The organism is Ruegeria sp. BG3 (genome assembly GCF_056538485.1).
In genome coordinates, this window is record NZ_JBQFTE010000013.1 from 1 (window position 1) to 54,637 (window position 54,637).

59 protein-coding genes, 1 tRNA gene and 1 pseudogene (1 of these 61 cut by a window edge) are annotated in these 54,637 nt (G+C 59.0%); 37 read left to right on the plus strand and 24 right to left on the minus strand.

Annotated features, from left to right (window positions below):
* The first annotated feature begins 292 nt into the window (after nt 1-292).
* The 3 genes from ACR0AI_RS19335 (at nt 293) to ACR0AI_RS19345 (ending at nt 3,947) form a co-directional block, all read left to right on the plus strand.
* Nucleotides 293-1,447: a phosphoserine transaminase gene (locus ACR0AI_RS19335; protein ID WP_480676469.1), complete on the plus strand. Its 1,155-nt coding sequence runs from the start codon at nt 293-295 to the stop codon at nt 1,445-1,447.
* Between the two features lie 57 nt (nt 1,448-1,504).
* The gene (gene serA, locus ACR0AI_RS19340) at nt 1,505-3,100 is read left to right on the plus strand and encodes a phosphoglycerate dehydrogenase (RefSeq protein WP_170482243.1); all 1,596 of its coding nucleotides are present in this window, start codon (nt 1,505-1,507) and stop codon (nt 3,098-3,100) included.
* Between the two features lie 121 nt (nt 3,101-3,221).
* Nucleotides 3,222-3,947 (plus strand): metallophosphoesterase family protein, encoded by a 726-nt coding sequence (locus ACR0AI_RS19345; protein ID WP_480676471.1) that lies wholly within the window; start codon nt 3,222-3,224, stop codon nt 3,945-3,947.
* Here ACR0AI_RS19345 and ACR0AI_RS19350 read toward each other — a convergent pair.
* Nucleotides 3,934-5,451 (minus strand): malonate--CoA ligase, encoded by a 1,518-nt coding sequence (locus ACR0AI_RS19350; RefSeq protein WP_480676473.1) that lies wholly within the window; start codon nt 5,449-5,451, stop codon nt 3,934-3,936. The genes ACR0AI_RS19345 and ACR0AI_RS19350 overlap by 14 nt on opposite strands.
* Nucleotides 5,452-5,595: 144 nt before the next feature.
* Between ACR0AI_RS19350 and serB the strand changes: the two genes are divergently transcribed.
* Nucleotides 5,596-6,471 (plus strand): phosphoserine phosphatase SerB, encoded by an 876-nt coding sequence (serB, locus tag ACR0AI_RS19355; protein WP_480676475.1) that lies wholly within the window; start codon nt 5,596-5,598, stop codon nt 6,469-6,471.
* Between the two features lie 6 nt (nt 6,472-6,477).
* Here the strand turns inward: serB and ACR0AI_RS19360 are convergent, their stop codons facing one another.
* Both ACR0AI_RS19360 and ACR0AI_RS19365 read right to left on the minus strand, forming a co-directional pair.
* Nucleotides 6,478-8,781, minus strand: a complete 2,304-nt coding sequence (locus ACR0AI_RS19360) for a caspase family protein (RefSeq protein WP_480676477.1) — start codon at nt 8,779-8,781, stop codon at nt 6,478-6,480.
* Nucleotides 8,782-8,798: 17 nt separating this feature from the next.
* Nucleotides 8,799-9,125, minus strand: coding sequence for a hypothetical protein (locus ACR0AI_RS19365; RefSeq protein WP_480701440.1), 327 nt, complete (start codon nt 9,123-9,125; stop codon nt 8,799-8,801).
* A gap of 183 nt (nt 9,126-9,308) precedes the next feature.
* On the opposite strand from ACR0AI_RS19365, the gene ACR0AI_RS19370 reads away from it, so the two are divergent.
* The 3 genes from ACR0AI_RS19370 to ACR0AI_RS19380 are packed head-to-tail and all read left to right on the plus strand — an operon-like array spanning nt 9,309 to nt 10,397.
* The gene (locus ACR0AI_RS19370) at nt 9,309-9,638 is read left to right on the plus strand and encodes a metalloregulator ArsR/SmtB family transcription factor (protein ID WP_170469519.1); all 330 of its coding nucleotides are present in this window, start codon (nt 9,309-9,311) and stop codon (nt 9,636-9,638) included.
* A complete protein-coding gene (locus ACR0AI_RS19375; RefSeq protein ID WP_170662959.1) occupies nt 9,626-10,054 on the plus strand; it encodes an SRPBCC family protein in 429 nt (142 codons plus the stop codon). Before ACR0AI_RS19370 ends, ACR0AI_RS19375 begins: the two co-directional genes overlap by 13 nt.
* Before the next feature lie 22 nt (nt 10,055-10,076).
* Nucleotides 10,077-10,397, plus strand: a complete 321-nt coding sequence (locus tag ACR0AI_RS19380; protein ID WP_170459773.1) for a YciI family protein — start codon at nt 10,077-10,079, stop codon at nt 10,395-10,397.
* 5 nt (nt 10,398-10,402) lie between these two features.
* On the opposite strand, the gene ACR0AI_RS19385 is transcribed toward ACR0AI_RS19380, so the two are convergent.
* Nucleotides 10,403-11,401, minus strand: coding sequence for an asparaginase (locus ACR0AI_RS19385; protein ID WP_480676481.1), 999 nt, complete (start codon nt 11,399-11,401; stop codon nt 10,403-10,405).
* Nucleotides 11,402-11,582: 181 nt separating this feature from the next.
* Between ACR0AI_RS19385 and ACR0AI_RS19390 the strand changes: the two genes are divergently transcribed.
* From ACR0AI_RS19390 to ACR0AI_RS19405, 4 genes are all read left to right on the plus strand, one after another.
* The gene (locus ACR0AI_RS19390) at nt 11,583-12,116 is read left to right on the plus strand and encodes an invasion associated locus B family protein (RefSeq protein ID WP_480676483.1); all 534 of its coding nucleotides are present in this window, start codon (nt 11,583-11,585) and stop codon (nt 12,114-12,116) included.
* A 55-nt stretch (nt 12,117-12,171) separates the two neighbouring features.
* Nucleotides 12,172-12,549 (plus strand): lysozyme inhibitor LprI family protein, encoded by a 378-nt coding sequence (locus ACR0AI_RS19395; RefSeq protein ID WP_480676485.1) that lies wholly within the window; start codon nt 12,172-12,174, stop codon nt 12,547-12,549.
* A 93-nt stretch (nt 12,550-12,642) separates the two neighbouring features.
* Nucleotides 12,643-13,833: a dual-specificity RNA methyltransferase RlmN gene (gene rlmN / locus ACR0AI_RS19400; RefSeq protein ID WP_480676487.1), complete on the plus strand. Its 1,191-nt coding sequence runs from the start codon at nt 12,643-12,645 to the stop codon at nt 13,831-13,833.
* A 199-nt stretch (nt 13,834-14,032) separates the two neighbouring features.
* Nucleotides 14,033-14,656, plus strand: coding sequence for a cytochrome P460 family protein (locus tag ACR0AI_RS19405; RefSeq protein WP_480676489.1), 624 nt, complete (start codon nt 14,033-14,035; stop codon nt 14,654-14,656).
* Between the two features lie 161 nt (nt 14,657-14,817).
* On the opposite strand, the gene ACR0AI_RS19410 is transcribed toward ACR0AI_RS19405, so the two are convergent.
* A complete protein-coding gene (locus ACR0AI_RS19410) occupies nt 14,818-15,156 on the minus strand; it encodes a hypothetical protein (protein WP_480676491.1) in 339 nt (112 codons plus the stop codon).
* Complete coding sequence (locus tag ACR0AI_RS19415; protein ID WP_480676493.1) at nt 15,153-16,073, minus strand: DnaJ C-terminal domain-containing protein; 921 nt, start codon at nt 16,071-16,073, stop codon at nt 15,153-15,155. The genes ACR0AI_RS19410 and ACR0AI_RS19415 overlap by 4 nt, the downstream gene beginning before the upstream one ends.
* A gap of 159 nt (nt 16,074-16,232) precedes the next feature.
* On the opposite strand from ACR0AI_RS19415, the gene ACR0AI_RS19420 reads away from it, so the two are divergent.
* The gene (locus tag ACR0AI_RS19420; protein ID WP_170644204.1) at nt 16,233-16,616 is read left to right on the plus strand and encodes a hypothetical protein; all 384 of its coding nucleotides are present in this window, start codon (nt 16,233-16,235) and stop codon (nt 16,614-16,616) included.
* On the opposite strand, the gene ACR0AI_RS19425 is transcribed toward ACR0AI_RS19420, so the two are convergent.
* A complete protein-coding gene (locus ACR0AI_RS19425) occupies nt 16,617-17,714 on the minus strand; it encodes a cystathionine gamma-lyase (protein ID WP_480676495.1) in 1,098 nt (365 codons plus the stop codon). It abuts the gene before it with no gap.
* A 3-nt stretch (nt 17,715-17,717) separates the two neighbouring features.
* Nucleotides 17,718-18,560, minus strand: coding sequence for an LOG family protein (locus ACR0AI_RS19430; RefSeq protein ID WP_480676497.1), 843 nt, complete (start codon nt 18,558-18,560; stop codon nt 17,718-17,720).
* A 79-nt stretch (nt 18,561-18,639) separates the two neighbouring features.
* Here ACR0AI_RS19430 and ACR0AI_RS19435 point away from each other — a divergent pair, with 79 nt between their 5' ends.
* From ACR0AI_RS19435 to dapD, 3 genes are all read left to right on the plus strand, one after another.
* The gene (locus tag ACR0AI_RS19435) at nt 18,640-19,551 is read left to right on the plus strand and encodes a threonine/serine dehydratase (RefSeq protein ID WP_480676499.1); all 912 of its coding nucleotides are present in this window, start codon (nt 18,640-18,642) and stop codon (nt 19,549-19,551) included.
* 44 nt (nt 19,552-19,595) lie between these two features.
* Nucleotides 19,596-20,195: a GntR family transcriptional regulator gene (locus ACR0AI_RS19440; protein WP_480676501.1), complete on the plus strand. Its 600-nt coding sequence runs from the start codon at nt 19,596-19,598 to the stop codon at nt 20,193-20,195.
* Between the two features lie 109 nt (nt 20,196-20,304).
* Nucleotides 20,305-21,132 carry a 2,3,4,5-tetrahydropyridine-2,6-dicarboxylate N-succinyltransferase gene (gene dapD, locus ACR0AI_RS19445; RefSeq protein ID WP_170482298.1) on the plus strand — a complete coding sequence of 276 codons (828 nt, stop codon included), beginning with the start codon at nt 20,305-20,307 and terminating at the stop codon, nt 21,130-21,132.
* 51 nt (nt 21,133-21,183) lie between these two features.
* Here dapD and ACR0AI_RS19450 read toward each other — a convergent pair whose 3' ends face one another.
* Nucleotides 21,184-21,519: a cupin domain-containing protein gene (locus ACR0AI_RS19450; protein ID WP_480676503.1), complete on the minus strand. Its 336-nt coding sequence runs from the start codon at nt 21,517-21,519 to the stop codon at nt 21,184-21,186.
* Between the two features lie 98 nt (nt 21,520-21,617).
* Between ACR0AI_RS19450 and ACR0AI_RS19455 the strand changes: the two genes are divergently transcribed.
* From ACR0AI_RS19455 to ACR0AI_RS19505, 11 genes are all read left to right on the plus strand, one after another.
* Nucleotides 21,618-21,962, plus strand: coding sequence for a hypothetical protein (locus ACR0AI_RS19455; RefSeq protein ID WP_480676505.1), 345 nt, complete (start codon nt 21,618-21,620; stop codon nt 21,960-21,962).
* 70 nt (nt 21,963-22,032) lie between these two features.
* Nucleotides 22,033-23,418, plus strand: coding sequence for a trypsin-like peptidase domain-containing protein (locus ACR0AI_RS19460; protein WP_480676507.1), 1,386 nt, complete (start codon nt 22,033-22,035; stop codon nt 23,416-23,418).
* 3 nt (nt 23,419-23,421) lie between these two features.
* Complete coding sequence (locus ACR0AI_RS19465; RefSeq protein ID WP_480676509.1) at nt 23,422-24,735, plus strand: replication-associated recombination protein A; 1,314 nt, start codon at nt 23,422-23,424, stop codon at nt 24,733-24,735.
* 94 nt (nt 24,736-24,829) lie between these two features.
* Nucleotides 24,830-25,636 (plus strand): crotonase/enoyl-CoA hydratase family protein, encoded by an 807-nt coding sequence (locus ACR0AI_RS19470; RefSeq protein ID WP_480676511.1) that lies wholly within the window; start codon nt 24,830-24,832, stop codon nt 25,634-25,636.
* 117 nt (nt 25,637-25,753) lie between these two features.
* Nucleotides 25,754-26,797 carry an RluA family pseudouridine synthase gene (locus ACR0AI_RS19475; RefSeq protein WP_480676513.1) on the plus strand — a complete coding sequence of 348 codons (1,044 nt, stop codon included), beginning with the start codon at nt 25,754-25,756 and terminating at the stop codon, nt 26,795-26,797.
* Entirely contained in the window at nt 26,794-27,465 is a 672-nt protein-coding gene (locus tag ACR0AI_RS19480; protein ID WP_480676515.1) for an HAD-IA family hydrolase, read from the plus strand. Before ACR0AI_RS19475 ends, ACR0AI_RS19480 begins: the two co-directional genes overlap by 4 nt.
* A gap of 4 nt (nt 27,466-27,469) precedes the next feature.
* A complete protein-coding gene (locus tag ACR0AI_RS19485; protein WP_480676517.1) occupies nt 27,470-28,177 on the plus strand; it encodes an ATP12 family chaperone protein in 708 nt (235 codons plus the stop codon).
* A 207-nt stretch (nt 28,178-28,384) separates the two neighbouring features.
* The gene (locus ACR0AI_RS19490) at nt 28,385-29,401 is read left to right on the plus strand and encodes an amino acid ABC transporter substrate-binding protein (RefSeq protein WP_170375963.1); all 1,017 of its coding nucleotides are present in this window, start codon (nt 28,385-28,387) and stop codon (nt 29,399-29,401) included.
* Between the two features lie 125 nt (nt 29,402-29,526).
* Nucleotides 29,527-30,759 (plus strand): amino acid ABC transporter permease, encoded by a 1,233-nt coding sequence (locus ACR0AI_RS19495; RefSeq protein WP_170375961.1) that lies wholly within the window; start codon nt 29,527-29,529, stop codon nt 30,757-30,759.
* Nucleotides 30,760-30,762: 3 nt separating this feature from the next.
* Nucleotides 30,763-32,061, plus strand: a complete 1,299-nt coding sequence (locus ACR0AI_RS19500) for an amino acid ABC transporter permease (protein WP_480676519.1) — start codon at nt 30,763-30,765, stop codon at nt 32,059-32,061.
* A gap of 12 nt (nt 32,062-32,073) precedes the next feature.
* Nucleotides 32,074-32,865: an amino acid ABC transporter ATP-binding protein gene (locus ACR0AI_RS19505; RefSeq protein ID WP_170528808.1), complete on the plus strand. Its 792-nt coding sequence runs from the start codon at nt 32,074-32,076 to the stop codon at nt 32,863-32,865.
* 45 nt (nt 32,866-32,910) lie between these two features.
* Here ACR0AI_RS19505 and ACR0AI_RS19510 read toward each other — a convergent pair whose 3' ends face one another.
* The 10 genes from ACR0AI_RS19510 to ttcA form a co-directional block, all read right to left on the minus strand.
* Nucleotides 32,911-33,408 (minus strand): SixA phosphatase family protein, encoded by a 498-nt coding sequence (locus ACR0AI_RS19510; RefSeq protein ID WP_480676521.1) that lies wholly within the window; start codon nt 33,406-33,408, stop codon nt 32,911-32,913.
* Complete coding sequence (locus tag ACR0AI_RS19515; RefSeq protein WP_480676523.1) at nt 33,405-34,079, minus strand: ferredoxin; 675 nt, start codon at nt 34,077-34,079, stop codon at nt 33,405-33,407. The genes ACR0AI_RS19510 and ACR0AI_RS19515 overlap by 4 nt, the downstream gene beginning before the upstream one ends.
* An 18-nt stretch (nt 34,080-34,097) precedes the next feature.
* Nucleotides 34,098-34,961 carry an acetylglutamate kinase gene (gene argB / locus ACR0AI_RS19520; protein ID WP_170375950.1) on the minus strand — a complete coding sequence of 288 codons (864 nt, stop codon included), beginning with the start codon at nt 34,959-34,961 and terminating at the stop codon, nt 34,098-34,100.
* A 115-nt stretch (nt 34,962-35,076) separates the two neighbouring features.
* Nucleotides 35,077-36,480: a PepSY-associated TM helix domain-containing protein gene (locus ACR0AI_RS19525; protein WP_480676525.1), complete on the minus strand. Its 1,404-nt coding sequence runs from the start codon at nt 36,478-36,480 to the stop codon at nt 35,077-35,079.
* Nucleotides 36,481-36,549: 69 nt separating this feature from the next.
* Nucleotides 36,550-36,918, minus strand: coding sequence for a DUF2946 domain-containing protein (locus tag ACR0AI_RS19530; protein ID WP_480676527.1), 369 nt, complete (start codon nt 36,916-36,918; stop codon nt 36,550-36,552).
* The gene (yihA, locus tag ACR0AI_RS19535; RefSeq protein ID WP_480676529.1) at nt 36,915-37,568 is read right to left on the minus strand and encodes a ribosome biogenesis GTP-binding protein YihA/YsxC; all 654 of its coding nucleotides are present in this window, start codon (nt 37,566-37,568) and stop codon (nt 36,915-36,917) included. Before yihA ends, ACR0AI_RS19530 begins: the two co-directional genes overlap by 4 nt.
* A complete protein-coding gene (locus ACR0AI_RS19540; protein WP_480676531.1) occupies nt 37,565-38,302 on the minus strand; it encodes an MOSC domain-containing protein in 738 nt (245 codons plus the stop codon). The genes yihA and ACR0AI_RS19540 overlap by 4 nt, the downstream gene beginning before the upstream one ends.
* Nucleotides 38,299-40,128 carry a membrane protein insertase YidC gene (gene yidC / locus ACR0AI_RS19545; protein ID WP_480676532.1) on the minus strand — a complete coding sequence of 610 codons (1,830 nt, stop codon included), beginning with the start codon at nt 40,126-40,128 and terminating at the stop codon, nt 38,299-38,301. The genes ACR0AI_RS19540 and yidC overlap by 4 nt, the downstream gene beginning before the upstream one ends.
* A gap of 125 nt (nt 40,129-40,253) precedes the next feature.
* Nucleotides 40,254-41,789 (minus strand): putative bifunctional diguanylate cyclase/phosphodiesterase, encoded by a 1,536-nt coding sequence (locus ACR0AI_RS19550; protein ID WP_480701442.1) that lies wholly within the window; start codon nt 41,787-41,789, stop codon nt 40,254-40,256.
* Nucleotides 41,790-41,855: 66 nt separating this feature from the next.
* A complete protein-coding gene (gene ttcA, locus ACR0AI_RS19555; protein WP_480676536.1) occupies nt 41,856-42,749 on the minus strand; it encodes a tRNA 2-thiocytidine(32) synthetase TtcA in 894 nt (297 codons plus the stop codon).
* A gap of 114 nt (nt 42,750-42,863) precedes the next feature.
* Here ttcA and ACR0AI_RS19560 point away from each other — a divergent pair, with 114 nt between their 5' ends.
* Nucleotides 42,864-43,799 carry an alpha/beta fold hydrolase gene (locus ACR0AI_RS19560; protein ID WP_480676538.1) on the plus strand — a complete coding sequence of 312 codons (936 nt, stop codon included), beginning with the start codon at nt 42,864-42,866 and terminating at the stop codon, nt 43,797-43,799.
* Here ACR0AI_RS19560 and yidD read toward each other — a convergent pair.
* From yidD to rpmH, 3 genes are read right to left on the minus strand one after another with little or no spacing between them, the layout of a single operon-like run.
* Nucleotides 43,796-44,032, minus strand: a complete 237-nt coding sequence (gene yidD, locus ACR0AI_RS19565; protein WP_170459835.1) for a membrane protein insertion efficiency factor YidD — start codon at nt 44,030-44,032, stop codon at nt 43,796-43,798. The genes ACR0AI_RS19560 and yidD overlap by 4 nt on opposite strands.
* On the minus strand, nt 44,029-44,454 hold the full coding sequence (rnpA, locus tag ACR0AI_RS19570; protein ID WP_480676540.1) for a ribonuclease P protein component: 426 nt from the start codon (nt 44,452-44,454) through the stop codon (nt 44,029-44,031). Before rnpA ends, yidD begins: the two co-directional genes overlap by 4 nt.
* A 26-nt stretch (nt 44,455-44,480) precedes the next feature.
* Nucleotides 44,481-44,615 (minus strand): 50S ribosomal protein L34, encoded by a 135-nt coding sequence (gene rpmH / locus ACR0AI_RS19575; RefSeq protein WP_005980833.1) that lies wholly within the window; start codon nt 44,613-44,615, stop codon nt 44,481-44,483.
* 296 nt (nt 44,616-44,911) lie between these two features.
* Here rpmH and ACR0AI_RS19580 point away from each other — a divergent pair, with 296 nt between their 5' ends.
* The 10 genes and pseudogenes from ACR0AI_RS19580 to ACR0AI_RS19625 all read left to right on the plus strand — a co-directional run bounded on the left by ACR0AI_RS19580 (nt 44,912) and on the right by ACR0AI_RS19625 (nt 52,730).
* The gene (locus ACR0AI_RS19580; RefSeq protein ID WP_480676684.1) at nt 44,912-45,643 is read left to right on the plus strand and encodes a TVP38/TMEM64 family protein; all 732 of its coding nucleotides are present in this window, start codon (nt 44,912-44,914) and stop codon (nt 45,641-45,643) included.
* Nucleotides 45,644-45,648: 5 nt separating this feature from the next.
* Nucleotides 45,649-47,067 (plus strand): dihydrolipoyl dehydrogenase family protein, encoded by a 1,419-nt coding sequence (locus tag ACR0AI_RS19585; protein WP_480676542.1) that lies wholly within the window; start codon nt 45,649-45,651, stop codon nt 47,065-47,067.
* Nucleotides 47,068-47,085: 18 nt separating this feature from the next.
* The gene (locus ACR0AI_RS19590; RefSeq protein WP_480676544.1) at nt 47,086-48,468 is read left to right on the plus strand and encodes a sensor histidine kinase; all 1,383 of its coding nucleotides are present in this window, start codon (nt 47,086-47,088) and stop codon (nt 48,466-48,468) included.
* 64 nt (nt 48,469-48,532) lie between these two features.
* Nucleotides 48,533-48,609 (plus strand) — tRNA-Arg (locus ACR0AI_RS19595).
* Between the two features lie 217 nt (nt 48,610-48,826).
* Nucleotides 48,827-49,033 (plus strand): annotated as a pseudogene (locus ACR0AI_RS19600) (Arm DNA-binding domain-containing protein); the annotation flags it as partial.
* A 15-nt stretch (nt 49,034-49,048) separates the two neighbouring features.
* A complete protein-coding gene (locus ACR0AI_RS19605) occupies nt 49,049-49,954 on the plus strand; it encodes a tyrosine-type recombinase/integrase (protein ID WP_480676686.1) in 906 nt (301 codons plus the stop codon).
* Nucleotides 49,951-50,712: a hypothetical protein gene (locus ACR0AI_RS19610; RefSeq protein ID WP_480701444.1), complete on the plus strand. Its 762-nt coding sequence runs from the start codon at nt 49,951-49,953 to the stop codon at nt 50,710-50,712. The genes ACR0AI_RS19605 and ACR0AI_RS19610 overlap by 4 nt, the downstream gene beginning before the upstream one ends.
* Nucleotides 50,713-50,808: 96 nt before the next feature.
* A complete protein-coding gene (locus tag ACR0AI_RS19615) occupies nt 50,809-51,018 on the plus strand; it encodes a MerR family transcriptional regulator (protein ID WP_480676548.1) in 210 nt (69 codons plus the stop codon).
* Between the two features lie 628 nt (nt 51,019-51,646).
* Entirely contained in the window at nt 51,647-52,063 is a 417-nt protein-coding gene (locus tag ACR0AI_RS19620) for a MarR family transcriptional regulator (protein ID WP_480586649.1), read from the plus strand.
* A 31-nt stretch (nt 52,064-52,094) separates the two neighbouring features.
* Complete coding sequence (locus ACR0AI_RS19625; RefSeq protein WP_480676550.1) at nt 52,095-52,730, plus strand: hypothetical protein; 636 nt, start codon at nt 52,095-52,097, stop codon at nt 52,728-52,730.
* 480 nt (nt 52,731-53,210) lie between these two features.
* Here the strand turns inward: ACR0AI_RS19625 and ACR0AI_RS19630 are convergent, their stop codons facing one another.
* Both ACR0AI_RS19630 and ACR0AI_RS19635 read right to left on the minus strand, forming a co-directional pair.
* On the minus strand, nt 53,211-54,464 hold the full coding sequence (locus ACR0AI_RS19630; protein WP_480676552.1) for a sensor histidine kinase: 1,254 nt from the start codon (nt 54,462-54,464) through the stop codon (nt 53,211-53,213).
* Between the two features lie 74 nt (nt 54,465-54,538).
* A protein-coding gene (locus ACR0AI_RS19635) for a response regulator transcription factor (RefSeq protein WP_480676554.1) crosses the window boundary here: on the minus strand, nt 54,539-54,637 show its final stretch. 561 nt of this gene lie beyond the right edge of the window; 99 of the gene's 660 nt are visible here — the last part of the coding sequence; its start codon lies off the right edge, out of view — the gene reads right to left on this strand; it ends in the stop codon at nt 54,539-54,541.

The window sequence follows — 54,637 nt, forward strand, 5'->3', positions numbered from 1 at the left end:
AATACTGGTCCCCCGTCAACCGCGTCGACAACGCATACGGAGACCGAAACCTCGTCTGCACATGCCCTCCAATGGAAGCATACGAAGAAGCCGCAGAGTAAAACTAATAGACCCCGCCGAAAGGCGGGGTTTTCGCTTATCGGAAACCTCTGTTCTTATTTACGCTCATCTTTGGTGTCGTTTTTTGCGGTGAAAGCGTCTTTTTCGCTTGCTGCGTCTGCGAAGGCCTCATAGCTCTGTCCGTGGGACACCCCTCCCCAACGAGGGGCGTGTATCTGGAAGGGTAATACAGATGAGCAATGAACAACCGGCGACGCGGCCGGCGAATCCGCGTTTTTCCTCGGGCCCCTGCGCCAAACCCCCCACATTTGATCTGTCCAAACTGGCCGATGCCGCGCTGGGTCGTTCGCACCGTGCTGCTGTCGGCAAGGACAAGCTGAAAGCGGCCATCGAAGGCACGCGTGAGATTCTGGGCATTCCGGCGGATTACAGGATCGGCATCGTTCCCGCCTCGGACACCGGCGCGGTTGAGATGGCCCTGTGGTCGCTGCTGGGCGAACGCAAGGTCGAGATGCTGGCGTGGGAGAGCTTCGGTGCGGGCTGGGTGACTGACGTGGTCAAGCAGCTGAAGATCGATGCCGAGGTGAAGACGGCAGACTACGGACAGATCGTTGATCTTGCTTCGGTCGATTTCGTCAATGACGTGGTGTTTACGTGGAACGGCACAACCTCGGGCGTTCGGGTGCCCAATGGCGACTGGATCGCCGATGATCGTCAGGGCCTGACGATTTGTGATGCGACCTCGGCGGCCTTTGCGATGGAATTGCCCTGGGACAAACTGGATGTGACCACTTTCAGCTGGCAGAAAGTGCTGGGTGGCGAGGCTGCACACGGGATGCTGATCCTGTCGCCCCGTGCCGTTGAGCGATTGGAAAGCTATACCCCCGCATGGCCGTTGCCCAAGATTTTCCGCCTGACCAAAGGCGGCAAGTTGATTGACGGCATCTTTACCGGGGCGACGATCAATACGCCCTCTATGTTGGCGGTCGAGGATTATCTGTTTGCGCTGGATTGGGCGCGCTCGGTTGGTGGGTTGCAGGGGCTGATCGCTCGTGCCGATGCCAATGCCAGTGCGGTGCATGCCTTCTGCGACCAAAACGATTGGATCGCCAATCTGGCTGAGGACGCGGCGACGCAATCGAACACCTCGGTCTGCCTGAAATTCACAGATGGGCGCATTCAGGACGGTTCAGCATTCGCGAAAGCCGTGGCCAAGCGGCTTGAGGCCGAGAACATCGCCTTGGACATCGGTGCCTATCGCGACGCGCCTGCGGGCCTGCGCATCTGGTGCGGTGGTACGGTCGAGACCTCGGATATCGAGGCGATGCTGCCGTGGTTGGCATGGGCCTTTGAGGCCGAGATCGCGGCGCAGTCCGAGGCTGCCTGACTTTTCACCGGGCCGTTCAAGGCCCGGACCTTCCATACAATTCAAGGACCAGAGAATATGGCCCCCAAAGTACTCGTATCTGACAAGCTCAGCGAAACCGCCGTGCAAATCTTCCGCGATCGCGGCATCGACGTGGATTTCATGCCCGATCTGGGCAAGGACAAAGACAAACTGGCCGAGGTGATCGGTCAGTATGACGGTCTTGCTATTCGTTCGGCCACCAAGGTCACACCGACCATTCTGGAGAAGGCCGACAAACTGAAAGTGATCGGTCGTGCCGGGATCGGGACCGACAATATCGATAAGGATGCGGCCTCGAAAAAGGGTGTGATCGTGATGAACACGCCCTTCGGTAACATGATCACCACAGCCGAGCATGCAATTGCGATGATGTTTGCTGTCGCGCGGCAAATCCCCGAGGCCAGCACCTCGACCCATGCGGGTAAATGGGAAAAGTCCAAGTTCATGGGGATTGAGCTGACCAACAAGACCCTAGGCGTGATCGGGGCGGGCAATATCGGCGGTATCGTGTGTGAGCGCGCGCTTGGCCTGAAGATGAAGGTTGTGGCCTATGACCCCTATCTCGGCGAAGAGAAAGCGGCGCAGATGGGTGTTGAAAAGGTCGAATTGGACGAGCTGCTGGCCCGCGCTGACTTTATCACTCTCCATGTTCCGCTGACCGATCAGACCCGCAATATCCTGAGCCGTGAAAACCTCGCCAAGACCAAGAAAGGCGTGCGTATTATCAACTGTGCCCGCGGTGGTCTGGTCGACGAAGACGCGCTGGCCGAGGCGCTGCAATCGGGTCATGTCGCCGGTGCGGCCTTTGACGTGTTCAGCGAAGAGCCGGCGAAAGAAAACGCCCTTTTCAACCTGCCCAACGTGGTCTGTACGCCTCACCTTGGCGCGGCAACAACTGAAGCGCAGGAGAACGTTGCGCTTCAAGTGGCCGAGCAGATCTCGAACTATCTGCTGACCGGTGCTGTGGAAAATGCGTTGAACATGCCCAGCGTTACGGCGGAAGAAGCCAAGGTCATGGGGCCGTGGATCAAGCTGGCCGGTCATCTGGGCAGCTTCATCGGCCAGATGACCGATGAGCCGGTGCAGGCGATCAACATCCTCTATGATGGTGTGGCGGCTGAAATGAACCTGGCCGCTCTGAACTGCGCTGTCGTTGCGGGGATCATGAAGAAGTTCAATCCCGAGGTGAACATGGTCTCGGCCCCGGTTGTCGCCAAGGAGCGTGGCATCAAGATCTCGACCACCAATCAGGACAAGTCCGGTGCGTTTGAGGGCTATATCAAGGTCACCGTGGTGACCACCAAGCGCGAGCGCTCGATCGGTGGGACCGTGTTCAGCGATGGCAAGCCGCGCTTTATCCAGATCAAAGGCATCAATATCGATGCCGAGATCGGGGCGCATATGCTCTACACCACCAACGAGGATGTGCCGGGCATCATCGGTGCGCTGGGTCAGACCATGGGCGAGAACGACGTGAACATCGCGAACTTTACCCTCGGCCGGTCCGAGGCGGGTGGTGAGGCGATTGCGCTTCTTTATGTGGACGAACCTGTCCCGGCCGAGGCGCGCGCTAAGCTGGCGGAAACGGGCTTGTTCACGCAGATCAAACCGCTGGAGTTCGACGTCGCCTGATTGGCACCCTTTGTCATTTCAGACAATTTGACACCCGCGCCAAGGACCGGCGCGGGTGTTCCTGATTGCGCTATCAACGCTTTCGCCTCTAAACTGCCGTGACAGCAGCCGAGACCTTTTCATGACTAAACCGATTTACGCCATTGGCGACCTGCACGGGCAGAGCGCCGAGTTCGACCGACTCCTTTCTCTGATTGACCGCGACGGCGGGCCTGAGGCTCAGGTGGTGTTTCTGGGCGACTATACCGACCGGGGACCGGATAGCCGGGGCGTTCTGGACCGCTTGATCGCGGGATGCGCGGCAGGGCGGGACTGGATTACCTTATTAGGAAATCACGACCGGATGTTTGCATGGTTTCTCGAGGATTTCCCCCGCCATGATCCGCATCTTCTGGTCGGCTACCACTGGCTGCACGAACGTCTGGGCGGGGTCGAAACACTTGCCAGCTATGGTATCGTGTTCGAGGGGCAAACCCGGCTTGAGGATCTGCACGCCATGGCGTTGCAGGCGGTACCCGAGGATCATCGTGCGTTCCTGCAGGGGCTGGATTTGATGCACCAGACACCCGAACTGGCTTTTGTTCATGCGGGCATCCGCCCCGGTATCGCGCTGGATCAGCAGGATGAAAACGATCTGGTCTGGATTCGGCAGGAGTTTTTGAAACATACTGCGCCGCATCCCAAGCTGATCGTTCACGGCCATACTCCGGTCGACCGGGTGACCTATTGCGGCAATCGTGTGAATCTGGATACCGGCGCGGGGTATGGACGCCCGGCCAGTGTCGTTGTCTTCGAAGGCCGCACCTGTTGGGAGTTGACTGAAAAGGGCCGGGTCAGCCTTGTGTAAAGCTGTCTTTATAGGTCTCGCGCAGGGCGTTCTTTTGCACCTTGCCCATGGTATTGCGGGGTAGCTCATCAAGCACGATCAGTTTGCGCGGATGTTTAAACCGGGCCAGCTGCTCCTGAACACGCGCCAGAATGGCACCCAGATCAAGGACCTGCCCGGGCTGAGGCACTAGAATGCCCAGCACCGTTTCGCCAAAGTCCGGATGCGGCACACCGATGACCGCGCTTTCCAAAACACCGGGTTGGTCGTCCAACAGAAGCTCGATTTCCTTGGGGTAGATGTTGTACCCGCCCGAGATGATCAGGTCTTTGCCACGGCCGACGATATGGACATAGCCATCCTCGTCCACCCGGCCCAAGTCGCCAGTGATAAAGAACCCGTTCTCGCGCAGCTCAGCGGAGGTTTTCTCGGGCATCTGCCAATAGCCCTTGAACACGTTCGGACCGCGCACCTCGATCATGCCGATCTCGCCTTGTGGCAAAGGCGCGCCGGTTTCGGGGTCCGTAACCTTCAGCTCGACATCAGGAAGCGGGAACCCGACGGTCCCGGCGCGGCGTTCGCCGTCATAGGGGTTTGAGGTGTTCATGTTGGTTTCGGTCATTCCATAGCGTTCGAGGATACGATGCCCGGTGCGGGCTTCGAACAATTCATGGGTTTCTGCGAGCAGCGGTGCCGAGCCTGAGATGAACAGCCGCATATGGCGCGTCAGATCTCCGGTAAACCGATCATCGCCCAGCAGGCGAGTGTAGAAGGTTGGCACACCCATCATCGAGGTGGCCTCCGGCATCAGACGCAGGATGTCGTCCTGATCGAACTTGGGCAGAAAGATCATCGACCCGCCTGAGGCCAGCACCACATTGGTTGCAACGAACAGGCCATGCGTGTGAAAGATCGGCAGCGCATGCAGCAGCACATCGTCCTTGGTGAAGCGCCATTCCTGCACCAGCGTTTCGGCATTGGACAGCAGGTTGGCCTGCGTCAGCATCGCACCTTTCGATCGTCCCGTTGTGCCCGAGGTATAGAGGAAAGCAGCCAGATCATCCTCGGACCGGCTGACAGGTTCGAACGCAGGCAGCATCCCCAACGCTCGGCGCATCAGGCTGCCGCTGCCATCGGCGTTCAGCGTCGCAAGATGGGCGTTCTGCGCTTGGGCAATCGGGGTCAGGCCAGCCTCGTTCGCGATATCGCAGACCACCAGCTTCGCGCCGCTGTTTTCGATGAAATACTGCAGCTCGGTGGTCGTATAGGCGGTGTTGAGCGGCAAGAAAATCAGCCCGGTCTGCGCGCATGCTGCGTAGAGGGCAAGCGCCTCGGGCGATTTTTCGACCTGAACGGCGACGCGGTCTCCGGGCTCAAGCTCCAGCCCCGTCAGCGCGTTGGCCAGCCGCGCGGCCGTGTCGAGAAAGGTGGCATGGGTCAGAACCTGACCGTCGGGCAGATGCAGGAACGGAGTGGTTTTCCCGGCGTGAATGCCAAACAGACGATCAAAAAGCGGGTTGGCCATTCGGTGTTCCTTTCCGTGCGTCGCGGGCTGAATCTGGCTGGGAAAACCGGGACCGTAAAGCCCCGTTTGCCAGATATTTCCAACCAACTCTGGCGAAAATGCTGCACCTGCGATATGCGCTATGCAGATTGCCGGAGACCTGCCATGTACGTTGCCACCTTGCTGACCAATCCCACCACGCCCTCGCTTGAGGTCCCGATGGTGGACGCGTTGCGAAATGCGTGGGGCGGGGGCGAAGTCACGTGGCTCAACCCCGGTGAGGCGGCCGAGTTCACACTGTCCGAGATGCCAGACAATCGTTGGGATGTCTGGGCCGATCTGCAGGAAATGAGCGTCGATCTGGTCGTTCAGGCGTCTGAAGGGCGGCGCAAGAAAATGCTTCTGGCGGATATGGACAGCACCATGATCCAGCAGGAATGCATTGATGAGTTGGCGGATGAGGCGGGCGTGGGTGAGCGCGTCAAGGACATCACCGCCCGCGCGATGAATGGTGAGCTGGACTTCGAAGGCGCGCTGATCGAACGGGTCGGCCTGTTGAAAGGGCTGGACGAGGCGGTCATTGACCATGTTCTGAACACACGGATCACCCTCATGCCCGGCGGGCGCGAATTAGTGGCGACCATGCGCACGGCTGGCGGCTATGCGGCCTTGGTCTCGGGCGGGTTCACCGCGTTTACGGCCCGCGTGGCAGAGCAGTTGGGGTTTGATGAGAACCGGGCGAACACTCTGTTGACCGAGAATGGGCAGCTAACGGGTGATGTGCAGCGCCCGATCCTAGGGCGGCAGGCCAAGGTGGAGGCGCTGGAGCGGATCACCGCAACGCTTGGCTTGTCCGAGGGCGACGTGATCGCGGTTGGCGACGGAGCTAACGATCTGAGCATGTTGGGGCGGGCCGGAACCGGCGTTGCACTGCACGCGAAGCCCTCGGTTGCGGCTGAGTGCGACGTGCGGATCAATCACGGAGACCTGACGGCCCTGCTTTACATTCAGGGCTATAGCAAGGCTGATTTCAGCGGCTAAAGTCGCTTAGAACAAGTCAAAGCGCACCGGATTCTGCGCCCAGTACACACGCGCGGCCAGCAACAGCCGGGCCTTTGGATCGCTGGCGGCGGCATAAGGAACCGGAACTCCGAACTTTGAGCTGATATTCTCCAGCGCAGTCAGTGTCGCCGGGCCGACTTGGCCATCGACGGTGACATTTTCCCCAAGTTCGTTCAGCGCCAGTTGCAAAGCCCGATCCAGATCCCCGCGCGAGAGGCTGTCGAGTTGCGATTGAGCCTGCGCGGCAGGTTCCTCATTCGGCAGCATGGCTGCTTTGGCCGCCCTGAGCGCGGCGTCAGCGGGACCTTTACCCGGTACCTGACCGTCCAGAATGATGTAAGCTCCGTTCGCACCGCCCCAGGCATCACCGCGTTCCAGCGATGTATCGTACCAGGCCAAAGCCTCGGTACGGGGCCGGCCCTGTAGCTGGTCCCGCATGATCATGCGGGCGATACTTGCCGGAGCGGTTGGGTGCCCGCCTTGGGCTGCCGCCAGAAAATAGGATTCAGCTTTGTCGAAATCGACCGGATTGCCGCCCAGACCATTCAGCGAGACATAGGCCAGATTGTCGTACCCATAGATGTCCTGCCGTAGTTCGGAAGCGCGGAGATATCGCAACCCACGCTCGGGGATATAGCGTTCCGAGTTTTCACGCAGGAAATACATGCCCAGTTCATTCATCGAATAGGTATGTCCAAGCTCGACCGACCGTTCCAACAGTTCGAAGCCGCGGTTTTTCTCTTCGGTCGTTTCACCTTTGCGCAGCAGTTGTTGGCCCAGCCGGTGCATGGCATAGGGGTCTTGCTGGGCGATGGCTTCTTCTAACAGCGCGCGCGCTTTATCCGGGTCATAAGGGGTCTTGGTGACCGCGCGGTCGATGCGCTGTGTATCCAACAAAGTTGCCAGAGCGTATTTGGCGCGAATATGCCCGCCGTCGACAGCGGTCGTGAAACTCTCAAAGGCGCCTGACACATTTCCTGCGGCTTGTTGCAAACGGCCCAGTTGATACTGGAACCGTGCGTTTTCCGGATAGTCCTCGACCGCTTGCGAACAGGCGGCCAGACCTTTGGTGATATCCAGCTCATTCGGCAGGCGAAACACGCCAACGCCATTAAGATCCAGCGCATCCCCCGCTTCGAGATCGCAGGCATTCATCCCCAATTCCAGAGAGACCTCAACCGTCTGTCGCGTCTGATCAGCGGTTACGACTTCGACTGCGAAGGTATCGGCAAAATCGGTTTTGGGCAGGTCAACGGCACGTGTGTCCGTGATCTCGGGCGTATAGGTCAGAGATGTTTCGCTTGCGCTGACAGCACCCCGGTCAGGGGTTTCCGTCACCCGCACATCTACAATGTCCCTTCCCAGCGCTTGGCTCAGGCTTTGGGACAAAGGGACGGATTTATCAAACTGATAACTGAGCGATAGGGATTGTGGGGCGCCATCCTGCAGCGCCTCAGGTTCAACCTCGACTTTTTGCTGCGCCAGGTAAAACGGGCGCACCAGTGTCGAGCTTTCCCAAGGGATCTGCTGGCCCGATGTTTTGGTGTGAACCCTCTCGCGAATGACCGGAAAGAGCTGTTGGATATTCTCAAACGGAGAGGATTGGGCAGTTTCCAGCACAGCCGCCGTATAGGGGCTGTTGTGGCCGATCTCGCCGTCACTGGCCACCGCACCGGGCGAGGTGGAATAGGCTACCAGTGAGTTCAGCGGCGTTTTGAAGACGTCGAACCCTTCGCGGGTCTCAAAAAGGTTGGCGTCCAGATCGGCCGCCAATCTGAGGTCTTGAAACGGATTGTCCCTGCACGAGTCCAGAATGGCCACGTGGGCCGCGCTGCGGGCGGATAGGGTGTCAATCACACGATCCAGCGTCATCGTTGCCAGCGGCACATCATAGACGCTTTCAAACTTGGCATCCACGGGCAGCAAATAGTTTCGCCGCCCGATCTGAATGCCGTGACCTGCATAGTAGAACAGAACATCTGCGGAATCCGGGATGTTCAGAACCGCTGTGCGGATCAGCTCTTCAAACTCGCGTTTGGTCAGGTCATAGCCGTCAAAGACTTGGAAATCGAAGTCTCGCAGCATGTCCGCAATGTCTTCGGCGTCTTTTCTGGCATTGGTCAGGTCGCCAACGCTCGTGTAGTCCTGATTGCCGATGACGATCGCAACCCTGCTGTTCGCGCTGGTTGCCGACGAGGACTGCGCGCTGAGGCCGCTTGCGCAAATCGTCAGGATAGACGCAGCTGCTAGCAAATGGCGCCGACCAGTTTTAGACCCAAGCTTAAGCATGTGGTGTCGTCTCCGGCTTAACCGCCCCAGCCGCCACCGCCGCCGCCGCCGTCTCCACCACCGCCGCCGCCGCCGCCGCCACCACCATCTCCGCCGTCGCGGTCATACGCATTTTGAGGCGCTGTTGATGAAACGGCCGTTGGGGTTACTTCCGGTGCTGCTGCAGGGGCTGCTGCCACCGTCGTTGCGGGCGCAGTCGCGGGAGTTGTCGCTACCGCCGCCGCAGGCGTTGGTTGAGGGGCGGTTGCAGTCGGGGTGACAGTCTCAGTCTGTGACCAAGGGGACGCACAGCCTGCAACAACAAGGGTACAGGCGAAAAACAATGAAGTGGACGCGAAGCGCATCTCAAGCCTCCTAAAATAAAACAACTTATTAAACTCACACATAACACCGTAACTTGTGTCTTTGGAGCAGGTCTATGAACCTTTTCACATATACACGAAAAGAGGAGGCTCGGCCAATTTTCCTAATTGGCGCTGACAAAAGGTAGGCTTTCCTTAATTTAACATTTGTGTTAAATAAGAATCATGACCGATCTTATTGCCGCCTTTTCCGCACTATCTGACCGCACTCGGTTCGCCATCGTCGAGCAGCTGATGGACGGCGGCGAACTGCCCGCCGGAGACCTGGTCGAAGGCAAAGGCATGTCAGGTGCCGCAATCTCGCGCCACCTGAAGGTGCTGCGCGAGGCAGGATTGGTGCAACAACGCGTGCTGGGTACCCAGAGGTTGTATTCCGTCCACTCCGAAGGTCTTCGTGCGATTGCCGAGTGGACGATCTCGAAACGGCAGTTCTGGGAAAGCAGTCTGGATCGTTTGGGTGACATTTTGGAAAGGGAAAATTCATGGCCGACCTGAAATTGGAGCGGGACTTTCCCGTCAGCCCGGAAGATCTTTTTGTTTGGGTGACAGATGGCTCAAAACTACTGCAGTGGTGGGGGCCGGAAGGCATGCATGTGCCGGATCACAATCTGGATTTTTCAAGAACCGGCCCCTGGTTTTCAGTGATGGAAAACAGCGATGGGCAGCAATTCAAGGTTTCGGGGCATGTCACGCATGTTGATCCACCGAACTCAGTCGGCTTCACGTGGGGTTGGCATGGCGACCAAGATCAACGCGGGCCGGAAAGCCACGTGACTTTTACAATAACGGTAACCGAAACCGGCGCCCGACTTGTTATCGATCACCGTGAGCTCGCCGACGCCGAGGCAGCTGAGAACCACAACACAGGCTGGACATCCTCGCTGCGCAAGCTCGAAGCGCAGTGCCAATAGATTTCATTCAGGGAGGACCGAAATGCCCCAATATCTATTTGTTTATCACGGGGGCCACACCCCAACTGACCCCGCAGAAATCGAAGCAACCATGGCCGCATGGGGCGCGTGGTTTCAAAACATGGGCGAGGCTTTGGATATCCCGGGAAACCCGGTAGGCCAATCCTATACCGTCAGCAACGGCGGCGTTGTCGACAATGGCGGGGCAAACCCGGCCTCTGGCTTCACGGTGATCAAAGCCGACAGCATGGATGCCGCGACCGAGATGGCCAAAGGCTGCCCGATGGTCATCAACGGATCTGGCTCGGTCGAAGTGGCGGAAATCCACGAAATCGAAATGTAGCTGCTTTAGTTCGCAAAGCCCGGCGCGGGTCGGATGACACCGCATTCCAGTCCTCGGCGGCTGTATTGCGTGGCATTCATGAATTTGCGTGTCGCCGGGTGATCAGCCTCCAACACCCCGAGGCTGACGAGAATGGCCGCGATGGCGCATTCGCTGGCGCGGGTGGTGCCATCGGTGATCTTCAGCGCAATACCCATGCGTTTTTCCGGCAGGATCGCGACGAAGACTGCCTCGGCCCCGGTCTTGATCGCAGCGCGCCCGTTCATTGCGCGCATCAATTCGGTACAGGCGCGGGTTTCGCCCGCGACAAGCTCTGGGTGCTTGATCATCGCGGCGGTTAGCTGCTGCGCCGCATCGCTCGACCGGTCCGAACGATTGGCGGCCGAGGCAAACCAAGCCATCGAGCGCGCAAGCCCCACCAGCGAGGTCGCGAAATTCGGAGCCGAGCATCCGTCGATGCCGTAGCCGGGGCTGGTCTCGCCGGTTGTTTCCTCAAAGGCAGACAAGCAGGCCTGTTGAACTGGGTGGTCAATCTCAAGGTATTCCGGTCCGGCCCCCATATGCTGAGACAGGGTCAGAAACCCGCAGTGTTTGCCCGAGCAATTGTTGTGGATTTGGCATGGCGTATCGTCGGCCAGAATAAGCCGGTCGCGCGCGGCTATGTCGGCCGGCTCTTGCGGGCCGCAGCGCAGATCATGCTCGGTGAGACCGAGATGATCCAGCCAGACTGAGACGCGATCCGTGTGAATGGCGGCCCCGTTATGGGAGGCGCAGGCCAGCGCAAGATGTTCTGAGTTCAGCCCGTATTTGGCCGCAGCGCCAGACGTAACCAAAGGCAGAGCTTGAATCATCTTGGCTGAGGATCGCGGGTAGATCACTGCGTTCGGATCGCCCCAGCTTTGCACGATCTGCCCGGTGTCATCGCAGACCACTGCATGGCCCAGATGCAGGCTTTCCAACAGATCGCCGCGCCACAGTTCTGTCATCGGGATGGGCTGCGTCATCTGGACCTCCGGATTTATGCGCAAAATTCTGCCAATCGCCCTTTCGCCTGTGGCGAAACCTGCGTTAGTGTGTGTATGTCGACAATCATCGGAATGCGCAACGTTTCCAAGACGAACTGGCAGGGTTCGCATGGCTTTCCGATGGGTATGAGGTAGAAGGTCGAGCTAGGAGGCTGGACAAATGGGATCATTGCTTACCCGCGTGCTTGCGGGTCTGTGTGTGGCGGGTATGGCCACAACTGCAATCGCACAGCAGGGGACAAGTACGAACCGCGTCGCGGCAAAAACGGATTGGAGCGTTTTTGTCGAAGATGATCCCACCGAATGCTGGAGCGTTTCGGCCCCCAAGGAAACCGTGAACACGCGGGGCGGACGTGTCGTTTCCGTGCGCCGCAGCGACATCTTGCTGTTTGTCTTCTATCGTCCGAATGCAGAGGTCAAAGGGCAAGTGACCTTTACCGGTGGCTACCCTTTCGCGGCCGGTTCCACGGTGAACCTGGTTGTAGACGGGTCTGAATTCGAACTGTTTACCGAGGGCGAGTGGGCTTGGCCGGCGACTGCTCAGGACGATGCCAAGATCGTCACCGCCATGAAGCGCGGGACCGAGGCTGTGCTGACCGCACGCTCGGAACGCGGGACGCAAACCAAGGACACGTTCTCTCTGCTGGGCTTCACCGCCGCGATCGAAGACGCCGAGACGCGCTGCACCAAGTGATACGGCCACCGCGCTGATGTGCTAGAGTGGGGCGTCCGCAATAGGAGGCCCTGACATGCGCTATACCCTGCTTTTCTACCTTTTTCCCTGTGCCGTTCTGGCCGACCCGGCGCTGGAATGCGCTGATGCCGCGTCGCAGGTCGAAATTGGTGCTTGCGTATCCGACATGGAGCAGCGCGTGGAACTGGCACTACAGGCCGCCTATGGGTTTGCCTCTGATGCCGCTCATGAGCTGGATGAAGTGACTGGCCGTGCTGCGGCCAAACCCGCGCTTGAGGCCGCTCAAACGGCCTGGACCACCTATCGCGACGCGCAATGCGAGGCCGTGGGGGCGTCGTTTGGCGGAGGGTCGGGCACGGGAATCGGGATATCCTCATGCAAAGTCGAACTGGGCAGGGCGCGGGTAGACGAGTTGCTGAGCATGGCAAATTGAGCGGTACGATTCCTTTTGATCTTTGCGCGCGATCCTATATAGAGGCGCATCCCAATCCGGAATCCACCTAAGATACGCCCAGTAGGTACCCAAATGTCGCCCAAAGCGCCGATCACTCAAGACGTCATGACCATCCCCCGCAAACTGCCTGAGGGGAAGGTGAACCTTGTCGGTCTGACGCGCGATCAGCTCCGCGCGGCTCTGATCGAACATGGCACGCCGGAAAAGCAGGCCAAGATGCGGACCGGTCAGATCTGGCAGTGGATCTACCAATGGGGCGTGCGCGATTTCGCACTGATGACCAACCTGGCCAAAGCCTATCGCGCGCAACTGGCCGAGAGCTTTGTGATCGAAATTCCCGAAGTGGTGACCCGTCAGGTGTCCGAAGACGGCACGCGCAAGTACCTGTGTCGTATCGCGGGCGGGCATGAGGTCGAGGTCGTTTACATCCCTGAAGAGGATCGCGGTACGCTGTGTATCTCGTCTCAGGTCGGTTGTACGCTGACCTGCTCTTTCTGCCATACCGGCACGCAGAAACTGGTGCGCAACCTGACAGCGGCCGAGATTGTGGGCCAGGTGATGATGGCCCGCGATGATCTTGAGGAATGGCCGACCCCCGGTGCGCCGAAGGATGAGACGCGCCTGCTGTCGAACATCGTTCTGATGGGCATGGGTGAGCCGCTATACAATTTCGAAAACGTCCGCGACGCGATGAAGATCGCCATGGACCCCGAAGGGATTTCCCTGTCGCGTCGGCGGATCACTCTGTCGACGAGCGGCGTTGTTCCGGAAATCGCCCGCACCGCCGAAGAGATTGGCTGCCTATTGGCGATCTCGTTCCACGCCACTACAGATGAGACCCGCGACGTGCTGGTGCCGATCAACAAGCGCTGGAACATCGAGGAGTTGCTGCAGGCGCTGGCCAGCTATCCCAATGTCTCGAATTCCGAGCGGATCACGTTCGAATACGTGATGCTGGATGGTGTGAATGACAGCGACGAGGACGCGCATCGTCTGATCGACCACATCAAACGTCATAAGATCCCGGCCAAGATCAACCTGATTCCGTTCAACGAATGGCCTGGTGCGCCGTACAAACGCAGCTCGAACAATCGTATCCGGGCCTTTGCGAATATCATCTACCAGGCTGGCTATGCCTCGCCCATCCGCAAGACGCGCGGCGAGGATATCATGGCGGCCTGCGGTCAGTTGAAATCGGCAACCGAGCGTGCGCGTAAATCGAGTAAGCAGATCGAAGCTGAGGCCGGGTTGAGCGGTAACTAGGCCACTTCTGCCAAGGGTTGCAGCGGTAAACTTAATGTTTCCGGTGCTGATTTTGCCTTCAAAATTTGCTATGTGTTAGGGCGTCCGTTCCTGTTTCGGACGCTCGGCTTTCCCTTGAAACGCCGGGGCTTTTCGCCGCCAGCTTATTTTCTCGTTACGCGCGGCATGTAGGCAAACTGATATTTCAGGTGAGCCCCAAATGATTGAACGACCTCGAAGTGAATTGAAAACCATTGCATTTGCAGTCCTATTTGTACCGCTATCTGCGGCGGGCGCTTTTGCGGAAGACCCCGATGCGCATCTGGCCATCGAAAACCCGGCCGAGCTGAGCAAGGACGAAGCTAGCACGCATTATCGCGCGCTGTCGAAACGTTTGGCCCGTGGCTATGCGACGTCGCAGCTGGATCTCATTTTGAATTACCAAAGCTGGCCGCTGTTCAATGATGCGCCCTATATCTCGGCAACACACGGGCAGCGGTTCGTGAACAGCTACGCTAACCGCATGGCCCTGAACTACGCGACCCTGCAACCGGGTGAGCTTTTGCCCATGGGCTCGGTTCTGGCCAAGGACAGCATGACGGTGACCGATGAGGGTAAGATCTACCCCGGCGCCATGTTCGTGATGGAGAAACTGGCCCTAGGCGCCAACCCCGAGACGGCAGACTGGCGCTACATCATGGTACTGCCCGATGGGTCTTTGTTTGGCGACACGTTAGGGGATCGGGCCGGGGCCGTGGCCTATTGCCATGACTGCCACGTGCAAGTGGCCGACAGGGACTACACCTTCTACGTGCCCGAGGACTACCAGATCAAAGGTGAGTAGATCGCTTTGCGTTTGATTTGAATCGAAATACGCTGCGTCTCCCTAAGGTCTCTCACACATCGCGGTCGCGATGTGTTGCCGACAGTCGCTCATACGAGCGACGAGAGGCGAACACGCATTTCGATGATATTGCCTCAGGTAAAACGTAAAACGCTTTAGACCTATCCGCGACGAAAGCGGGCGGTTCCGATAACCTCGATCAGGTTTTGCCGGACCGGCTCGGGTTGCGCCTCGACCGCGTTCAGAACCTCACGCAGTTCGGCGCGAAGCCCGTGCATCTGGTCGATCAGAGAGATCATCATCGACAAGGCATCGGCCTCCATATCGTATTGCTCGTGCAATTCGCAGGCCAGTTCCAGCCGGGCGACGTCGATGCTGTGATAGACGACCCCTTGGTCCGACTGTTCGGGGATCACGATCTCGGCGGCCAGATACTCGGTCAGGCGGTCCGAGGTCAGGCGAGTGATGGTTTCGATCAGTTCCTCTTCGGTCAGGGTCATGTCGGCATTCCTTTCCGAGGATCATAGCGATGGGCGTCGCGCCATGTCTCCATGAATTGCTTGAGGTCGTCGTCGATCTGGTTGGGCAGGGCGACGGTGAGTTCGATCAGTTGATCCCCCCGTTCGGACGAGCCGCGTTTTTTGACTCCCTTGCCCCGCAGGCGCAGGGTTTTGCCGCTGCTGGTGCCGGCCGGGACGGTGACGTTGACGCCACCGTCGATTGTGGGGGCAGGGACTTTGCCACCCAAGACAGCCTCATCAATGGTGATCGGCAATGTAATGTGAATGTCATCCCCCTGCCTGTCGAACAGCGGATGGTCCGCGACCGAAATTGTGACCAGCGCGTCCCCCGGAGGCCCTTCACCATAGCCAGGAGCGCCCTTGCCTCGCAGCCGGATGGTTTGGCCCGTGGTGATACCCGCCGGGATTTTAACCTCGATCCGGTTGCCATCGGGCAAGGTGAGTTTCTGGCTGGCCCCAAACACGGCATCCAGAAAGCTGATCTGCAGTGAGTAATTCAGATTGTGACCCGGCGCATGGAACTCCTGTGTGCGCTGACCGCCAAACCCACCGCGGCCGCGCATGAATTCGGCGAAGATGTCTGACATGTCATCCGGGTCCGCCTGCCGTCCGCGATAGGGGTTTCCGGCGGCCTCGGCATAGTCGCGATAATATTGCTGTTGAGGGCGCTCCTGACCCGAAGCGTCAATCTCGCCATTGTCATAGCGGGCACGGGTTTCGGGGTCTTTCAGCAGATCATAAGCAGCGGCGGCGGCTTTGAACTTGGCCTCGGCCTCGGCATCACCGGGTTTGAGGTCCGGGTGGCATTCCTTGGCGATGCGCCGATAGGCTTTCTTGATCTCGGCGGCACTGGCGTCTTTGGCGACGCCAAGGACGGAATAGGGATCGTCGCTCATCTCACCTCTCGCGGATGTGGGTCGGTCTGATCTTTATGAATGTGTTTTATCATGCGATTTCAACCGACCAAAAGGAAGAGGCAATTGAATTGGCTCGAAAAATCCTGCAGGTTTGATAATATCTGCATGTCTGTACCTGTTCATACACGGAGAGCCTGAATGTCGCGCAGAATCAAATCCGCTCTGGCCCTGCTGGCCGGGAATGCCATCGGCTTGTTGCTGGCGTCGCTCATTTTGAACGGCTTTGCCATCAAGCCGATCTCATTCATTGTTGTGGTGCTTGTGTTCACCGTCGTTCAGGTGATTGCCGAGCCGCTGATCCTAAAGCTTGGGGAAAAGAAGGCGCCAGCGCTTAAGGGTGGGATCGCGTTGATCGTGACTTTTGTGGGTCTGCTGGTCACCGACTTGATTGCCTCGGGGCTTACGGTTGGGGGTGTTTCCAACCTGCTGGCGGCGACGCTGTTGGTCTGGCTGGGGGCGTTGATCGCCAGCGTGGTGCTGCCGATCTACGTGTTCAAAGAACTGCGCGAAGCCAAGAAATAGTCACAGCGTGTTCAGGCTGGCCTCGAACGCCTGCCAAAGCTCATCAACCGGCTCACACCCGACCGAAAGGCGGATGAAGGCGGGGTCGACAGCGTCACCCCACCGCGCGCGGCGCTCGGCCGAACTGTGAACGCCGCCGAAGGACGTGGCGGGCCGCAGCAAAGGGCAGGTGTTGATGAAGGCCTCGGCCTTGTCTTCGCTTTCCAGCGTCAGCGAGAGCAGGAACCCGAACCGCGTGGTCTGAGCTTGCGCCAGCGCGTGGGACGGATCGTTTGGAAGGCCGGGATAGCGGATGTGTTTGACGGCCGGGTGTGCTGCCAGACGCTCGGCCAACACCTGGGCCGAGGCGCACATGCGGTCAAAACGCACGTCCAGGCTCTCGAGCCCGCGATGCAGAAGCCATGCTTCGTGCGGTCCGGGGATTGAACCTGAGACGCGGCGCCATTCCTCGACCCGCTCCATGATCTGCGCGTCGCGGCTGGCGACGTGGCCCATGAGCATGTCCGAGTGCCCGCCGATGGCCTTGGTGTCCGAGGACACGACCACGTCGATGCCCAAATCCAGCGGGCGCTGGCCCAGAGGTGTCAGGGTCGTATTGTCGGCAATGGTGATGCCTCCGGCAGAGCGAACCTGTTTGGCTACATCCGCAAGGTCAATCATGTCGAGGCCGGGGTTCGAAGGGCTTTCAACGAAGACCACGTCGAAGCCCTCAAACCCTCCGTCGGCAAAGCTTGTGGTCGGCCGTTCTTCGACCACAACGCGCAGCCGCGACAGGAACCTATCCGCCAGCAGGCGCGTCACGTAATAGCCATCCGATGGGATCAACAGGCGCGACCCGGCCTGAACGGTTGCAAACAAAGCGGCCGAGATGGCAGCCATACCCGACGGGAAACTGAGGCAGGGCGCGTCTTCGAGATGTGAAAGCACATGTTCCAAATGCACCCATGTCGGGTTGTCGACGCGGCCATAGGTGGCATGCCCGTCCGGTAAACCGGGCAGGTGGTACATGCTGCTTTGGGTCAGCGGCAGGGCGACGGGTTCGCCCTTTTCCAACGCGTTGCCACGCAGGTGAAGCATTTCTCCGGGTTTGTTGGCCATGGCTCAGCGTCCCGGAATGGCGTCGCGAGGCGGGGCGGGTTCCCAGTTTTCGATGATCTCAACCGCTTCTTGCGCGGTGTCGACAAAGCGGAACAGGTCGAGGTCTTCGTCCGAGATCGTGCCCGCATCGGCCAGTGCCGACCAATTGATGACCTTTTCCCAGAACTCGCGACCAAACAGCAGGAAGGGCACACGCTCCATCCGTCCCGTTTGGATCAGGGTGAGGGACTCGAACAGTTCATCCATCGTGCCAAAGCCGCCGGGGAAGATGGTGATGGCACGAGCGCGCATCAGGAAGTGCATCTTGCGGATGGCGAAATAGTGGAAGTTGAAGCTGAGGTCCGGCGTCACATAGAGGTTCGGCGCTTGTTCATGCGGCAGAACAATGTTCAGACCGATGGAGCAACCACCGGCATCCTGCGCGCCGCGGTTTCCGGCCTCCATCACGCCGGGGCCGCCACCCGTGACGATGACATTTTCGCGGCAGCCCGTCTCGTTTGACTTCTCGGTCATCAGCCGCGCGAACTCACGCGCTTCGTTATAATATTGCGACAGACCGGCCAGCGTTTCGGTGCGCGCGGTGTGTTTCTGCGACGGTTCCGGAATGCGCGCGCCGCCGAACATGACGATGGTCGAGGTGATCTCACGCTCGCTCATTATCATCTCGGGTTTCAACAGTTCCAGCTGCAAACGCACCGGGCGCAGCTCATCGCGGCACAGGAATTCCTCATCGGCGAAGGCCAGACGATAGGCCGGAGACCGCGTTTGGGGCGTGTCCGGAACTTCGCTCGCGGTCGAGCGGTCGGTCTGCGCGTCGCGGAAAGGGCTGTGGCGGTCTTCTCTCATTGGTGAACGATCCCTGCTTGCGTGTTTGACAAACAGCTATAGGGTTCGCGGGCAGAGTGCCAGTCACGGAAAGACAAGAATGGATTGGAAGACGGAAATTCAGGCGGCAGCAGAACGCATTGCCGGACACGCGCAGATAACCCCGGTGATGGAGAGCCATATTCCAGGCTATCCGATCGAGCTGAAGCTAGAGCAGATGCAGCACACCGGCAGCTTCAAGGCGCGCGGGGCGTTCAATACGTTGCTGAGCATGGAGGTGCCGCAGGCGGGCGTCGTGGCGGCCTCGGGTGGGAACCACGGGGCGGCAGCGGCCTATGCGGCGCGTGCGTTGGGGCACCCGGCCAAGATTTTTGTGCCAGAGATCGCGGGTCCGTCCAAGATTGCCCTGATCGAGCAAATTGGCGCGGATCTCAGCGTCGTGCCCGGCGAATATGCCAACGCGCTGGCGATGGCGCAGGCGCATGAGGACAAGACCGGCGCAATGCAGATTCACGCGTATGACGCGCCCGCCACAGTTGCCGGGCAGGGCACTTGCTTCGCCGAATGGGAGGCGCAGGGCTTGCAGGCCGATACCGTCCTGATCGCCGTCGGCGGCGGCGGACTGATCGCGGGCGCTCTGGCCTGGTTTCAAGGCGCGCGCAAGGTCGTGGCGGTCGAGCCTGAAACCTCCTGCGCTTTGAACGCCGCCTTGCAGGCGGGTGAGCCGGTGGATGTGTCGGTTTCCGGCGTTGCGGCCAACGCGCTGGGCGCGCGGCGGATCGGGTCGATCTGTTTTGAACTGGCGCAGGGGATGGAGTCGGTGCTGGTATCCGATCAGGCCATATCTGAGGCGCAGCGCGTATTGTGGCAAGCGCATCGCATCCTTGTCGAACCTGCCGGAGCGGCTGCCTTGGCGGCGCTGATGTCGGGGGCCTACACGCCAGAGCCGGGCGAACGTGTCGCCGTTCTTATCTGTGGCGGGAACATTGCGCCGGACCCTTTTGCAGGCTGAATTATCGCCTTGTGAAAATAGGTTGAGGATTTTATCTATAATTCATGAGCGCCACGATTGCCGATACAATCTACGAAAATCTCAGGCAGCAGATCATCACCGGTGATCTGAATGCCGGTGAGAAGCTGCGCCAAGATCACATCGCCAAGGCCTTTGAGACCAGCCATGTCCCTGTACGCGAGGCTCTGCTGCGGCTAGAGGGGCATGGCCTTGCCAAAAGCGAACCGCGGCGCGGTATGCGTGTCGCTGTTCTCGACCCGGCCGAGGTGCGCGAAGTGGTCGAAATGCGCGTGGTGCTTGAGCCTTTGGCCTTGCAGCATTCCGTGCAGAACATGACGCCCGGCGACATGAAGCGCATGGATGAGGCGCGGATTGCATGCGATGAGGCGCAGACCATGCCGGACTGGGAAACGCGCAACCGGGTCTTTCACCGGACGCTCCTGACGCCCTGCGGCATGCCGCGTCTGCTGCATACGATTGATGACCTTCATATCGCCAGCGCACGCCACTTGTTTGCCCATTGGCGACCCAAGTGGAAACAGCGCGTCGACAAGGATCATCTGGCGATTGTTCAGGCGTTGAAACACAAGGATCTTGCCGCGGCAACGACCATCCTGATCCGCCATATCCGCCGCGCCAGCTGAGGGTCGGACGATTCCGCCGCAAAAGAGCCCCTGTTCGTCGCATTGCGCCGTGGGCTTGGCTTTCGTATAGGCCACACCGACACGAACAGATTTTGTAGGGAGACGCCCAATGTCCAATGCGCAACTGGAAGCCGCCATCGAATCCGCATGGGAGGCGCGCGATACCATCACGCCCGCAACCACAGGCGAACAGCGCGAAGCCATCGAAGACACGCTGAACGCGCTGGATAGCGGTGCATTGCGCGTTGCCGAAAAGCTGGACAGCGGTGACTGGCATGTAAACCAGTGGGCCAAGAAAGCCGTTCTGCTGGGCTTCCGTATCAAGGACATGGAAATTCAGACCGGCGGCCCTCAGGCTGGTGGTTGGTGGGACAAGGTGGACAGTAAGTTCGCTGGTTGGAGCGAAGACAACTGGAAGGCCGCCGGTTTCCGTGCCGTGCCCAACTGCGTTGTCCGTAAGTCGGCCTATATCGCGCCAGGCGCAGTGCTGATGCCGTCCTTCGTGAACCTTGGCGCCTATGTCGACGAAGGCACCATGGTGGATACGTGGGCGACCGTCGGGTCCTGCGCGCAGATCGGCAAGAACGTGCACCTGTCGGGCGGCGTGGGAATCGGCGGCGTGCTGGAGCCGATGCAGGCTGGCCCCACCATCATCGAAGACAATTGCTTTATCGGCGCGCGCTCTGAGGTGGTCGAAGGCTGCATCGTGCGCGAAGGCTCGGTTCTGGGCATGGGTGTGTTCATCGGCAAATCGACCAAGATCGTCGACCGTGAGACCGGCGAGGTCACCTATGGCGAGGTTCCGCCCTATTCCGTGGTCGTTGCAGGCTCAATGCCATCGAAGAACAACATCAGTCTCTATTGCGCGGTGATCGTGAAGCGGGTGGATGAAAAGACCCGCTCGAAAACCGGCATCAACGAATTGCTGCGTGACTAAGCGTATTTCATCGAAACGATTGGCCGCAGCCCTGTGCTGCGGCCTTTTTTGTTAGGCTTTGACAGGATAGCGGTCCGGCTCTTCAAACACGTCGATCACGCGTGAGCCTGCCTTGATCTTACCGCCATGCTCGACCCCGTCCGGGATGGAATAGCTGTCGCCGGGGCGATAGATTCTAGTCTCCGTCCCTATCGTCAGCTCTACTTCGCCTTCAATGACAGTGCCCCATTGGGCCTTGTGGGCGTGCATCGGCAGTTCAAAATCCTTCAGGAAAGTGAAAAACGCGACCAGCCCTGCATCAGAGCGGATCACGGCTGTTTGCACGACGTCCTCGGGGAAGGGAACGTCAAGGCTGGGAAAGCTGGTAATGAAATCTGGAAAGGTCATCAAACATCCCTAGTTGCTTGTGAAAATACCACTATGCAGAGTTGTCAGCCCCATGCAAATGCTTGACCGTGCAAAGGTGCAGAGCTATGGCCCCCTGCATGGAAAAGCAAAAGAAACCCTCTCGTCAGCAAGTCTATACCCTGCTCGTGCAGATCGGTCGCAAGGAGGGCGATGGCTTGCCAGACGGAGCGACCGGAGCGGCCCTAATGTGCTTTGCCAGCGGCGTGGATGAGGCCGAAGCGGTACGAGAAACGGTTGCGATCCTGAAACAGGCCGACACGGCCCCTCTAGACGTGACCGGCTATGGCACATTGGCCGAGCGCGAGGCGCAGGGGCATGACATCGACCCTGATGAACGCGCCTTGATGCAGCGGGCACTGGAGGAGAACGCCGTCATTGTCGCGCAGATGACGCCGTTTTTTGACGAAGGTGCAAAAGGCTGACGACTGGCCTTCTTGCATTGACGATCCGCTCGGCGCATATCCAGAGGGCTCTACTGGATTGAGGTTCCTCATGCGTCGCTGGATTTTCATCGCTGTTTCGGTCGCCATGGCATCGGTTGCTCATGCCGAGACTCGCGCCCCTCAATCGCAAGCCGAAATCTCGCTTGGTTTTGCCCCCGTGGTGAAAGAGGCCGCGCCTGCGGTTGTGAACATATATGCCAAGATCGTGCGGCAGGGGCGGTCGCGGCCGTTATTCTCTGACCCGTTCTTTCAGGATTTCTTTGGCCGCGGATTTGGAGAGCCACAGCAGCGAGTCCAGAACTCGCTCGGGTCGGGCGTGATCCTGTCCGAGGATGGCTATGTGGTGTCGAATTACCACGTGGTCGGCTCGGCCACTGAAATTCGCGTAGTCACAACCGACCGGCGCGAATTCACCGCCGAGGTGGTGTTGGGCCATGAGGAAAGCGATATCGCAATCCTTCGGCTGGAAGAGGCTCGGGACCTGCCCTTCCTGACCATGCGCGATTCGGATCATGTTGAGGTGGGCGAGTTGGCCTTGGCGATCGGTAACCCGTTTGGGATCGGGCAGACGGTGTCTTCGGGCATTATTTCGGGATTGGCGCGCACCGGCACCGCGACCGGGAATGCGCGCGGCTATTTTCTTCAGACCGATGCGGCGATCAACCCGGGCAATTCGGGCGGGGCCCTGATTGACGTCAACGGCGATCTGATCGGGATCAACACCTCGATCCTGACGCGATCTGGCGGTTCGAACGGGATCGGCTTTGCCATCCCCGCCAATCTGGTCGCCGAATTCCTGCGGCAGGCGCAAGCCGGCAATGACACGTTTGTCAGCCCCTGGGCGGGTATGAGCGGCCAGCATATGAGCGCCGACATCGCCGAGTCTCTGGGTCTGGTGATCCCTATGGGCGTGGTGATCTCGGATTTGCACGACCTCAGCCCTTTGGCCGAGGCCGGATTGCGGGTCGGCGATGTGGTCACACATGTGGACGGGGATGAGGTGAACTCTCCGGCCGAGATGAAGTTCCGCATGTCCGTAGCGGGGGTCGGTGGCACATCCGTTCTGACTCGGCTGCGCGGTGAGGAAAGCGACGACATCGAAGTGGCGCTGATCCGTGCGCCCGATACGCCGGATGCCGAAAAGACGACCTTGGATGAAAGCACTGTACTGCCCGAACTGACCGTCTCGGGCGTCAACCCGGCTGTGATCATTGATCTGGGGCTTAAACTGTCCCAGTCCGGTGTCGTTGTTGTAGACCCCGGCCCATATGGCGCTCGTGCGGGTCTGCGTGTTGGCGACGTTCTGGAGGCGATCAATGAGACGGACATCGAGCGTCCGCAGGACGTCGTTCGTGCGCTGACCGATCCGGGGCGCAGGATCAACATGGTGATCCAACGTGGCGGCCGCACGTTGTCTCTGCGATTCCGGCTGTAACGCATGAGCGATCTGTTCGACACCGGCGCAGCCGAGCCTGCAGCGAATCCGCACCGCCCCTTGGCGGATCGCCTGCGTCCGCAAACGCTGGCCGAGGTGATCGGGCAAGAACAGGTTCTGGGTCCAGACGCTCCATTGGGGGTCATGTTGGCCTCAGGCAGCCTGTCCAGCCTGATTTTCTGGGGGCCTCCGGGCGTTGGCAAAACGACCATTGCGCGGTTGCTGGCGCAGGAAACCGATCTGCATTTCGTTCAGATCAGCGCGATCTTTACCGGTGTGCCGGACCTTAAGAAGGTGTTCGAAGCGGCAAAGATTCGGCGTCAGAACGGGCAGGGGACGTTGTTATTCGTGGATGAGATCCACCGCTTCAACAAAGCCCAGCAGGACGGGTTTCTGCCCCATATGGAAGACGGGACCATCCTGCTGGTCGGGGCCACAACCGAAAACCCGTCGTTCGAGTTGAACGCCGCGGTCCTGAGCCGGTCGCAAGTTCTGGTGTTGGAGCGGTTGAGCCTTGCCGATCTGGAACGTCTGACCCAGCGGGCCGAGAAAGAGCTGGGCAAAGCGCTGCCCCTGACGCCTGCCGCACGTGATGCACTGCACGAAATGGCGGATGGTGACGGGCGGGCCTTGTTGAACCTGATTGAACAGGTTGCGGCGTGGAAGGTTGACGCGCCACTGGATCCGGATGCGTTGGCGACGCGCCTGATGCGGCGCGCGGCGAAATACGACAAGTCGGGGGACGAGCATTACAACCTGATCTCGGCCTTGCACAAATCGGTGCGCGGTTCGGACCCGGACGCGGCGCTCTATTGGCTTGCGCGGATGCTGACCGGAGGCGAGGACCCGCGTTATCTGGCCCGTCGGATCACCCGCATGGCGGTTGAGGATATCGGTCTGGCCGACCCTCAGGCGCAGGCGATCTGTTTGCAATCGTGGGAGACTTATGAACGGCTCGGCTCCCCCGAGGGAGAGTTGGCGCTAGCGCAGGCGCTGGTCTATCTGGCGCTGGCCCCGAAATCGAACGGGGCCTATGTGGGCTACAAGGCCGCGATGCGCCTGGCGAAGCAATCGGGCAGTGAGCCGCCGCCGAAGCATATCCTGAACGCGCCCACCTCGTTGATGAAGGATCAGGGCTATGGCGACGGTTACGCCTATGACCACGATGCCGAAGATGGGTTCTCGGGTCAGAACTACTTCCCAGAGACGATGAAGCGGCCTGTGCTGTATCAACCGGTCGAACGTGGGTTCGAGCGAGAGTTGAAGAAGCGGCTGGACTATTTCGCCAAGCTACGCACGCAGCGCAACAGCGGGTAACGCAGGGTCAATTTCGTGCTGCCGTGGCGTCACAGGCGACAGGTTGCAAACATCCGGTTTCCCTTCGGTCAATGACCATGAGGGAGGACATGTCATGCCCGTTTCCATTGACAAAACCGAAGACGTTTGGACCATCATCCATGACCGGCCCGAGGCGCGGAACGCTGTTGACCCGGATCACGCGAAGGCTCTGGTGGATGCGTTTCTCGAGTTCGAACACGGCCCCGCAAAGGTTGCCGTTTTCTGGGGGAAGGGGGGCAATTTCTGTGCCGGGTGGGACCTGAAGTTGGCCGCCAGTCTGGCTGACCCTGACTTGGGTGAGGCCTATTACGAGAAACACAGCTTTCCGATTGGATCCGCCACCTCGACGCTCGGGCCAATGGGGCCATCTCGGCTGGAATTGTCAAAGCCAGTCATCGGAGCAATCGACGGTGCAGCCGTCGCCGGCGGGATGGAGTTGGCATTGTGGTGCGACATACGGGTGATGGCTGAGACGGCATACCTAGGGGTTTTTTGTCGCCGCTGGGGTATCACGCTGATGGATGGCGGCACGGTGCGTCTGCCGCGCTTGGTTGGGCAGGGCAAAGCACTTGAGATCGCTCTGACCGGGCGCAAGGTCGCGGCTGAGGAGTGCTATCGGATCGGGTTGGCAGAGAAAGTCGTGCCGCATGGAGAAGCGCGGGCCGCTGCCGAGGCCATGGCCTACGACATCGCCCGTTTCCCGCAGGAGGCTGTGCGGGCCGACCGACGCTCGATCATCGAAACGCGTGGGATGTCGGTGCGCGATGGGCTTAAGGTTGAATGGGCCAACGGTCTGGAGGCGATCCGGCGCGAGGGGACCGCAGGCGCAGGGCGGTTCCGAGACGGGGCCGGGCGACATGGGGATTTCTTGAATATCTGAAACACCTACGATTGCTTGACTCTCGACCCGTTGCAGGCCACAGACGCGCATGTTTTCTAGGATAGTGGTAACAGGATACTCCGGGCGGATCGGCCGCGCGGGACAAGGGGCGATGGCATGAGTGGCGTGCAGATGATTACGGTCGCAGAAGGTGACGGAGACCAGCGTGTGGATCGTTGGCTGCGCCGCCTGTTTCCGCATGTCAGCCAGGGGCGGATCGAAAAAATGTGTCGCAAGGGTGAGTTGCGTGTGGATGGCAGCCGCGCCAAGGCCTCGACCCGGCTGGAGGTCGGGCAGGTCGTCCGCGTGCCGCCTCTGCCGGATGCCGATCACAAACCGGCCGAGGTAAAGCGCAGCGTGTCCGAGGCGGATGCGAAAATGATCCAGTCCTGCGTGATCTATCGTGACGATCACGTCTTAGCGCTGAACAAACCGAACGGCCTGCCTGTGCAGGGCGGCAGCGGCCAGACCCGCCACGTCGACAGCCTGTCCGAGGCTCTGCGCTTCGGCTATGATGAGAACCCACGGCTGGTCCATCGGCTGGACAAGGACACCTCGGGCGTTCTTCTGCTGGCCCGCACGCGAGAGGCTGCTAAGGGGCTGACTGCTGCCTTCCGCCACCGCGATACACGCAAGATCTACTGGGCGCTGGTCGCCGGTGTGCCGACGCCTTATCTGGGCGAGATCAAGACCGGTCTGGTCAAGGCCTCGGGCCATGGCAAGCAGGGCGAGGGCGAGAAGATGATCCCCGTCCATATGGGCGCCATCGACAGCACGCCGGGCGCGAAACGGGCGCATACCCATTACGCGACGCTCTACCGTGTCGCGGGTCGTGCCGCTTGGGTCGCGATGGAGCCGATTACGGGCCGTACCCATCAGCTGCGCGCGCATATGGCCGCGATCGGCCATCCGATCATAGGCGACGGCAAATATGGTGGCTCGGGTCAGGAAAACCTCGGCGATGGCTGGGGCGCGCAATTGGGCGGGATTATCAGCAAAAAGCTGCACCTGCACGCGCGGCGCTTGTCTTTCCAACACCCGATGACCCGCAAGCCGATCACGGTCGAGGCCCCTCTGCCCGAGCACATGAAGCACAGCTGGGACACGTTTGGTTGGACCGAAGACCTTGCCGCCGACGACCCCTTCGAGGAGCTGCAATGAGCGCACCCCTGCGTTTGGTCCTGTTCGATGTCGATGGTACGCTGGTCGACAGTCAGGGCAGCATCGTCCATTCGATGACGGCCAGTTTTCAGGCCGCCTCGGTCGAGGTGCCAAGCCGTGAGGCCATTTTGTCGATTGTCGGCCTGTCGTTGCCTTTGGCCATTGCACAGCTTGTGCCACAGCAGTCGGCGACGGTTCAGGCGCAATTGGTTGAAGGGTACAAACAGGCCTATCACGCGCACCGGCTGGATCTCGGCGCGGCAAGTTCCCCCCTATACCCCGGCGCGCGCGACGCTATCGAAGCCCTGCATGCGGTGCCCGAAATTCTGTTGGGTGTCGCCACTGGCAAATCGCAACGCGGTCTGGATGCGCTGATCGACGCGCATGGGCTGGAGCGCTATTTCGTGACCCGTCAGGTGGCGGATCATCATCCCTCAAAACCTCATCCGTCGATGGTGCAAACCGCGCTGGCGGAAACCGGCGTTGAGGCCGCGCATGCGGTCATGATCGGGGACACCAGCTTTGACATGGATATGGCCGCTGCTGCTGGCGTCACCGGGATCGGGGTCTCGTGGGGGTACCACGACGCTGCTGCGCTAAGTGCGGCCTCTTGTGTGATTGAAACATTCGACCAGCTGCCGGATGCGCTGGCCACTCTTTGGAAGTGAAAACATGAGCGAATGGAAACCGAAACGCTTTTGGACAAACAGCACCACGGTCGAGGCCGAGGATGGCTATACGGTCGAACTGGATGGCCGTCGGGTCAAAACGCCGGCCAAGGCCGCATTGATTCTGCCGACCAAAGCGATGGCCGAAGCCGTCGCTGCTGAATGGGATGCGCAAGACAAAGAGGTGGACCCGACCACCATGCCCTTTACCCGCTCGGCCAATGCGGCGATCGACAAGGTGCGCATCCAGCACGGCGAAGTAGCGGATATGCTGGCGGACTATGGCGACTCCGATCTGCTGTGCTATCGCGCCACCCATCCTCAGGAACTGCAGGAGCGTCAGGCCGCAGACTGGGATCCCGCGTTGGACTGGGCCGCCGAGACCCTGCAGGCCCGACTGATTCCCGTGGCGGGTGTACTGCACCGACCCCAATCGGCTGAGGCATTGGCGCAGTTGCGTCAGCAGGTCCATGCGCTGGACGCGTTTCAGTTGGCGGCTTTCCACGATCTGGTCAGCTTGTCTGGGTCGTTGATTCTGGGATTTGCGGCGGCGCAGGGTTGGCGCAAACCGGACGAGATATGGCGCATTTCGCGACTTGATGAGGCCTGGCAGATCGAACAATGGGGCTATGATGACGAAGCCCACGCCGTGGCGGAAACAAAGAAAGCCGCGTTTTTGCACGCCAAGACCTTCTTCGATCTCTCTGTTTGATCCTTCCAACGTTGGTTTTTTTACGCATCTGCCTAATCCAGAGGCGGAGACCCATCGTTTTCCCTGATCCGACCCTTGACGTTTGTTTATGAATGCGACCAAACTCAAGCCCACTAAAGGGGAGACACCTTTGGGGTAACCTTTCCGGCATCCACTATGCCGGGCAGAGCCGCCCTTACCGGGGCGGAAAATCAGGAAGAGGTAAAAATGAAAAAATCCGTAATCTTGGGCGCGGCAACAGTGGCCGGTCTGGCCGCAGGTGCTGCCGCGGCGGGAACTGTAGACGACGTCAAGGCGCGCGGCACTCTGAACTGTGGTGTGACCACCGGTCTGGTTGGCTTCGCTGCACCTGACGCGAATGGCGAATGGAAAGGCTTCGACGTATCGCTGTGCCGTGCCGTTGCCGCCGCTGTTCTGGGTGACGCAAACGCAGTTGAATTCGTTCCGACTACCGGCAAGACGCGCTTCACCGCTCTGGCCTCGGGCGAGATCGACATGCTGGCCCGTAACACCACATGGACCTTCAGCCGCGACGTCGACCTGAAGTTCGAATTCACCGGTGTGAACTACTATGACGGTCAAGGCTTCATGGTTCCCAAGGCACTGGGCGTAAGCTCGGCCAAGGAACTGGACGGCGCGACTGTCTGCATCCAAACCGGCACCACCACCGAGCTGAACCTGGCCGATTTCTTCCGTGCCAACAACATCAGCTACGAGCCGGTTCCGATCGAAACCAACGCCGAAGCGCAGCAGCAGTACCTGGCTGGCGCATGTGACGTTTACACCACCGACGCTTCGGGCCTGGCCGCAACCCGCGCCACGTTCGAAAACCCTGGTGACCACGTCCTGCTTCCCGAAATCATCTCGAAAGAGCCGCTGGGCCCGCTGGTCCGTCACGGCGATCACGAGTGGGGCGATGTTGTCCGCTGGACCCTGAACGCGCTGGTTTCGGCTGAAGAGCTGGGCGTGACCTCGGCGAACATCGACGAGCTGGCAGCTGGCACCGACAACCCGGAAGTCAACCGTCTGCTGGGCACTGAAGGTACCCTGGGCGAGATGCTGGGTCTGGACGCACAGTGGGCCATGCGCGCCATCAAGGCGGACGGCAACTATGGTGAAGTGTTTGCCAAGAACATCGGTGAAGAAACTCCGATCGGTCTGGCACGCGGCCTGAACGCTCAGTGGACCGAAGGCGGCCTGCTGTACTCGCCGCCTTTCCGCTAAGACATCCACGGAAAAGGGCGCAGGACATCCTGCGCCCTTTTTCACTAATACTTACGCGAACGGACGCAGAGCGGGGACAACCTCGCCATAAAAACAAAGTCCGCTAGCTACGGGGATTCCAAAATATGTCGACTATGACTGACCCGCCGAAAGCTGATTTTCGGCTGTCGATGCTCATAAACGATACCCGCTACAGATCGCTGACCTTTCAGGTGATCGCGGCTATCGCTATTGCGCTATCCATTTGGTATCTGGGCAACAACCTGATCCAGAACCTTCGGGCCGCCGGCCTGAACATATCCTACACATTCCTCGGCGATTCCGCCGGGTACGACATCAACCAGCGTCTGATCGAATATGACAGCCAGTCCTCGCATGGGCGGGCTGCGGTTGTGGGGCTTTTGAACACGCTTCTCGTGGCGTTTCTGGCCTGTATCACCGCAACGATATTCGGAGTGATCGCCGGGGTTCTGCGGCTCTCAAACAACTGGCTCGTCTCAAAGCTGATGGCGGTCTATGTCGAGATCTTCCGCAATATTCCGGTTCTGATCTGGATCATCATCATCTTCACGATCATGACGGCCGTTCTGCCGGGCCCGCGGGCGTTCCGCGGTGATAACCCGACGTCGAGCATGCTGTTTGATGCCTTCGCCTTCACCAACCGTGGGGTCTATATCCCCCGTCCGGAATTCGCGCATGGCCTGTTCAGTGCAACCATTCTGAACTGGCTTCTGGTGATTGCCGGTCTGGTCGGATCATGGTTCGCCTCGCGCGAGATCGAAAAGCGGGCGACCAAGAAGCAGGAAGAGACCGGTGAACGCCCCAGAACGCTGCTGGTGAAACTGGGCGTTTGGCTGGTGCCGTTTGCGTTGCTGATGGTTCTGATGGGCCTGACCTGGGACATTCCCGCGCTGAAGGGCTTTAACTTCAGTGGAGGTATCAAGGTCGGTGGTCCACTGATCGCTTTGTGGTTTGCTTTGTCGATCTACACCGGGGCCTTCATCGCGGAAAACGTGCGTGCCGGTATTCAGGCGATCTCGAAAGGTCAGACCGAGGCTGCGGCCGCGCTGGGTCTGCGTCAGGGTCGGATTATGAATCTGGTCATCCTGCCGCAAGCGCTGCGGGTGATCATTCCGCCGCTGATTTCGCAGTATCTCAACATCACCAAAAACTCGTCTTTGGCGATTGCCGTGGGCTACGCGGATATCACCGCTACGTTGGGCGGTATCACCCTGAACCAGACCGGTCGTGCGATCGAATGTGTTCTGCTGCTGATGCTGTTCTACCTCACCGCCTCGCTGGTGATCTCGATGGTGATGAACGTCTACAACGCATCCGTCAAGTTGAAGGAGCGCTGAGCCATGGCCGATCAAACAACCAATCCGATCGCTTTCGTGGCCGACGGCACCATCCCTCCCTCTCCGCCCCCGGCGAATGAGACGGGTGTGGTCAAATGGCTGCGCGAGAACCTGTTCTCGGGCGTTACCAACACCATCCTGACGGTTCTGTCGCTGATCCTGATCTACATCCTTCTGAAGAATACGCTGCCGTGGATTCTGAACGGGGTGTGGAATGCGAACTCACTGGCCGAGTGCCGTGAGATTCTGGATGGCAAGACAGGCGCGTGTTTCGCGGTTCTGACTGAACGCTGGCCTCAGCTGATCTACGGCTTCAAATACCCGGTTGACGCGTACTGGCGCCCCAACCTGGCCTTTGTGCTGATGCTGGTGGCCTTTGCGCCGGTGCTGTTCTTCGACCTGCCGCGCAAGATGCTGATCTTCACCGCGCTGTACCCGTTCATTGCGTTCTGGCTGATCTGGGGTGGCACCATTCTGGTCCCCATTGTGGCCCTCGTAGGCTGCGTCGCGGGCGGTGCCGTGTTCCAGAAGTTTGGCAAGAACAGCTTTGCGGCCGGCTTCTTCGGGGCCATCGTTGTTGCGCTGGTCGTCTGGAATGTTGGCGGAGCGCTGATCCCGGAAGGTGCTTCTGAAGGCGCGATGCTTTCAGCTGTTCCCAGCCGTGATCTGGGTGGCTTCATGCTGAATATGATGCTGGGTGTCACCTGTGTGTCGCTGTCGGTTCCGCTGGGTATTGCCCTTGCACTGGGCCGCCAGTCCGACATGCCGCTGATCAAGTGGGTGAGCGTCATCTTCATCGAATTCATCCGTGGCGTGCCTCTGATCACGCTGCTGTTTGTGGCTTCGGTGATGCTGGCCTACTTCTTCCCGCCTGACAGCACGGTCGACTTGTTCCTGCGCGTTGTGATCATGATCACCATGTTCTCAGCCGCTTATATCGCCGAGGTGATCCGCGGTGGTCTGGCAGCGCTTCCACGTGGACAGTATGAAGCAGCAGACAGCCTTGGTCTGGATTACCCGCAGGCGATGCGTCTGATCATCCTGCCGCAGGCTCTGAAGATCTCGATCCCTGGTATCGTGAACGTGGCCGTTGGCCTGTTCAAGGACACCACACTGGTTTCGGTCATTTCGATGTTCGATCTGGTGGGCATGATCCGGGGTCCCATCCTGGCGTCGACCGAATGGAACGGCGTCTATTGGGAGCTTCTGGGCTTTGCCGCGCTTCTGTTCTTCGTCGTCTGCTACGGCATCTCTCAATATTCTCAGTGGCTCGAGCGTCGCCTTGCCACCGATCATCACTAAGGAGTTCAACACATGTCTGAACTTGCAATTGACCGCGAAATCGACCGCTCGAAGATGCAGGTGAGCGACGAGGTCGCCATCGACATCAGCGGAATGAACAAGTGGTACGGGTCCTTTCACGTGCTGCGCGACATCAATCTGACCGTCAACCAAGGCGAGCGGATTGTTATCGCGGGCCCGTCCGGCTCTGGCAAATCCACCCTGATCCGCTGCCTGAACGCGCTGGAAGAACACCAGCAGGGCAAGATCGTGGTGGATGGGATCGAACTGTCGAATGACCTGAAAAACATCGACAAGATCCGGTCCGAGGTTGGCATGGTGTTCCAGCACTTCAACCTGTTCCCGCATCTGACCATCCTGGAAAACTGCACGCTGGCCCCGATCTGGGTGCGCAAGACGCCTAAGAAAGAGGCCGAAGAGCGCGCGATGCATTTCCTTGAGAAAGTGAAGATCCCCGATCAGGCGCTGAAGTACCCCGGACAGCTGTCCGGTGGTCAGCAGCAACGTGTGGCGATTGCCCGCTCGCTCTGCATGATGCCGCGGATCATGTTGTTCGATGAACCGACATCGGCGCTGGACCCCGAGATGATCAAAGAGGTGCTCGACACCATGATCGAGCTGGCCGAAGAAGGCATGACCATGCTCTGTGTGACCCACGAAATGGGCTTTGCCCGTCAGGTCGCCAACCGCGTGATCTTTATGGATGCCGGCCAGATCGTGGAACAGAACGAACCGGAAGAGTTCTTCAACAACCCCAAGAGCGAACGCACCAAACTGTTCCTCAGCCAGATCCTCGGGCACTGATCGAGATCACATCAAAGGGAAGGCGGGGCAAAACCCCGCCTTTTTTCATTTCAGAAGCTCGCGCGGGATCGCGAAGCCCAAGACCTTGCCGCTGTGCTTCTGGATGTCGGACCACTTGTCGATCTCAAACTGGATCACCGTTGTGGCGCAGGTCGGGTAGTCATGGAACCGAGCGTGCTCAGGCGCGGTTTCGACAAGCTGAGCTGCGAATTGGGCGATCCCGGGGTTGTGACCTAGCATCATCACGGTTCGGCCCGTTGCCGTCTTCAACTCTGCCAGCATCGCATCTGGGCCCCCCAGATAGAGGTCATAGGCGTAGTAGGCGTTTTCAGCATGCAGGCCCATGTGGTCCCAGGTCTCGCGCGTGCGGACGGAGTTCGAGCTCAGAAGTTCATCCGGAACCCAGCCGTTTTTCTTGAGCCAAGATCCAATCGCCGGGGCTGACGCTCGCCCACGTTTGTTCAGTGGTCGTTCGTGATCGCCAAGGTTGGGATCATCCCAGCTGGACTTGGCATGGCGGGTCAGGATCAGAGTGTGTGTCATGACGGATGAAAGGCCCTCATATGATGTGCGGATTGGTCTGGGTCTCGGCCTGCGCGAGCGCTGACCGGGCAGGCGCGGCGCGCGAGGCATCCTCCGGTCATGCAGACCTGCCCCTCGGGCGTGGCAAGGTGAGCGTGGCAGGCCTCGACATTGTAGAAGCTCTGATCATTCAGCGCACTCACCGGGCAGGTTTGTGTGCAAGGCGCTGCGCATGAGGTGCAGGGCGAAGGGGCGTTTGCCTGGGGGATCGGGAATTCATCGGCGAAATGAAGCGCTCCGCGCAACGAGATCATCATGCCCATCTGGTCATGTACCAGCGCGCCCACCGGGCTGCTGAAGGTCCGCCCTGACTTCAACGCCCAGTCAATGAACGGCGCGTAGGGAGGGCCGCCGAAGGGAAAATGTGCCTCGGCACCGAAGTCCTGGGCCAATTGCCCAACCACACGGAGTGACCAGCGATCGACCGGGTCCTTGCCCTGCCATTCCGGCGCGGCTTTCAACTGGGGCCAGAACTCGGGGCCTGCGCCCAGTAGGATCAGCGTTCCGCCATCCAGTTGTTTCGCTTCCACCTGACGCGCGTGCAGCGCGCCCATGACGATCAGCCCAACCCGCTGCGCTGCGTGTTCGACACGGTCATAATTGTGGTGAGAGGAGGCGGGCTGTTGGGTCATATCTCCTCCGGTTTGGTACTAGTCGGGGCGTATCAGCGACCCGGCGCCGTGTTCGGTGAACAGCTCCAGCAGGACTGCGTTGGGCGCGCGTCCGTCCAGAATAACCACCGCGCGTACGCCGCTGTGCAGCGCATCCAGCGCGGTTTCGGTCTTGGGGATCATACCACCGGCAATGGTCCCTTCCAGAGTCATTTCGCGGATCTGACCAGCCTTCAGCTCAGTCACCACGTCGCCAGCAGCATTCTTGACGCCCGAGACATCCGTCAGCAGCAGCAGGCGATCTGCTTTCAACGCCGAGGCGATAGCCCCCGCAGCGGTATCACCGTTGACGTTAAAGGTCTCTCCCTCGGTGCCCGCGCCAAGCGGTGCGATGACCGGGATGACGTCATGCGAGAACAGGTCGTGCAGGACCTTGGGGTCCATCTTCGACGGAGACCCCACAAAGCCTAGCGAGGGGTCGGTCTGTTCGCAGGTCATCAGGTTGGCGTCCTTGCCCGACAGTCCCACAGCGGTGCCGCCCTGACGGTTGATCGCCTGCACGATCCGCTTGTTCACAAGGCCCGAGAGGACCATCTCGACCACTTCGACCGTCGCTTTGTCGGTGACGCGTTTGCCGCCCACAAACTCGGACTGGATGTCCAGCTGTTTGAGCATTGCGTTGATCATCGGCCCACCGCCATGCACGATCACCGGGTTCACTCCGACCTGCCGCATCAGCACCACGTCGCGGGCAAAGCTGTCCATCGCCTCATCGCTGCCCATGGCGTGGCCGCCCAGCTTGATGACGACAATCGCGCCATCGTAGCGCTGCAAATAGGGCAACGCGCTGTTCAGGGTTGCGGCGGTGGCGATCCAATCCCGGTTCATGTCTCGTGTCTTCATGGCTGTCAGTCCTTTGATCCACCCTGTTAGGGCGTTTGGACCGGGCTGCCAAGACCATACCGCAGCAAATGCAGGCTATGGGGGCCGCGCCGGGTCGGCGCGGCCCCTGTTCAGATCAGCTCATCGCGCGTTTCATCGCGGGAATATTGCTGAGGATCAGCAGGTCGAAGGCCAGTACACCCAACAGGGTCAGCCCTACCAGCGGGAAAGCCATAGCTGTGAACAGCCCGATCAGGACCGCGCCTTTCCACAGCGGTAATTCCGCTGGCATCGGTGGCGCCGCCAGTCGGCGCGCCTTTTGTGGGCGGCGCTTGACCCACATCACCACGCCTGAGACGCAGACGAAGATCACCGACAGGCAGAACACCACGTTGAGAATGAAGTTCCAAGTGCCCATCAACCCCATATGGAATGGGATTCCGACTGCCATGGATTTGCCCATCAGCGAATAGTCCTCATACCGGACATCGGCCAGGATTTTGCCGGTGTACTGGTCGACATGGACAGTTCGGTCGTTCACCGGATCGGTCGAGTCGCTGCTCATGCTGTCGCGGTTGAGTGTCCAGACGCCATCCTCGCCGCCCGGATAGGCCACGCGGAATCGTCCGCTCATCTCCAATGCGGTCCCCAATGCGACCAGTGCGTCGATGTCGATTACAGTGCCCTCTGGCACGCCCCGAATTCCGGCGTCAGAGCCAGAGGCAGGCATGGGTGTTTGCTCTAGCGCCCACGGCACGTCGTTCTGATGACCGTGGTTCATGCTGGCGTGGGTTTCATCCGACAAGGGCACGTTGTCCCACTTCTCGGCTGGAAAGCTGCTCCAGGGTTGAACGATCATACCGCCCCAGACCCCGGCCCAAGACAGGCCCGAGATAAGGAAGACGACCAGCAATAGCGAAATCCAGAAGCCGACCACCGCGTGCAGGGACTTCCACAACGCGCGCCCTCGTGCCTTGAGGTTGGGTACAAAACCCGCCATCACATTGCCGCGCGGCCACCAAAGATAGAGGCCAGTGAACACAAGAACGAGACTCAATCCTGCTGCGATTTCAAGGATGCGGTCGCCAGTGGTACCGATCAGAAGGGTCGAGTGGATATTGTCCGCCAGATCATACCATCCGCCACGGCGATCCCAGGTTTCCAGCACCTGACCGGCGTAAGGATCGACCGCGACCAAACGTTGGCCTGCATCGGTTTTGATACGGAAGACGGTCGCCAGATCCTCGGCCTTGGGACCGATCCATTCGACGACCTGTCCCGGAACGTCGGCCAAAGCGACTTCGGCCTGTTGCGAGACGGGCAGGGCTTTGCCTTCGACCGTGACGGCGATTTTCTCGCCATCGCGCCCGTCAACCTGGGATATGAACATCATCATCAAACCGGTGACGGCGAGGATGATTAGAAACGGGATCACGAAAATCCCGGCGTAGAAATGCCACCGCCACGCGGCGAAGTAGAATTTTTGCGCAGCTGTATTCTGCATCGGGGCCGTGCCCGAAGTTTGGCTATCCATTGCCATTGTTAATCTCCATATACAGACATCCCTTGCGCGCAGGTGCGCGCAGGGTCAAAACAAGGTTTCGCTGTTTCAGGAGAAGCGGGGTGGTCCCCGCGCATCATAGCGGGCGTAGAACCCCGCACTGCGATGGGTGAAATCGGAATGATCCCAGCGCGGCTGCAATTGGAAATCCGCTGGAATGATCAACTCAAACCCGGGCAAATTGGCATCCGCAGTGAGCCCCGCAAAAGGGCACATGGAGCGCGAGTCATGCTCATCATGGATTGGATCGTCCGGGTCCAGATCGACCCATTGCTCGACCGTTCCCTCGCCGGTGCAAAGCACCAGCAGGATCTTGCCGTCATTGCCTTGCGCTGGCATCCAGCCCTGCGGAATTGCACTGGTCGCGAGCAGTGCAAGCAGGGTTAGAACACCAAAGAAGCGCAGGATCAGGGTCATTCCAGATGGGCAATGATCGAGCGTAGCGTCGGCACCCCATCCCCTTTTTCCGAGGATGTCAGAACGATCTCAGGGTATGCGGCAGGGTGTTTGGACAGGGCTGTACGCACTTGGTTCAGCACTTTCTCGCGGTCGTTGGCCTTCACCTTGTCGGCCTTGGTCATGACGCATTGAAAAGTCACGGCGCTGGAGTCCAGCAGCTTCATGATTTCGTCATCCACAGGCTTCACCCCGTGGCGCGAGTCGATCAGAACAAAGGCCCGACGCAGAGTTTGCCGCCCGCTGAGATACTGCTTCAACAGCCGCTGCCATTTCTCAACTACCTTGACCGGAGCATTGGCGTAGCCATAGCCGGGCAGGTCCACCAGATACAGCTCAGGACCTTGGGTGAAAAAGTTGATCTCTTGCGTGCGGCCGGGTGTGTTTGAGGCGCGCGCCAGACCCTTGGTGCCAGTCAGCGCATTGATCAGGCTAGACTTGCCCACATTCGAGCGTCCGGCAAAACAGACCTCAAGCCGGTCGGGGGCGGGCAGGCCGTTCATCGCGACGACGCCTTTGACGAACTCGGATTCACCTGCAAACAGCTTGCGCCCACGCTCCAGCGCGAACGCGTCAGGATCTTCGGCCAGAGGGAAGGGCAGGGCAGTCATAGCAGTTGAACCTTATCGTCAATGCGGATTTCACCGCCTCGGATCACCTCGGCATAAACGCCGAAATCCTGATGGTCCCAACTGTTCAGGGCACCAAGTGTATCTGCGTCCCGCTCGCCCGTGTCGGGGTTGGCAGTGGTTGCCAGACAGCGCGTGATCCGTTCGCGCACGTGGAACACGGCCTGTCCAATCTGAACTTCACGCCCGAGCCAATCGAACTCCTCCCACAGGGGCAGGCCATCGAACCAGATATTGCCGCGCCAGCGGATGGGCGAGAACTCACGGCCCAGCTTCTGTTCGACTGCGCGGTGGCTGGCCATGTTGCACAGGCTGATGGAGGGGAAATCACTGTCGGTCATGCCCCGACCGGGCACACGCACGATCCGCGCCGATGCGGCGCGATCCGCAGGCATCAGCGGTTTGACCCACTCCAGAAAGATGTCTTGCTGGGTATCGGGCGCAAAGCTCAGATCCGGACGATCAGGGTGGCGCAAGGTCACGCTATCGCCGTGGGATTCGGCCGAGATCGCCATCAGCTTGGGCGCCTTCGCGCCGCGGCTGAAATTTACGCAGGGTGCCCATTCCGAGCCGTCGGTCCTGGCAGCCTCATGCGCGACGGCCCAAACACGATCCCCGGGCATGGTCTGCCCGGGGAGTACAGTGATCTCGGTCAGGGCTTCTCGCCCATGGCTCTTGATCGGGTGCCGCCAGATGGCTGAGACCTGCCCACTCATTTGCCGTCCGTTTTCGGCGTGCGCTTGAAGCCTGACTTGATGTTGCCAAACACGTCCGGCTTATATCCTTGGCTGCGCATGATCAGATACTGCTGGGTGAAGGTGATGGTGTTGTTCGCGATCCAGTAAACCACCAGACCGCTGGCAAACCCGCCCAGCATGAACATGAAGACCCAGGGCATCCAGGCAAAGATCATCGCCTGTGTCGGATCGGTTGGTGCCGGGTTCAGCTTTTGCTGCAGCCACATCGAGATACCCAGCAGCAGGGGCAGGATCCCGATAAAGATCAGCGCAAGGAAGCTTTCGGGCGCGGGTGCGGCCCAGGGCAACAAGCCAAACAAGTTGTAGATCGAGGTCGGGTCCGGCGCGCTGAGGTCCTGGAATGGACCAAACCACGGGGCCTGACGCAGTTCGATAGTGACGAAAATCACCTTATACAGAGAGAAGAAGATCGGGATCTGCATCAGGATCGGCAAACAGCCCGCGGCGGGGTTTACCTTTTCCTTCTTGTACAGCTCCATCATGCCCTGCTGCATCTTCTGGCGGTCGTCGCCCGCAGCCTCTTTCAAGGCTTCCATCTGCGGCTGAAGCTCCTTCATCTTCGCCATCGAGACGTAGGATTTGAACGCCAGTGGGAACAGGATCGCCTTGATGATCAGCGTCAGGCCGATGATGGACCAACCCATGTTGCCGATCAGAAGGTTGATGTTGTGCAGCAGCCAGAAGATCGGTTTTGTCAGGAAGAAGAACCAACCCCAGTCGATGCTGTCGATGAATTTCTGAACACCCTCGGATTGGTATTCCCGAATGGCTTCCCATTCCTTCGCACCCGCGAACAGGCGGGTGCTGACCTCTTCCGTTGCACCCGGAGCCACTGTCAGGGTCGGAAGCACTGTTTCGGTCTGATAGATTTTGCGGCGAGAATCGTATTTTGCGGCTGCTTTGAAGGCCGATCCGGGCTCGGGGATCAGTGTTGTCATCCAGTAGTGATCGGTGAACCCGATCCAACCGTCTTCTTTGACCTGATAGACCTCGGCCTGCGCGCGTTCGTTCGGGTCGATGTCGAAGTCACGGACATCGCCATAGTCGACCTCGGTCAAGGTTCCGTCGGCCATGCCGATCACGCCTTCATGCAGGATGAAGAAGTTCTTGAGGCCCGGCAGATCGCCGTCTTCGCCAATACCATGGCGGGCCAGAATGCCGTAAGGGGCCATGCTAACCTCGGCGCCGGTGGCGTTTTCGACCGACTGGGTCACCGAGAACATGTAGTTTTCGTCCACCGAGACCGTGCGGCGGAAGGTCAGGCCGTTGCCGTTGTCCCACGCCAGTGTGATGGGAGTGTCCACGCCCAATGTCTCACCCTGCTCAAGGGTCCAAAGGGTGTTGGGGCCGGGAACGTCCGTGCCGCTAACACCGGATCCGGGGGCCCAGCCATAGAGGGCGTAGTAGGCCGAATCCGACCCGACCGGGGCCAGTAGTTCGACGATCGGTGCGTTCTCCTCAAGCGAGACTTTGTAGTCCTTCAGGAACAGCTCATCAATGCGGCCGCCCGACAGCGACAGGCTGCCTTTCAGACGGGGCGTATCAATCGCGACGCGCGGGGCCTGCTCTTCGGGCTGAGCCTCTTCTGCGGTTGCGGTTGCCTCACCGACCGTTCCGGTGCCGCTTGCGCTGGGTGCTTGAATCTCGGACCCTTCGGTTGCTGCGATCTCGGTTTGTTCCGTTCCGGGCGTGGGTTCCGGCGGAGGGAACAACACGAACCAGACCAGGATCACGAGAAAGCTGAGCGCGGTTGCAAGGATGAGATTCTTGTTCTGATCGTCCATCTGGGACAGCCACCTTGAGCAGTAAAGACACCCGCAGGGTTCAATAGAGTGCAGGCCCAAAGGTCAAGCGGAATCGGCTGTAAATTCGTCGCGTCGTGGCATTCCGGGCCACTCTTTCACGGAATTCAGCCGGTTTGGCGTCCGATTTTCGGAACGCCGTTCATCTTGCCGTTATGCGCGGCCATCCAGTCCAGCGTCTTTTCGAAGGGCATTGGCTTGCCAATGCCAAAGCCCTGCACGTGATCACAACCAAGCTGGGCCATCAGGGCATGTTCCCCCGGTGTTTCGACCCCTTCTGCCAGCGTCTCGAGATTCAGGCGTTCGGCCATGGTCAGGATCGCACTGGCCATCTGTTGCTGGCTGGGGTCCTGATCGGACTTGGCGACGAAGGAACGGTCGATTTTGATCCGCGAAACGTTGAACCGCTTGATCGACGCGATCGAGGCATGCCCGGTGCCGAAATCATCCAGATCAATACAGCACCCCAAAGCCGCAAGGCCGGTGACATTGCGGGTGATCACGTCATCGGGGCGGCGGGAAAAGACGGTCTCTAACACTTCGACGGTCAGCCTGTCGGGGGTCAGGTCGAATTGATCAAGCTCCCATTCGAGGCGGTCGATCAAACTAGGTCCGCGCAGCTCATCCGAGGAGAAGTTGACGCCCATACGTGGCACAATAACGCCCACCCTGTCCCAGGACCGCATGGCGGTGAAGGCGTGGTTCCGGACGGCCTGACCCAAACGCTCCATCAAATCGGCTTGTTCGGCGAAGGGCAGGAAGACTTGAGGACTCAGTACACCTTTCTGCGGATGTTCCCACCGGGCCAGCGCCTCAAAACCCGTAACGCGGCCGGTATCCGTGGATACCTGTGGTTGGAACCACGGGCGGATATCGCCATGATCCAGTGCCGCCTCGAACTCCTTGCGCAGATTGCTGCGGACCAGTGACCTGCGCCGGGTCTCGGAGGAATAGGCCCGAATCGTCGAGGGCCCGCTGCGTTGCGCCTCGGTCAGCGCATCGGTGCTGGCGGCTTTCCAGTCCGCGACGGTATCGCCAGCAATTGTTTTGTTCATGCTGAACCCAATTGAACAGGTCAGGTAGAGGCCGATTCCATTGAGCATGATCGGCTCTTCTACCGCAGACTGGATGCGCCCGGACATCTGAATGCAGGCCTCAAGATCCAGTTGCTGCGACGGATGCAGCCCGATCATCAGGCCGTCATCCCCGACCAGCATCGCAATGTCATCGTCGCGGATCATCGAAAGAACGCGGCTGCAGAATTGCTGGTGAATGTGATCGGCGGCGGCTTGACCGTGAATATCCACAACCTCGGAAAAGCCGTCGATTGCAATGGCGATGCAGGCTGTACCAGCCTCTTGCTGTTGCGCGATTTCAAGCTTTTCTGACAGGGCCAGATTGAACTGATCACTCGGTAGCACACCACCGATTGCCTGCCCTGCGCGCGCTTTTGACTGACTGGTCACAATCCCCGCCACCGCGAACATCAACGGCACCCCAAGCGTCACACTGACAAGTGCGCGTTCGCCCCCTAGCCAAAACGCCCCAAGGCTGAGCGCTGGCAGAAAGGCCAGTGCAGATGGCCCGCTGAGGGCAGAGGTCATAGGACGGAGAAAACGGTCAAAATCAGGAAGTTTCCGCATAGCTATTCCGGGCCTTGGGCATCAAACGCTCAAGGTGAACGGTAGGAAACCAGTCTGAGTCAGACGTTAACGCAACTGCGGAATTTCAGCAGAATTTTCGCCTTTTTTGCTGAAATCCAGGGAGAGCCCTGAAAAGTCGAACAATTTCGGGTCCAATAAATGCGAGGGGCGGGCGTTGGTCAGGGCGCGGAACATCACCTGACGGCGGCCAGGGCTGTTCTTTTCCCACTGATCGAGAATCTGTTTGACCTGCTGGCGCTGCAACCCGTCCTGACTGCCGCAAAGATCGCAGGGAATGATCGGGTAACTCATCGCCTTGGCGAATTTCTCGCAATCGACCTCGGCCACATGGGCCAGTGGGCGGAAGACGAACAGGTCGCCCTCTTCATTAACCAGCTTGGGCGGCATGGTTGCCAGACGCCCGCCGTGGAACAGGTTCATGAAGAAGGTTTCCAGAATGTCATCGCGGTGATGGCCCAGCACCACAGCCGAGCATCCCTCTTCCCGCGCGATGCGATACAGGTTGCCCCGGCGCAGGCGCGAACACAGGGCGCAATAGGTCCGGCCTTGCGGAACCTTGTCCATCACAACGGAGTATGTGTCCTGATATTCAATCCTGTGGGGAACGCCCATCCGCTCCAGAAACTCGGGCAGAACAGTGGCGGGAAAGCCGGGTTGCCCCTGATCCAGATTGCAGGCCAGCAAATCGACCGGCAGCAACCCGCGCCATTTCAGCTCATAAAGAACGGCAAGCAGGGTGTAGCTGTCCTTGCCGCCCGACAGGCAGACCAGCCAGCGCGGCGGCGTGCCGTCCTTGTCATGGGAGGACGGGTCGATCATCCCGTACTGCTCGATCGCCTCGCGGGTCTGGCGCACGATGCGTTTGCGCAGCTTCTTGAACTCAGTCGCCGAGGGCGCGCCAGCAAACAGCGGATGGATATCGTCGGCTTCATCAAACATGGGCCGTGATTACAGCGCAGGATGCGCGCGGGCAAGGTGTCGTGAACTTGGGTCAGCCTTTGGGGAAAATCGCCGCCTGTGATATGATCTTCGGATTTACCGACGGAGTTTAAAATGGACTATTTCTTTACCGTCCGTGGACGCAACGGCAATCACTATTCAAACAAACTGGGCAAGGCGCGCTATTTGGCGATCCCGTCCAACGTAAAGACACCAGCACGTAAACATGAAATCCGAATCTCTGACTGGCTGGACAAGGTGCAGCAGGCCGCCGGAGCGACGGATCATGAAAAGGGCCACATCGTCTTTTTCGTGCATGGCTTCAACACCGCGCAGTTCGAGATGTTGGAGCGGCACCGCAAGATCCGCAAGGGGCTGGAGGCCCATGGCTTCAAAGGTGTGATCGTCAGCTTTGACTGGCCAAGCGACGGCTCAGTCTTGGGCTATAGCTCGGACAGGGCCGATGCCCGGCGCTCGGCGGATAAGCTGTTCAATGACGGGATCAGACGCCTGTCCAAAATGCAGACCCCGGATTGCCCCCACAATGTTCACGTTCTGGCGCATTCGATGGGGACGTTTCTGGTGCGCGAGGCCATGGACTATGCCGATGACGACCATGAGATCGCACAGCACAGCTGGACCACCAGTCAGATCGCCTTTGTCGCGGCAGATGTCTCGGCCAAGTCTTTCCGTGAGGGTAGCTCCAAGACCTCATCCTTGATGCGGCGGTGTACGAGGCTAACCTGCTACTACAGCCCGTTTGATGAGGTTCTTTCGATCTCTGAGGTCAAGCGCGTGGGCGTTTCGCGTCGGTTGGGGCGTGTGGGTATGCCTTCGGACCATCCTGAAAAGGCGGTTAACCTGTATTGCGGCAAGTTCTTCAATGACAATCGCGCGGATTACCCGGATGGGCCATCTGCCAGCCACAGCTGGTATTTCGACTCGCCCCGGTTCTATGAAGATTTGCACCACACTCTGCTTGGTAAGTTGGATCGTGAGGTTATCCCGACCCGAAGGTTCACGGACCGAGGGAATCTGGCGCTTGTCTAATCGTCTTCGGATTTCTCGGGCACCGGGTCATACCCCGTACCACCCAATGGGTGGCAGCGCCCGATTCTACGGGCGGCCAGCCACGCGCCCTTGATCGCGCCGTGTTTCTCTAGCGCTTCTAGCGCATAGGCCGAACACGTCGGCTGGTAGCGACAATTAAATCCGACCCAGGGGCTGAAAACCAACCGGTATGCGCGCACTGGCAGGGCGAATATGCGCGCCAGCAAGGTCATTTGCGAGGGGAGTGAATCTTGCGTAGCGCATAGCACAGATCGTCGAGCATGGCGTCAAACGCCCGCCCGGCGGTGCCCTCGGCGCGGCCGATCAGGACATAGTCCCAGCCCTCATGCCCTTGTGTCGGCAAGACTGCACGGGCGGCTTCGCGCAGGCGGCGCTTGGCGCGGTTGCGGGCCACCGCATTGCCGACCTTCTTGGAACACGTAAACCCGACGCGAATGCCTGGGCTCTCATCCGGCGCGCGCCTGCGCGCCTGCACCATCATCGAGGATGTGCCTTGTCGACGCGCCCTTGCCGCTTTCAGGAAATCCGAACGATTCTTGAGAACGGTCAGAGGTTTGGGCACGCAAACGGACGCCGCCGGGGGCTTGACCCTCGGTTGGTTGATACCATCCTCAGGGGCCTCCGGCGGCGTCATGTTCATAACCTGATCGGTGAGGCGGTTTACGCGCTCAGCGATTTGCGGCCGCGTGCACGGCGCGCGTTCAGGATTTTGCGGCCGGCTTTGGTGGCCATGCGCGCGCGGAAACCGTGGCGGCGTTTGCGAACCAGGTTCGAAGGCTGATAGGTGCGTTTCATCGCTCCGTCTCCAATCTATAGCGGTGGGTGCGGCGCGGATTCGCCTGGCCCGAGTGTTCGAAGCCCGTCCTCTACTGCCAAGCGGGGGGTAAGTCAAACCCCAAGGCACGGGTTTTCGCGCCTTTTGCAACAATTCTGTAACCTGGCCGGTCAAAAGATTTCAGAATCCGGTTGTTTGCGCCCCGAACCCTCACATTCCCTGCCACAGAGTTCAAGGCCGCGTGAATGGCCTGTTGCAAGCCCACATTGAAGCGCATGTTGGGGTCAGAATGAAACAATCAAAGCCGGACAGCCAGATGAGCGAAACAACCCAAGCACCGCGCGGCGGGTTTGCGCGCCATATTCCATTGCTTGTGATCCTAACCGTCGCCGCGGTGGGGTTCTTCACCCTTGGGGACTACCTGACGTTTGAAACCCTGCGTGACAATCGCGAGGCCCTGTTGGCGTGGCGCGATGCGAATTATTGGGCGATGGCCGGGGCGTTCGTGGCGATTTACATTGTGATCGTGGCGTTTTCCCTGCCCGGAGCCGCCGTCGCCTCGATGACTGGTGGTTTCCTGTTCGGCCTATTCGCAGGCACCGCGTTCAACGTGTTCGCAGCCACAATCGGCGCATCCGCCATCTTTCTGGCCGCGCGCTGGGGCTTGGGTGAGTCGTTGACGGCGCGGCTGGAAGCCTCGGAAGGGACCATCAAGAAACTCAAGGACGGCCTGCGCGAGAATGAGATCTCGGTCCTGTTTCTGTTGCGTCTTGTGCCCGTGGTTCCGTTCTTTGTGGCCAATCTGGTCCCGGCTCTGGTGGGCGTGAAGTTCCGCAACTTCCTGTTCACTACCGCGCTGGGCATCATTCCGGGCGGGATTGTCTACACCTGGATCGGCGTTGGTTTGGGCGGTGTCTTTGATCGCGGAGAAACGCCGGATGTTTCGCTGCTTTGGGAACCTTTTGTTATCGGTCCGATCATAGGCTTGTGCGTATTGGCCGCTCTGCCCATTCTGATCAAAGCCCTGCGCGGTAAAAAGGACGCCTGAATTCCATGAAAGAGCTGAAAACAGATATCCTGGTCATCGGCGCCGGGTCGGGCGGTTTGTCGGTTGCGGCAGGGGCGGCGCAGATGGGGGCCGATGTGATCCTGCTGGAAGGCCACAAGATGGGCGGGGATTGCCTGAATTTCGGCTGTGTCCCCTCCAAGGCCCTGATCGCCAGTGGCAAGATGGCCTATGGGCAGGCCCATTCCGCTCCCTTTGGCGTGGCCGATGTTGTGCCGCAAGTGGACTATGCCGCCGCCAAGGATCACGTGCACGGCGTTATCGCTCAGATCGAGCCGATGGACAGTCAGGAGCGGTTCGAGGGCTTCGGCGTCAAGGTGATCCGCGAATTTGGCACCTTCCTGTCTCCGACACAGGTGCAGGCGGGTGAGAACGTGATCACCGCCCGGCGGGTTGTCATCGCCACCGGATCATCGCCGCTTGTGCCGCCGATCCCGGGGCTGGACACTGTGCCCTTCTTCACGAATGAAACCATCTTTGATCTGAAGGACAAGCCCGACCACCTGCTGATTATCGGCGGCGGCCCCATCGGGATGGAGATGGCGCAGGCCCATATCCGGCTGGGCTGCAAGGTGACCGTGATCGAAGGCGCAAAGGCGCTGGGCAAGGATGACCCCGAGGCCGCGGCCCTTGTTCTGGAGACCCTGCGGGCCGAAGGGGTCGATATTCAGGAACAAGCCATGGTCGCACAGATCCGAGGCTCGGCTGGCGCGGTCGAGGTTGTCACCCAGAACGGAGACATCTTTGCCGGTACCCACCTGCTGATGGCGGCTGGACGCAAGGCCAATGTCGAACGCCTGAACATTGAGGCCGCGGGGATCGAGCGCACGCGCACAGGGATTAAGGTGGATGACGCTCTGCGCACGACCAACCGCAAGGTCTATGCCATCGGCGATGTGGCAGGTGGTCTGCAATTCACCCATGTAGCGGGGTATCACGCGGGCATTATCATCCGCTCGGCCCTGTTTGGTCTGCCGTCAAAGGCCAAGACATCTCACATCCCTTGGGCCACCTATACGGACCCCGAACTGGCTCAGGTCGGCCTGACCGAGGCGCGGGCCCGTGAACAGCATGGCGACGCGATGGAGGTTGCTCGGTTCGACTACCACCACAATGACCGCGCCATATCCGAGCGTAAGACAAAGGGCTTCATCAAGGTCATGGTCGTGAAAGGACGCCCCGTGGGCGCGACAATCGTCGGACATCAGGCCGGAGAACTGATCAACTTGTGGTCCCTTGCACTGGCCAATAACCTGAAGATGGGGCAGATCGCCGCGATGGTTTCGCCCTATCCGACGATCGGAGAGCTTAACAAACGTGTGGCGGGGGCTTATTTCTCGCCAAGGCTGTTTGAGAATCAGACGGTTAAACGCGTGGTCAGGTTCGTGCAACGCTGGATCCCCTGACCGGAAGAGGAGCGCCAATTGAACTCGCTGTCCGGCCGATTTCTGATCCTGACGACGGTCTTCGTGATGTTGGCCGAAGTCCTGATCTTTGTGCCGTCCATCGCGCGTTTCCGAGAAGACTTCCTGCTGAACCGGCTGGAACGCGCGCAGATCGCGTCTTTGGCGTTGCTGGCTGATGATATGCTCGCCGACGATCTTGAGGCCGAGCTGCTGGTAAATGCGGGTGTCTACAACGTTGTCCTGCGGCGCGATGAGGTGCGGCAGCTGATGCTGTCATCGCCGATCCCGGAACAGATCACCAACACCTATGACCTGCGCGATGCTGGCCCGTGGATCTTGATCCGCGACGCAATGAACCGGATTTTCACCACAGAGAATGAAGTCATCCGCGTGATCGGCGAGCCAGTCAAAGGGGCCGGTCTACTGATCGAGGTCACCATAGACAGCATGCCCTTACGCATGGCGATGGTCGACTACGGGCTGCGCATTCTGGGTTTGTCCTTCGTTATCTCGATCATCACGGCCTTCTTCCTGTTTCTTGCGGTGCGCGTCGTGCTGGTGCGCCCGATCAAAAGCGTTGTCGGCTATATGCAACGCTATGCCAGCGCGCCCGAGGATGCGCGGGGCATTATCACTCCCAACTCCAAGGTTACCGAACTGCGTGAGGCGGAAGAGGCCCTGAAGATGTTGCAGACCGACCTGACGCAGGCGCTAAAACAGCGTGAGCGCCTGGCGCAACTGGGTGGTGCGGTGGCCAAAGTCAGCCATGATCTGCGAAATATTCTGACGTCAGCGCAACTGTTCACCGACCGGATCGAGGCCAGCGATGACCCCTTGGTCCGCCGCATGGCGCCCAAGCTAGTCAACTCGATCACTCGCGCGGTTTCGCTGTGTGAAAGCACCCTTGCCTTTGGCCGCGCGGAAGAGCCTGCGCCGACCCTGACCATGGTGCGCGTCCGCGACATCGCCGAGGATGTTGCCGCAAGCGAGCAGCTGGCTGTCGCCGATGCCTGCGTCGAAATCGTGAACGAAGTGCCTGACGATCTGGTCGTGCGCGCAGACCCAGAGCAGCTCTTCCGCGTGATCATGAACCTTGTACGCAATGCCCGGCAGGCTCTGGTCTCCTCAGGCAAACCCGGGCGCGTCACTGTCACCGGCTGCGCCATGGAGGCCAGCTGGTGCATCGAAATCCGCGATACCGGCCCCGGCCTACCGCCCAAAGCCCGCGAGAATCTGTTCACGCCATTCCAAGGCGGCGTGCGCAAGGGCGGCTCGGGCCTTGGGCTTGCGATTTCACAGGAATTGGTGCGCGGACATGGGGGGGATCTTGTGCTGAAAGAGACCGGACCCACCGGTACAACCTTTGAAATAAGCCTCCCACGCGGCGATCTAACTTTTTGAAGGTTTTTTGCAGAATCGGCTTGCACGTCTCCCGCACCAGGTCTAAACACCGCCTCACCAACGCGGACCGATAGCTCAGCTGGATAGAGTACTTGACTACGAATCAAGGGGTCGGGGGTTCGAATCCTCCTCGGTCCGCCACTTGGTGATTTTCCCAAATCTCAATGAGATACACTAGGTTGCTTAAACCTTTGTGTTTTATGGCTGTGGCCGGGTTGGATGGTTTCGTTGGATTTTATCCGATCATACCCGTATACTTTCATTGAGTGGTATATTTTGTGGTATTTTCATGGCTGCGCTCAGCGGGAAGCTGACAAAGAAGCTGGTATAGAATCTCGGCCCGGGTCGGCATGGCGACGGTTCTGGCCTTTATCTCGTTGTCGATCCCTCGGGCGCACGGCGCTGGATCGTGCGCGTAACGGTCAAAGGACAGAAAAACCGCAAGGGCGCTCCTCTGCGCACGGATTTTGGGTTGGGTGGCGCTGATGTTGTCACTCTGAACCAAGCCCGCGAAAGAGCTCTCGAGTATCGACGAATGGCAAAGTCAGGGCTGAACCCTAGGTTCAATGCCCAGCGCGAAATTCCAACCTTCGAGGATCTCAGCCGACAGGTCCACATCGACCGCCTGCCAACATGGAAGAATGCCAAACACGGACAGCAGTGGCTCAACACCTTGCGCGACTACGCGTTCCCAAAGATCGGCCGTATGCCCGTGGACAGCATCGATCAGCCCGAAGTGCTGATGTGCCTATCCCCCATCTGGACCGAGAAACACGAAACTGCAAAGCGACTGTCTCAGCGGATCAAAACGGTGCTCGACGTGGCAAAGTCCAGGGGGTTCCGCTCGGGCGAGAACCCGGTGACCGCGATCCGCGAAGGCAAGGTGCTGCCCACCGTCAAGGCCAAGGTCCAGCACCATGACGCAATGCCATGGCAAGAAGTACCCGCGTTCTATGCCGATTTGCAGAACCGCTCTGCCATGGCCGCCAAGGCGCTGCAGTTCACCATTCTGACTGCCTGCCGAACCTCAGAGGTGCTGGAGATGAAATGGCCCGAGGTCGATGTTGATGCGCGTCTGTGGACTATACCATCGGAGCGCATGAAAGGCGGGCAGGTCCACCGTGTCCCCCTCACCAACGAAATGCTGGCCATTCTGGAGCCGCTCCGCGCGCTGGCCTCTGACTATGTGTTTGAGGGGCAAAAGCGGCACCAGCCATTGTCGAATATGTCCATGCTGATGCTGCTGCGCCGGATGCGGCAGGATGGCGTCACCGTGCATGGATTCCGCAGTTCGTTTCGGGATTGGGCGGCGGAGGCTGCAAACGCACCACGTGAACTGGCGGAAGCGGCTTTGGCCCATCAGGTTGGGTCCGATGTGGAGCGGGCCTATGCACGGTCGGATTTGTTGGAACGGCGAAGAGAGTTAATGGAGTTTTGGTCGAAATCACTGCAGTTGTCAGTCGCTAGAAACGGAAGCACAAGATGATCGCCCCTCAAGGATTTCGGCCTGTATTGGAAGTTGACAGACTAGCCCATGACCTCTCTCAAAACATGATGAACGATCTGTTCAGCGATCTATTCGACAGAATTCCACATAAAGAAGGATCGCCTGAGCATTTTGCGGAGCTACAACTCCTGGTAAATGACATAGCGAAGCAGCTTGTTGAGAAAAAATACTCGATAACGGATCAATTCTTGAATTCAGTTTCAAAACTGTTCGTTGCTTCTCACGAAGGTTGTGTACTGGAGATATCCAAGACCATGGTACTTCCAGATCAGAGTTTTTTCTTCGATCAAGACGACTATTTGGCCAACAGAAACGATCAATATGCGTGTATAGATACTGAGCTTTGGGTCGTCGATTGCGAAAAGTTGTCCGCGCTGCAAGCGAGAACTGTAAAACTAGCCGGAGAACACGGTTTGACTGAAGGAAAAGGTCTGTATACCCATGCTCGCTACTTTGAGCATCTTCAAAGATTTGATGGCTGGTCGTTGTGCATTAGCGAAAATGATTTCCCCTCGACGCCACAAGAACTCAAGCAAGTCTTGAGCCAAGAGGATAGTGCTCTCGAAGCAAGTGAAAGTGTAAAAAAACAGATTCTCGCGGTGACCGAGGATCGCAATATCACGAAAGCTACCGTTCGGGAGTTTTTCCCGCATCTGTCAGTCAGGCAGTTTGACCATTTCTGGCGTCTTGCCGCAGAAATCCGCCCAGAGCTATCGAAACCAGGTCGAAAATCCTAACACTGTTTCGAAACGAGTTTTGAATTGCGACGCCTATTTCGAGTTTAAACGAAAGGATACCTTGGCCATCGAAACTGATCCAAGAGGATTTCAACGATGGCAAATGTCTTCAATGACGACCGGGTCTATTTTCCAGAAGATCCTGAAATGCAATTGCTGGGAAACCGCGAAAAGCTGGCTCAATGGCGCCACCGCATGTGTGGTCCGGCCTATATCCGCATCGGTCGGCGGATCGCCTATCATGGCGCCGACCTGAACGCCTGGCTTGCGGCCCGGCGCACCGATCCCAACAACGAGGCTGCATAATGAAAAACCCCAACTCCAAGCGCGGAGATGGGGCTTTTCCAGTGACATCAACTGCCACCCTAGCAAGTCCAGTTGATGCCACAGGATGCCCCGCGCCGACAAGACAAAACGAGCGCCGGTACTACTGGTCGCCCCTGAGCCATTCGGTTGAACGGGTGATCGTACGGAAAGGACGGATCGAGCATGGCTGATATGTCCTTTTCCAAGTCAATCAATACCAGTCAAGACAGGAGGCCAGACACTGGCCCTCTTGCCCGAACCAATCATCGGGAAACTGCTGAGACCTACAGCGGCGAAATCTTTCGCCATGGTATCTATCGCGTTTCTGTCTGCCGGGATGGCATCCAATGGCTGTTTCAGCGCCAGAGACCCCAATTTCCGGCCGGGGGAGCGGCGTGGGACACACTCGGGTACTGTGTGTCCAAATCCGGCCTAACCCGGCTCGTCCGGGCGCATATCGGCTGCGACGTTCCGGAGTTGGATGCCCTTCCCGAGCGTTTCCAGCGGAGGTGTCGCGATGAGTAGACGGCGGTCTCCCAAAGGCAAACGGTCGGATGAGGGGCAATACATCCCTCTGCCCTACGCAATGATCAAATCTCCTGCGTGGCGGGCTTTGTCGGGACCTGCAGTGAAGCTCTGGCTGGAGCTTCACACCCGCTTCAACGGCAGCAACAACGGCAAGCTGTTCCTGTCGATGAACGAAGCGGCAGAGATTCTAGGCCTAGGTAAGGCCACCGTTCAACGCGCTTTCGAGGATCTGCAGGACAAAGGCTTCCTTGTGCTGGAGCAGGAAGGCAACTGGTATCACCGTCGCGCCCACGAATGGCGGTTAACGACTAAGACCACACAAACCCGGTCCGGCAAAAAAGCCGCCACTAACAACTGGCGTTTCTGGCAGCCCGAAAAAACAAAACGCGGTTCTGGTACGGACCCGTCAGCATCCTCTGTGGTTCCGTTTGAGAACCCAAAGACCCCGCATGGTTCCAAATCAGAACCCGTCAGGCCGGTTTTTCGTCGGTCCTTCGGTTCTGAATCGGAACACTAATACTAACCACTCCCTGTTGCGCGAGGCGGACATGAGCAAGACACTTAAAGACGATGGCAACGAACTGCAGACTAGCAACTCCGAGCTCACGGAGGCGGAAACCAATGCGATTGCGGATTTGAAGGAACGGAAGAGATCAGGCGTTCGGGCTCCGGACATCAAGTTAGACTTCGATGAAGACACACGCAGGCTCACGGTTGGGCACAAGGGAAAAGACCCAAAAGCGGCTTGTGCTTTGGCGATGCATGAGCTCGGCACCGTTGACTATCGGTTCTTCGAAGGAGTCATGGACCAAGTGGCAATCCTCGGACAACAGGACAGCTCTGTTTCTGAGAGCGCATCCAACTTCGTGATGTCCGTTGTTGCCGGGGTAAGGCCCCAAGACGAGATTGAAGCCATGCTTGCGATCCAGATGGGTGCGATCCATCAGGCCACGATGATGATGGCACGGCGCCTGAACCACGTAAAAACTCTCCCGCAGCAAGATTCAGCGGAACGAGCGCTCAACAAACTTGCGCGGACCTTCACCAGCCAGGTTGAAACCCTGAAGCGGTATCGCTCCAAGGCAGATCAAACCGTCCGAGTTGAACGCGTGGAAGTCAAAGAAGGTGGGCAGGCAATCGTTGGTAATGTTCAAAACGGGGGGCGGGGCGATGACAAAAAGTGACGACAACCTCATGGACCCAACGAAAAGTCTCAGAGATGCACCGAGGTGTGCTGCTAGGGCGAAGTCTACCGGTAGGCGATGTCGTGCTCCGGCTGTTCAAGGTTGGAGAGTATGCCGAATGCATGGTGCCAAAGGAGGGCATACTGCGGGACCAAGCCATCCGTCTTGGAATCACGGAGAAAGATCGCGGACGGCGGAGCAGACACGCAAAGCCGTCAATGACTTGATACGAAGGGAACGAAAACTGCAGGAATTGCTCAATTGACTAAGGTTCTAGAATTGCAGTGTCGCTCGACAGAGACCTGCAGTTTTTCATCATAAACTGGACACTCAAGCAGACTAAAACTCTGCGAGCAAAGCAGCCATCAACGCGTAGACGTCAATTGCAGCATTGGTGTTTGTTGGTCATTCAGGCGGCGGTTTTCAAATTGTGAAAGAACCGCGCAGAGGCGACCATTGGCACGAAACAGAGTGCTTTCCTCATGGGTTAATTTTCACTCTGCAAGCCAAACCACCTAGAATTTCGGATGTTCCAAGTTCCAACGATCCGCCGTAGGCGGCCAATAAATCAACGGAAATAGGTAGCCCTAGCCCTGTTCCTTTTACAGAGGTATCGAGGCGACCGCCGGAGCGAAGGACCTCAAGCCGGGCCTCCTCTGGGATTCCGGATCCGTCGTCCTCGACGCGAAGTTCGATGCCGCTGCCCGTGCGCCTGGCGGTGATTTGGAATGTTGTCCGACTCCATTTGAGGGCGTTGTCGAGGAGGTTCCCGATCACTTCCTCGATGTCCTGGGGGTCCATTCGAACGTGGAGACCAGTCTCGCAATTCGAAACAAGCGTCTTCCCCTCGCGTTCGGCCATAACCGAGAACAACCGGGACAGTCGTTCCAGCGAATTCGAAAGATCTGTCCTGGAATGCGTTAACTCTCCGGTGTTTGATGCGCGCATGCGCGCAAGTGAACGGCTAAGCTGGGCGTCAATTCGGGTTAGCGCTTCTTCCGCAGGCTCTGTGTGTGCTCCGGCGTCTGCGAGTTCTGCCAATTCGTTTCGTAAGATGGCCGTCGGTGTTTTTAGGGCATGTGCCAGATCCGCTGCTTGTCTTCGCGAACCTGAGACAATCTCGCGGTTTCGATGCAGAAGTTTGTTGAGATCTTCCACCAGGGGCGAAACCTCTTCCGGGTAGTCTTCGGGGGTCAGCTCATCGCCTCGATCCCAGCGATGGGCGACATCGACGCGCAACTTCCGGAGTGGGCCAACAATGGCGGACATCAACAAAAGAGAACTTGCCACTCCGATCAAACCAACCAATCCGAAAACCGGGAGAAGGTATCTTTGCGCAGCGCCGCGTTCGTTGATCAGTTCGCTCCTGCTTTCGGCAACAGTTACGCCCCACTCCGTCCCGTCTTCGAACGTGATCTTTTGATAGACGCTACGAATGGCTTCGCTATCTGGACCCGAGGTGTTCCAAATGATTGTTTCGTCATTTCCGTGAGGAGGCTCGGCGATCGTTTCATCAAAGAGTGAAGCGGATGTATAGATGGCGCCGGTACTGTCCGTTACTTGCCAATACCGCCCCGAATATGGCGTGCTATAGGCCGGATCGAATACCAACTGCCGCAGGGTTTCAGGGTCATCCGTGGTGGCGCTGAGGCCAACAACAACCTGCGTGTGCCGGTCTTGTAGCGTTGCGTCGAACTGTTCCAGAACGCGCGTGTTGATGTAGGAAAACACCATCAGCGTACCGACGCCTACGGACAATGCTCCCGAAGCGATACCTCCGAGTAAGGCCCGTTGGCGCAACGAGAGCATTAGGCGGAGTCAATCATATAGCCGCGACCCCGGACGGTTGTAATCAAATCGGAGCCCAGTTTTTTGCGCAGGCGGGTCACAAATACTGCAATCGTGTT

Excerpts from the sequence above, each read along its gene's own strand:
- ACR0AI_RS19335 (WP_480676469.1), top strand. The coding sequence starts at position 293 with ATGAGCAATGAACAACCGGCGACGCGGCCGGCGAATCCGCGTTTTTCC.
- serA (WP_170482243.1), top strand. The coding sequence starts at position 1,505 with ATGGCCCCCAAAGTACTCGTATCTGACAAGCTCAGCGAAACCGCCGTG.
- ACR0AI_RS19345 (WP_480676471.1), top strand. The coding sequence starts at position 3,222 with ATGACTAAACCGATTTACGCCATTGGCGACCTGCACGGGCAGAGCGCC.
- ACR0AI_RS19350 (WP_480676473.1), bottom strand. The coding sequence starts at position 5,451 with ATGGCCAACCCGCTTTTTGATCGTCTGTTTGGCATTCACGCCGGGAAA.
- serB (WP_480676475.1), top strand. The coding sequence starts at position 5,596 with ATGTACGTTGCCACCTTGCTGACCAATCCCACCACGCCCTCGCTTGAG.
- ACR0AI_RS19360 (WP_480676477.1), bottom strand. The coding sequence starts at position 8,781 with ATGCTTAAGCTTGGGTCTAAAACTGGTCGGCGCCATTTGCTAGCAGCT.
- ACR0AI_RS19365 (WP_480701440.1), bottom strand. The coding sequence starts at position 9,125 with ATGCGCTTCGCGTCCACTTCATTGTTTTTCGCCTGTACCCTTGTTGTT.
- ACR0AI_RS19370 (WP_170469519.1), top strand. The coding sequence starts at position 9,309 with ATGACCGATCTTATTGCCGCCTTTTCCGCACTATCTGACCGCACTCGG.
- ACR0AI_RS19375 (WP_170662959.1), top strand. The coding sequence starts at position 9,626 with ATGGCCGACCTGAAATTGGAGCGGGACTTTCCCGTCAGCCCGGAAGAT.
- ACR0AI_RS19380 (WP_170459773.1), top strand. The coding sequence starts at position 10,077 with ATGCCCCAATATCTATTTGTTTATCACGGGGGCCACACCCCAACTGAC.
- ACR0AI_RS19385 (WP_480676481.1), bottom strand. The coding sequence starts at position 11,401 with ATGACGCAGCCCATCCCGATGACAGAACTGTGGCGCGGCGATCTGTTG.
- ACR0AI_RS19390 (WP_480676483.1), top strand. The coding sequence starts at position 11,583 with ATGGGATCATTGCTTACCCGCGTGCTTGCGGGTCTGTGTGTGGCGGGT.
- ACR0AI_RS19395 (WP_480676485.1), top strand. The coding sequence starts at position 12,172 with ATGCGCTATACCCTGCTTTTCTACCTTTTTCCCTGTGCCGTTCTGGCC.
- rlmN (WP_480676487.1), top strand. The coding sequence starts at position 12,643 with ATGTCGCCCAAAGCGCCGATCACTCAAGACGTCATGACCATCCCCCGC.
- ACR0AI_RS19405 (WP_480676489.1), top strand. The coding sequence starts at position 14,033 with ATGATTGAACGACCTCGAAGTGAATTGAAAACCATTGCATTTGCAGTC.
- ACR0AI_RS19410 (WP_480676491.1), bottom strand. The coding sequence starts at position 15,156 with ATGACCCTGACCGAAGAGGAACTGATCGAAACCATCACTCGCCTGACC.
- ACR0AI_RS19415 (WP_480676493.1), bottom strand. The coding sequence starts at position 16,073 with ATGAGCGACGATCCCTATTCCGTCCTTGGCGTCGCCAAAGACGCCAGT.
- ACR0AI_RS19420 (WP_170644204.1), top strand. The coding sequence starts at position 16,233 with ATGTCGCGCAGAATCAAATCCGCTCTGGCCCTGCTGGCCGGGAATGCC.
- ACR0AI_RS19425 (WP_480676495.1), bottom strand. The coding sequence starts at position 17,714 with ATGGCCAACAAACCCGGAGAAATGCTTCACCTGCGTGGCAACGCGTTG.
- ACR0AI_RS19430 (WP_480676497.1), bottom strand. The coding sequence starts at position 18,560 with ATGAGAGAAGACCGCCACAGCCCTTTCCGCGACGCGCAGACCGACCGC.
- ACR0AI_RS19435 (WP_480676499.1), top strand. The coding sequence starts at position 18,640 with ATGGATTGGAAGACGGAAATTCAGGCGGCAGCAGAACGCATTGCCGGA.
- ACR0AI_RS19440 (WP_480676501.1), top strand. The coding sequence starts at position 19,596 with ATGAGCGCCACGATTGCCGATACAATCTACGAAAATCTCAGGCAGCAG.
- dapD (WP_170482298.1), top strand. The coding sequence starts at position 20,305 with ATGTCCAATGCGCAACTGGAAGCCGCCATCGAATCCGCATGGGAGGCG.
- ACR0AI_RS19450 (WP_480676503.1), bottom strand. The coding sequence starts at position 21,519 with ATGACCTTTCCAGATTTCATTACCAGCTTTCCCAGCCTTGACGTTCCC.
- ACR0AI_RS19455 (WP_480676505.1), top strand. The coding sequence starts at position 21,618 with ATGGAAAAGCAAAAGAAACCCTCTCGTCAGCAAGTCTATACCCTGCTC.
- ACR0AI_RS19460 (WP_480676507.1), top strand. The coding sequence starts at position 22,033 with ATGCGTCGCTGGATTTTCATCGCTGTTTCGGTCGCCATGGCATCGGTT.
- ACR0AI_RS19465 (WP_480676509.1), top strand. The coding sequence starts at position 23,422 with ATGAGCGATCTGTTCGACACCGGCGCAGCCGAGCCTGCAGCGAATCCG.
- ACR0AI_RS19470 (WP_480676511.1), top strand. The coding sequence starts at position 24,830 with ATGCCCGTTTCCATTGACAAAACCGAAGACGTTTGGACCATCATCCAT.
- ACR0AI_RS19475 (WP_480676513.1), top strand. The coding sequence starts at position 25,754 with ATGAGTGGCGTGCAGATGATTACGGTCGCAGAAGGTGACGGAGACCAG.
- ACR0AI_RS19480 (WP_480676515.1), top strand. The coding sequence starts at position 26,794 with ATGAGCGCACCCCTGCGTTTGGTCCTGTTCGATGTCGATGGTACGCTG.
- ACR0AI_RS19485 (WP_480676517.1), top strand. The coding sequence starts at position 27,470 with ATGAGCGAATGGAAACCGAAACGCTTTTGGACAAACAGCACCACGGTC.
- ACR0AI_RS19490 (WP_170375963.1), top strand. The coding sequence starts at position 28,385 with ATGAAAAAATCCGTAATCTTGGGCGCGGCAACAGTGGCCGGTCTGGCC.
- ACR0AI_RS19495 (WP_170375961.1), top strand. The coding sequence starts at position 29,527 with ATGTCGACTATGACTGACCCGCCGAAAGCTGATTTTCGGCTGTCGATG.
- ACR0AI_RS19500 (WP_480676519.1), top strand. The coding sequence starts at position 30,763 with ATGGCCGATCAAACAACCAATCCGATCGCTTTCGTGGCCGACGGCACC.
- ACR0AI_RS19505 (WP_170528808.1), top strand. The coding sequence starts at position 32,074 with ATGTCTGAACTTGCAATTGACCGCGAAATCGACCGCTCGAAGATGCAG.
- ACR0AI_RS19510 (WP_480676521.1), bottom strand. The coding sequence starts at position 33,408 with ATGACACACACTCTGATCCTGACCCGCCATGCCAAGTCCAGCTGGGAT.
- ACR0AI_RS19515 (WP_480676523.1), bottom strand. The coding sequence starts at position 34,079 with ATGACCCAACAGCCCGCCTCCTCTCACCACAATTATGACCGTGTCGAA.
- argB (WP_170375950.1), bottom strand. The coding sequence starts at position 34,961 with ATGAAGACACGAGACATGAACCGGGATTGGATCGCCACCGCCGCAACC.
- ACR0AI_RS19525 (WP_480676525.1), bottom strand. The coding sequence starts at position 36,480 with ATGGCAATGGATAGCCAAACTTCGGGCACGGCCCCGATGCAGAATACA.
- ACR0AI_RS19530 (WP_480676527.1), bottom strand. The coding sequence starts at position 36,918 with ATGACCCTGATCCTGCGCTTCTTTGGTGTTCTAACCCTGCTTGCACTG.
- yihA (WP_480676529.1), bottom strand. The coding sequence starts at position 37,568 with ATGACTGCCCTGCCCTTCCCTCTGGCCGAAGATCCTGACGCGTTCGCG.
- ACR0AI_RS19540 (WP_480676531.1), bottom strand. The coding sequence starts at position 38,302 with ATGAGTGGGCAGGTCTCAGCCATCTGGCGGCACCCGATCAAGAGCCAT.
- yidC (WP_480676532.1), bottom strand. The coding sequence starts at position 40,128 with ATGGACGATCAGAACAAGAATCTCATCCTTGCAACCGCGCTCAGCTTT.
- ACR0AI_RS19550 (WP_480701442.1), bottom strand. The coding sequence starts at position 41,789 with ATGCGGAAACTTCCTGATTTTGACCGTTTTCTCCGTCCTATGACCTCT.
- ttcA (WP_480676536.1), bottom strand. The coding sequence starts at position 42,749 with ATGTTTGATGAAGCCGACGATATCCATCCGCTGTTTGCTGGCGCGCCC.
- ACR0AI_RS19560 (WP_480676538.1), top strand. The coding sequence starts at position 42,864 with ATGGACTATTTCTTTACCGTCCGTGGACGCAACGGCAATCACTATTCA.
- yidD (WP_170459835.1), bottom strand. The coding sequence starts at position 44,032 with ATGACCTTGCTGGCGCGCATATTCGCCCTGCCAGTGCGCGCATACCGG.
- rnpA (WP_480676540.1), bottom strand. The coding sequence starts at position 44,454 with ATGACGCCGCCGGAGGCCCCTGAGGATGGTATCAACCAACCGAGGGTC.
- rpmH (WP_005980833.1), bottom strand. The coding sequence starts at position 44,615 with ATGAAACGCACCTATCAGCCTTCGAACCTGGTTCGCAAACGCCGCCAC.
- ACR0AI_RS19580 (WP_480676684.1), top strand. The coding sequence starts at position 44,912 with ATGAGCGAAACAACCCAAGCACCGCGCGGCGGGTTTGCGCGCCATATT.
- ACR0AI_RS19585 (WP_480676542.1), top strand. The coding sequence starts at position 45,649 with ATGAAAGAGCTGAAAACAGATATCCTGGTCATCGGCGCCGGGTCGGGC.
- ACR0AI_RS19610 (WP_480701444.1), top strand. The coding sequence starts at position 49,951 with ATGATCGCCCCTCAAGGATTTCGGCCTGTATTGGAAGTTGACAGACTA.
- ACR0AI_RS19615 (WP_480676548.1), top strand. The coding sequence starts at position 50,809 with ATGGCAAATGTCTTCAATGACGACCGGGTCTATTTTCCAGAAGATCCT.
- ACR0AI_RS19625 (WP_480676550.1), top strand. The coding sequence starts at position 52,095 with ATGAGCAAGACACTTAAAGACGATGGCAACGAACTGCAGACTAGCAAC.
- ACR0AI_RS19630 (WP_480676552.1), bottom strand. The coding sequence starts at position 54,464 with ATGGTGTTTTCCTACATCAACACGCGCGTTCTGGAACAGTTCGACGCA.